Raw genomic sequence first — 55,209 nt, forward strand, 5'->3', positions numbered from 1 at the left:
ATGCCGCACACCCCTGGTCAGCAGGTGCCCGTGGGCAGCTTGCACACCGCGACGCCCCGCTCCCACAGACTCCCCAGGATCAGCCGGCCGTCGGCGACGCACGCGCTGGTGACCATCCGGAAGTCCGAGGGGCGGCGCAGAAGGTACCGGAGGATGCGGCCCTCGTCGTCGACCGCGAGCGCTCCGGCCATACGCGCGGGGCGGTAAGGAGCGCGTATCGCGACGCGGGCGGCGGCACGGCGCACGGCCGGGGCGGCGCTGTGCAGCAGGTCCAGGACGGGCACGCGGGGGGCGGCCAGTGCCACCCAGATCGGACCGTCGTCCCCGGCGCTCCAGAGGTTGTCGGGCAGGCCGGGGAGGTCCTCGACGAAGGGCTCGCTCCGGCCCGCCCGCGGTCCGGCCAGCCAGTAACGGGTGAGGCGGCGGGCTCCGGTCTCGGCCACGACCAGGAAGGACTCGTCCTTGCCCAGGGCGAGGCCGTTGGCGAACTGCAGCCCCTCCAGGAGCACATCGGGGCTGTCGGCGCCGGGGGCGAGCCGCAGCAGCCGCCCCGTTCCGGTGTGCTCGACCAGGTCGCCGATCCACTGTTCCAGGGGGTGGCGCCTGCTGGACACGGTGAAGTAGACCGTGCCATCGGACAGGGCGACGACGTTGCTGCAGAACCGCAGGGGCTCCCCCGCCACCGAGTCGGCGAGGATCCGTACGGTGCCGTCGTCGAGCGCGATCCTCAGCAGTCCGCGGTGCGCATCGCACACCAACAGGGCGTTGTCCGCGAGGAGTTCGAGCCCGAGGGGTCGGCCGCCCGTCTCGGCGAGCACCTCGATGCGGGTACGGGCCGGGTCGGCGAGGCCGTCGAGGCGCAGGATGCGTCCGTCGGCCGTGCCGGTCAGCACCCGGCCGCGCGCGTCGGCAACAACGTCCTCCGGCCCCCGGCCGCCGATCGCGACGTAGCGGTGCGGGACGAGGGTCGTGGGACGGTCCATGTGTGCCTGCCCTTCCAGGTCGGAGGCTGCCCCTGCCCTTCCAGGTCGGAGACTGCCCACCAAGGCAGGTGCGTACCCTTGCGGCCCGGGGCCTACCAACCTTTCTCGAACAGTCGCGCAACCTCGGCGATGCGGACCTCGTCGCGGCGGTAGTGGACGCTCCGCCGGATCCGGGTGGTGCGCAGCAGGCCGATCGCGGCGAGCAGGCGCAGATCGGTGACGGCGACGGGCCGGGGCACGGCGAGTTTCTCGGCGACGGCCGCCGCCGTGACCCCGTCCTCGACGAGGTCGCCGTGCCGCTGCGGAGGGAAGTGCGCAACAGGGTCCTTCAGCCACTCGAGGATCCGCATCCGTCTGTCGCTCACCGGCATCTTCAGCATCTCGTCCCTCCGTCCCGCCCGCCGGGCCCACTGTCGCGTGTCCGATGGCGCGGGGCCGAGATCCGAACGGGCCGAAGTGCCGTGACGGGGACGCCCGTCAACGGGCGTGGTGATCCTGCCGACGTAACCGGTGAGGCCCGAGTCGGCGCAGGGGCCGGGGACCGGAACGGCAACCGGAGGAGCCTCGTGGCGCTGGTCCAGGAGGCATGGGCCGAGCGGGCCCGGCCGCAGCGGTCCCGGTATCGATGCACGCGCATTAACATGCGGTGTATGGGAGTGAACGCGGCCGGTGCCCGGCTCGAGGAACAATGGCGGGACATCCTGTCGGTGCACGCCCGCACCATGTGCGAGATCGACCGTGCACTGCATCCGTACGGTCTCGGTGCCAGTGACTTCGAAGTGCTCGACATCCTCGCCGCCGAGACGCCCGCGCACGGGGACCAGTGCCGGGTGCAGAACATCGCCGGGCGGGTCCATCTGAGCCAGAGCGCCCTGTCCCGGCTGATCGGACGGCTGGAGAAGGACGGCCTGGTGCGGCGCTCGGTGTGCGAGGAGGACCGCCGGGGGGTGTGGGTCGCCCTCACCGACGAGGGCCGCGAGCTGCACACCCGGGTGCTGCCGCTGCAACGCGACGTCCTGGCCCGGATGCTGGAGGAGCCGACATCGGCGGAGTGAGCGGTCACACGGCGAACTCCGCCCCGTCCGCGAGGACTTCGGCCCCCGCCTCCGCGATCCGTTGCCGGGCGGCCGAAGCCGGGTCGAGCAGCGGGTTGGTGTTGTTGAGATGGGTGTAGATCCGGCGCGGTCCGGGGTGGCGGGCAAGGGCCACCAGACTGCCCTGCGCGCCCGCGACGGGCAGATGCCCCATGGCTCCCTGTCCGGCCGCGCCCGGTACCACCGTGCCCATCTCGTCGGCCGCGTAGAACGTGCCGTCCAGCAGAGCGCAGTCCGCCGTCCCCAGCAGCTCGTCCAGGACCGGCGACCAGGCACCCACACAGGGCGCGTACGCGAGGACTCCGCCGGTGGCCAGATCCTCCACACGGTATGCCACCACCCACCGGTCGTCCGCGGCGGCGGCCAGGTACCTGGGGGTCTTGGCGCCCACCGGGTGCGCCGTGACCACGAGACCGCCGGCCAGGACGAATCCGCCCTCGGTCAGGGCGTCCGCCCACTGCCAGGCGGCGTAGCGGTCGAGCGCCGCGCGCAGCGGGGCCAGCGCGGCGAGGACCGGCGGAGCGGCGTACACCCTCAGGTCCGCGCCGCCGCGCAGCACCGCCAGGCCCCCGACGTGGTCGGCCTCCGCATCCGTCAGGAGAACGCCCCTGACCGGTGTGGACCGGCCCGGGCCCGGCCAGAGCGGTGCGGTGGCCGCGAGCTGTGTGCGGATGTCCGGTGAGGCGTTGAGCAGCCACCAGTCGCGGGAGTTGCCGGTGACGGCGACGCACTCCTGGGCGCGGGCGGGCAGTTTTCCGTCGCGGGCGGCGGTGCACAGCGCACAGGCGCAGTTCCACTGCGGGAAGCCGCCGCCGGCGGCCGTACCCAGCAGGACGACCCTCACGACCATCCCCCTCCGTGCCCCTACGTGACCCGTCCCGTGGGAACTTCCCTCCGGGCGCGGTAGGTCTACCCCGCGTTAGGGGGCGATTCCGGCCGATCTTCGCCCGGACGCCGGTCCGTCGGGCGCTGGGGCGGGACGGGCGCGCAGGCGAAGTCACGCGGGCCGCTCCACAGTGCGGGTACGGCGTCGGAACGGCGGCACAGCTCGTACGCGATCGCCTCGTAGTTGACCCGCCAGCCGTGGAAGTGCGGCCAGGCCTCCCGTGCCGTCCGCTCGGCCGGGAAGCCCGCCGCCTCGATCATCGCCACGGCCGCCTCGAACTCGTCGTAGGTGAGCTGGATCGGTGCCTCCGGTTCGGGGTCGACGTCGAACTTGAAGCGCACCGAGCGGGCGATGTCCCGCAGGGCGGTGAAGCCGGCCCGGATCACCAGCCGGGCCTCCGCCGGGGCGCTCGTCGGCGTCAGCGAGAGCTGCATGGCCGCCGCGTCCATCACGGCGAGCAGCCCGACCAGCCAGTGCCGGTACGGGCGCGGCGAACGGAACGCGATCAGCACGGGGTAGGTGGAGTGGCTCTCCCCGATGTCCGACGCCAGCCGCTCCCAGGCGCGGTAGAGCTCGGGCAGGGCGGTCTCCGTCTCGACGAGCCACTGGCGGGCGAGGATCTCCGGCCCCCAGGAGGGTTCACCGGCCCGGGACTGCAGCAGGGTCACCTCCACCTCACGGCGGTTGTAGGCGGCGTACAGCGTCGGCAGATAGGCGATCTGCAGCGCGATGACGACGGGCCCGGTGGTCGCGGCCAGGAAGTCGAGCGCGGACAGGTGCGGCCGCTGGCCGCTGGCGAAGCCGAGCGTGAACAGGCTGGATCCGGCCTCGCGGAACGAGCTGCCCCAGGTCAGCGTGGACAGGGCGTGCAGCAGCAGACCGTAGGCCACGAAAGCCCCGCCCAGCCAGGTCGCGAGCATGCCCATCAGGATCAGCGGGCCTAGCCAGGTCTGTGTGCGGTCGATGGCCTGGTAGTCCCCGCTGAGGGCGGCGAGCCTCAGCAGACGGCGAAGGCTCCACCACAGCCGGTACACGAGCGCCGAGTAGAGGCCACGGGGTACCACCAGGATGCGCAGGACGCTGGCGAGGACCGCCACCAGGAGCACGGCGCCGACCACACCGGAGATCCATCTCATGCGGTCATTGTGAACCGGGCAACGGGCTGCCTCAGCGCGGCGCAGCCCGTGCGGAGTGCGGGGGCGCCGCCGAGGCCGCCCCGTTCGCCTCCAAAGTCGCGTCAGCCGTGGGCGACCAATGTGCGAATGCCGTCCGAGTTCAGCGTCAGACCGTGCGGCGAAGCCGCGTCGATGGTGAGCGTGAGGTCGTCGGTGGGCCACTGCGACGCGAGCGCGCCGAGCGGTACCAGCCGGTAGCGCGAGACGAACGGCAGCAGGTCGGCCATTTCCGTCTCGGTCGTGAACACCGGCACCGTCTGCTCGCCGTCCGGCTGCTCCAGCACGGGCAGGGCCACGGCATTGGGGTTGGTGGCGTCCTCCTCCGAGGCGTCGTCCGGCACGGGGACGAGCACGTCGCATGCCGCCAGCGTGTCCAGTGCCTCCGGGTCCGCGGCGTCCACCGCGAGAGTGTCGAGTGCCGCCTGAGCTGCGGTCGGGCGGTTGGTGTTCTCGGGTGTGTCCATGGCAATCCCCAGGTAGTGACGGCACGGTCCGGAACCGTCGGCTCCGGACGGGCTCCCGACACGTACCCATCCGGAACCGAGCCATGCATGTCAGGGCGGCCGGGTTGGACAGCGGGCCACCGGATGTCGAGTCCTCGGATGCCGAGGCCAAGGCCGGATACGGGCAGGGCGAGCAGGGGCGGACCGGCGGCTGCCCCGGTGTCGGCTCCCCTGGCGTCAGGCTCCCGTGGGCCGGTTCTCGCCGAGCCGGTTCTCGCCGAGCCGGTTCTCGCCGAGCCGGTTCTCGCCGGGCAGTTCGTCGGCGGTGACCACCAGGACCTCCACCCCGGCGTCGGCGGCGGCGAGAGCCGTGGACAGCACGCAGCAGTCGGTGCTGACGCCGGCCGGCACCAGCCGTCCTACGTGTCCGACGCGCCCGTCCAGTTCGGGTGTCCACTTGCCGAAGCGCGGGGCGGCCAGGGACCGCCCGGCTCGGCGAAGACGCGTTGCATGTCGAAGACGGCGAGCAGGTCGCCGGTGGTCATGCGACCGGCGCCTGCTGATTCGCCGTGGTGCCCGGGCTCTCCCGCCTCCTGCTCCCGCACGTCCGTGCCGCAACGCCGGTGTGCCGAGATGTCCGGCGGAGGCCGAGTGGGGTGGTCGGGGACGTCAAGGGAGCGTCGCGGGCGGTGGCCCCGGCACCGCCGGAACCACCGCCCGTCAGGTCCGCGCCACGTCAGGCGCGTGCGCGGCCCTTGCGACGCAGGGTGAGGTACGTGCCCGTCGCGCCGGCTGCAACGAGTGCGCCCGTCGCGATGCCCACCGGGACGGCGGGGAACGACGAGGCGTCCGTGTCCGCGGCCGTGTTCTGCATGGCCGGGCCCGGGGTGATGCTCGTGGCGACCGCCTTCACGGGGCGGATCGGGCCGACCGACTTCACCGAGCCGTCCGAGTTCAGCAGCACCTGCCTGTTGTTGGGGTGCCGGAAGTCGAACATGCCCGCAATGGAACCGGCCTTGGAGTCGAAGGAGTGGTCGCCGATCCGGCTGGTGTGCCAGTTGTCCTCGATGAAGCGGATGATCGAGGACTGGTCGGTCTGCGTGTGGTCGACCTTGTTGACCCGGCTGTACGGGGAGACCACGAGCAGCGGCTGACGGGTGCCGGGTCCGCAGCGGTCGGCGTAACCGCCGGATGCCGCCGGGCCCGCCTGGCAGGCCGGGCTGTCGGTGGCCTTGCCGTTGGAGCCGGGCGTGGTGTCCTGGGATCCGTTGCGCGGCTTGGCGTAGGCGTGGTCGTACCAGCCGTCGGAGTCGTCGTACGCGATCACGACCGCCGTGGACTTCCACTGCGGCGAATTCTGGACGGCGTTGATCTGCTGGACGAGGAAGTGCTGCTCGTCGATGGGGTCGGAGTAGGCGGCGTGGCCGTCCTGGTACTCGGCCGCCTTGACGAAGCTGACGGCCGGCAGCTTGCCCGCCTTGAGGGCCGCGTCGAAGTCGGTCAGGTCGTAGTTGTGGTTCGCCTGGCCGTTGTGGCCGACCTCGTCGACGCTCTTGGGCGGGAGGTGGTGCGGGTTGGACGTCGACTTGTAGTACTCGAACGGCGAGTGGTGCGGGCTGTAGTCGATGACGGAGGCACCGCCGACATTGGTGTGCGCGGTGTCGCACTTGGCGTAGTGGCCCTGCTGGCCGTCCCACGCGGTGGACGGCCGGAAGCCGCCCTGGAACCAACCCCAGCTGACCTTACGGGAGTTGAGCACGTCACCGATGTTGCGGCCCTGCATTGAGGCGAGAGCGTTCTTGCTGGTGTGGTCCTTGCCGGAGCAGTCGTCGTAAGCCGGGTCGGGGTCGTTGATGACCGTGCCGACACCCTTCGCGTCGGGCGACTGGACGGTGTACGAGTCCGGCGTCGACGTCTGCTTGGGGTTCTCGGTGCCGGAGGCGGGGTCCATGGAGACGACGCCATGCGTCTGACCGGAGACCAGGTTGAGCGCGCCCGGGGTGGACGGCCCGTAGGCCGAGCTGAACGAGCGGTCGCCGAGGGAGTAGTGCTGCGCATAGTTCCACAGCGCCGTAACGGTGTTGCCGTCGTAGTAGTCCATCACCAGACCCGGCTCGCCGAACAGTGTGCCCGAGCACTTGCCCGAGTCCGTGTTCTGGACGAACTGGTCGTTCTTCCCGCCGTTGTACGCGTACTGCTCGGGCCCGTAGGCGTGGTTCTGGTCGCAGGTCATGGCCTGGGACGGGGAGAGCCGCTTGGGCGCGTACTGGTTGGGGTTCTTCGTCAACAGCCCGGCGGTGCGCAGGTTGTCGATGTCCTTCGGGGTCTTCCTGGACGCCGTGAACTTCGTACCGTCGGTGTTGGCGGCCTTCGGGTAGGTCGCGAAGTAGTGGTCGAAGGAGACGTTCTCGTCGAAGAGGACCACCACGTGCTGGATGGGCGTGGCCGTCGAGGAGTTGGCCCCCCTTCCGTCCGGTGTGGCGGCCCAGGCAGGCCCGTTGGCGCCGATGAGTGTGAGGGCCGCGGCGCCCGCGAGCGCGCCGAAGCTCCGTAGCGTTGCTCTTCTACCCCTGCTGGGCATGGTGGTTCACCTTCCGGACACGAACGTCAGTGCGCCATACGGTCAGGGATGCTCCGGGGAGCGGACGGCACCGCGTCGGCCTCCCGATGGCGCGCGGGTGAACACCGGGTCAGGGAAGCCAGATCAAATCTTGACCTTGCCTTGACCCGGTGGGTCCGCATGCCCTCGGGTCACGCGAACTGGCCGAGCAGTGCCCGACCGTACCAGTCCGTCCGGTCCCGTACGCCCGGCAGCGCGAAGAAGTAGCCGCCGCCGAAAGGCTTGATGTAGTCGGTCAGGGGCTCGCCCGCGAGGCGACGCTGAACGGCCTCGAACTGGCGGGCGGGGTCCTGCTGGTAGCAGCAGAACAGCAGACCCATGTCGAGGTTGCCGTTGCGGTCCATGCCTGCGTCGTAGTTGTAGGCACGGCGCAGGATGCGCTGACCGGCCGTGCCCGCCGTCCGCGGGTTGGCGAGCCGTATGTGGGCATCCAGGGGGATGACGTCGCCCTTGGGATCGTTGGGATAGTCGGGGACGTCGTGCTCGGCATTGCCGTCCAGGGGCGCGCCGGACTCCCGGGCACGGCCGAACATCCGCTCCTGCTCGGTGAGGGAGACCCGGTCCCAGAACTCCACCAGCATGCGGATCAGCCGTACGACCTGATAGCTGCCGCCGACCGTCCAGTCCGGCTCTCCCCCACCCCGTCCCACCCACACCAGGCGGTTCATCTCCCGCGCATCCGCCGCGTCGGGGTTGGCCGTTCCGTCCTTGAAGCCCATCAGATTGCGCGGTGTGCCCGAGGGCCGGGGCGGGCTGCTGAAGCCGTCGAGGCGCCAGCGGACCTGCATGGCCCCGCGGGTGTGCCGGGCGATGTCGCGCAGGGCGTGCAGCACGGTGTCCGGATCGTCGGCGTGCAACTGGAGGCTGAGGTCCCCGTGGCACCACTCCGGCCGGAGGTCGTCGTCGGGGAAGGCCGGCATGGTGGCGAGCCTCCGCGGGCGGTGGGCGGCCAGGCCGAAGCGGTCGTCGAAGAGCCCGGCGCCGACCCCGACGGTCACCGCCAGGGCTCCGGCGGGCAGCCGTTCGCCGAGGACGCCGGAGTCGGCGGGCGGGCCGGTGATGCCGACCGGCGGGGGCGTTCCCCCCGAGGTCAGGGAGCGGGCCCGGCCGGTGAGGGTGCGCAGCAGATCGGTGAGCTCCTTGCGGCCGACGGCTGTCACGTCGAAGGCGATGAAGGCGCTGACCCGGCGCGGAGCGGCGAGGACCGACTGCTGGTGTGCGCCGTGGAACGGCACGATCGGGGGCGTATCCGCACCCGGGCCGTCGCCGGCGGCCGGGGCAGACGCGCCGCCCGTCGTGAGCCCTGCGCCCGCGAGGGCCGCCCCGCGCAGGAAGCCGCGCCGGCCGACCCCGCTCGTACGGGGGGATGTGGTCATACCGTTCTCCGTGGGTCGCAGAGCGTCGCCACCTGGGCCAGCCGCTCGACCAGGTCGCCGAGGACCGCGTCGACCTGTTCGCGCTGCGCGCGCTCCAGACCGTCCAGAGAGGTCCAGCGGTCGCCGTGGCGGAAGCCGTCCAGGGAGCGCCGGGCGCGGTCCATCTGCCGGTCCAGGCCGGGCAGGTCCGGGTACCGGGTACGGAGCAGGGGGCGCAGCCGGGACAGAACGGCGCGGGTGCCGTCGAGGTTGGCGCGGGCGGTGGCGAGGGTGCTGCCGCTGCCGTAGTCGGTGCGCCCGGTGAGCTCGGACTGCACGGTGTTCTCCAGGATCTCGTGGGCCCGCAGGCCCAGCTGGGCCGGGTCCATGCGGGCCTGCGCCCAGTCGGCGCGCAGCCCGGTGACGGCCTTGACGAGGTCGTCCGCCGGGGCGCGCAGGGTGGCGGCGGACTGCCCGTGCCACAGCCCGTACTCGATCCGGTGGAAGCCGGTGAAGGACGGGTCCTTGACGCCGCCGGGCAGCCCGGCGTCCGTTCCGTTGATGCTTCGGTCCGCGTCACCGAAGGCGTTGTACGCGGCGCCGAGGCGCTCGTACGCCAGGTGCGCCGGGAGCCAGGTGGTACGGGCCGCTTCGAGGTCCCCGCGGTCGACCGCGTCCCTCAGCAGGCCGGTCAGGCGCCCGACCTCGTCCAGGCCGCCGCCCACCCACTTCTGGTAGTCGATCGCGAGCGGGACCAGATCGTGCTGCGTGACAGGGGCGGCGGCGGGCCCGGCCCGGCCCGTTGCGATGCGGACCGTGGGGCCCCTGACGGCGTCGGCGTCGTCGGGCAGACAGGTGAACGCGTACGAACCTTTGCCGAGGCGGACGGTCAACTGCCGTGTCGTACCGGGGCCGATGCCCTCCACCTCGCCGTACACCGCGCGGCTGCGGGCGTCCTCGAGGTACACCTCGGCGGCGGCGCTGGAGGTGTTGTGCAGGTCGAAGACCTGAAGACCGGAAACCGGCGAGGTCCAGCCACGCCCACAGCCGCTGGGCGACACCTCCACGGTGGTGTGCACAAGCCCGTCGGCGGCGGCCCGCGCCCGGCGGGCCCCGCCGACAGCGGTGACCAGCAGCGCCGCCACGAGGGCGAGGGTGAGAAGGAGTCCTCCCGCGGCCCACAGTCGGGCCGGCCGTGACATGAGGCCGGGCACCGGCATCCCTGCGCGCCTCCCCGGACGACGTACGAACGAACCGACGCGCCCGTTTGCGGGGCGCGAGCACCCCCATGCTAGGCAGTACCCTGCCCCCAACAGCCACACGGGGGGCATGGAAACCAAGAGTTCGTCCGTGGTTCACCGAGCGCTCGCCGTTGGAGCGAGGCGCGCCCACGGACCCGTACGGCGACGACCACGCACGGGTCCGCGCGCGGCGCCGCCCTCCACGCGGACCGCTCCGCCGTGCCGCCGGGCGGGGCCCTTCGTAGGCTGGTGCCCTCGGGGCACGTCACGGAGGTCTGCGATGCCCCGGAGCATCTGGTCGGGAGCGATCAGCTTCGGCCTGGTCACGATCCCGGTCAACGTGGTCCCGGCGACCGAGGACCACAGCATCCGCTTTCACCAGTACCACGTGGAGGACATGGGCCGGGTCCGCGTCCGGAAGTTCTGCGAGGCCGAGGACCGGGAGGTGCAGCCCGAGGAGATCGGCAAGGGCTACGAGATCTCCAAGGACCAGGTCGTTCCCGTCCTGGACGAGGAGTTGCGGCAGCTGCCCCTGCCGACGGCGCGGGCCATCGAGATCGCCGCGTTCGTACCGGCCGAGTCGATCGACCCCATCCGCATCGGCGAGGGCTACTACCTCCAGGCCTCCGGAACGGTGGCCGCGAAGCCGTATGCGCTGCTGCGCAAGGCGCTGGAGAGGACGTCGAAGGTCGCGGTGGCGAAGTTCGCCTGGCACGGCCGGGAGAGGCTCGGCCTGCTGCGGGTGCGGGACGAGGCGATCGTGCTGCACGCGATGCGCTGGCCGGACGAGATCCGGGACCCGGGCGAGCTGGCTCCACCGCAGGTCAGGCTCACCGAGGACGAGATCGCCGAGGCCGAGCACCTCATCGACCGCATGACCCGCGACGACCTCGAGGGCCCCGACTTCGTCGATCACTACACGGAGGCGCTCCAGCAGGTGATCGAGGCCAAGCGGGAGGGGCACGCGCCGCCCGAGGTGCCGGAGCCGGAGGCAGCGCCCGGCAAGGTGCTGGATCTGATGACCGCGCTCCAGGCGTCCGTGGCCCAGGCGAGGGCCTCGCGCGGTGAGGGGGCGGAGGCCGAGGTCCACGAGCTGCCCGAGAAGAAGGCCGCCGCCAGGAAGGCGGCGAAGAAGGCACCCGCGAAGGAGACCGCGGCGAAGAAGACCACCAAGAAGACCACAGCGAAGAAGACGGCCCGCAGGCCGCGCACCGCGTAGCCGTGAGCGGGGCCCGGACCGGGAGACGCATCCCACATGGTCCGGGTCGTCCACGGCGCCGACCTGGGGGAAGCTGTAACTGCGAACCGCTCGCTATCCCCCAGGGGCACCATCATGGCGTTCTTTGAGATATCGAAGCAGCAGCCTCTGCACCTGCTCTCCACCGCCGATCTGGCGACCGAACTCGACCAGCTCTACGAGGAGAACGCGCAACTCCGGCGCGCCGTGACGTCCCACGCCACCATCGACCAGGCCATGGGCGCGGTGGTCGTCCTCGGACAGGTCGCGCCGGAGGAGGCCTGGCAGGTCCTGCGCGACGTCTCGCAGCGCACGAACACCAAGCTGCGCGTCGTCGCCGAGCACATACTGAAGTTCGCGCAGGGCGGTGCCCTGCCGGATCCCGAGCTGGACGAACTGAAGAAGGCGCTGAACCGGTACTGGACCTGCTCGAAGGTCGGTCTCTCCCCTCCCGGCGCCTGACGCGTCACCGATCCGGACGAACGGCCGGGCCCCGGGTTCGAGCAGTTCGTCGTCCGGTCCCGACAGGAGGCATGTGCCGCGGGCCGGACCGGGAGTCCGCAGGGGACCGGCCCGGCACCACACCCGGAGCAGCACGGTCAGCCCGAGCGCCCCGGTGGCGCGCGGGCGGACGGACGCGGTCGGCGAGATGATCCGGGACGGGTTCCGGCGCGTGCCTTCTCGCTCGAGCGCGGGTACCCGCAGTGCATCGGACATCGGACGGCCGCGGAGAGGTGGACGAGATGATCTCCGAGTTGGTGGTGATTCCCGCAGAGGGAGCCGTGCTCGAGGGCGACCTCGTGGTTCCGGGCCCGGCACCGGCGGTGGTGCTGTTCGCGCACGGCAGTGGCAGCTCCCGCTTCAGTCCGCGCAACCGCGCGGTCGCGGCCGCACTGCACAAGGCCGGACTGGGCACCTTGCTCCTCGACCTGCTGACCGAGCGTGAGGAGCGCGAGGACGCGGCAGCGGGTCAGTACCGCTTCGACATCGGGCTGCTGAGCCGGCGCCTTGTCGCGGCCATGGGCTGGCTGGCGCAGGAGCCGAACACCAGAGGGCTCCCGGTAGGCCTGTTCGGGGCCAGTACCGGGGCGGCCGCGGCGCTGGTCGCGGCGGCCGAGGAGCCCGAGCGGGTGTATGCGGTGGTCTCCCGGGGCGGACGGCCGGATCTGGCGGGCGACGCCCTCGAGCGGGTCTCGGCACCGGTCCTCCTCATCGTCGGAGGCAACGACGAAATGGTCCTCGATCTCAACCGGAAGGCCGCCGAGAAGCTGTCGGGTCCGAATGAGATCGTCGTCGTGCCGGGTGCCACGCACCTGTTCGCGGAACCCGGCGCCCTGGAGCAGGTGGCCCAGGCCGCCGACCAGTGGTTCCTGGCACATCTGAAGGACGCCGGGGCCCGCACCGGGCACCCGGGGTGAAGCAGCCCGGCCACCGTGTGACACCGTCAGATCGGCTGTGGAGGACTTGCGGTTCCACCGGTTCCACCGGTTCCGCACCGTGAGCACGCCGTCCTCGAGGCGGATACCCGCATTGGCCCAGCACAGGGCGCCCAGCGCGCCCGCCCACAGCAACGGGAACGCGACGGCCAGGTTCCCGATCACCAGACCCGCCTTCCCGGACCCCGCCGACGTGCCCCGTCCCCTGGCCATCATGAGGCCCATGCGCAGCGCCCCGATGACGATGAGGGGTGCGCCCTTGACCAGCGGAGCCCAGACGGTCCTGCTGTCGGGCCCGACCGAGACCCACGGCGCGTCCACGCCAGTTCGGCCGGTGTCCTGACCTGTGCGAGGTGGTCGGCGGCAACCGCGGCGGGCCAGGACGGTTCGGTCACGGGCAACTCCGGGGCCGGGAGGGCGATCGACCGGGGGGACGGGGCGGCGTCTCACGGCCGGACGGTGACCCGGCGTCAGGGCGGACGGCACGACGGCCGGTCATCCGCGCGACGGGCGCAGATCCGGGTATCCGCGGCACCCACGGTCCGGAGGCCGGGCGCGGCGTGCCATGCTGGGACTGGATCATGACGGACGCGGCAGAGGGCAGCGGAGTGAGGGCGACGAGTCGGTCGGTTCGGGTCAAATTGGGGGATCGCGTCGCGGCATCCGACCCCGGACTTCTGCGACTCACGGCCGGTCTCCGAACCGTGGCCGCCATCACGCTCACCCTGGCCGCTCTGGCCCTCCTTCGGGTCGGCGTAATGCTTCTGGTGGCGGGCGCCTTGTCGGCCATGGCCGCGACCTTCGCCATCCGCGAGAAGGAACGGGCCCGGCAGGCCGTCACGCTCGCTCTGGGCCTCCTCGTGGCGCTCGTGTCGGTGTCGCTCGGCGCTCTGCTGAACTCCCGCCTCGTGGCCGGGGACGTCTTCTTCGTCGTTCTCATCTTCTGCGCCGTCTACGGCCGCCGGTTCGGCGACCGCGGTACGGCCCTGGGACTGATCGGATTCCAGGTCTACTTCCTCTCCCTGTTCGTCGGCGCGACCGCCCGGACGCTGCCGGGGCTCTACGGGGCGATCACCATCGCCTTCGTGTGCAGCGCCGCGGTGCGCTTCGCCCTGGTGCCCGAGACGCCCTCGGGCACCCTGGACCGGTTGCGCCGGGCCTTCAGGACCCGACTCGCCCAACTGATCCAGGCGCAGATCGCGTTGTTCGACGCGGGTCCGCAGGACATGGAGAAGGCCCTCGAGGAGACGCGCCGCAGGACCGCGGCTCTGCACGAGACCGCCGTGATGATCCAAGGGCGCCTCGAGCAGGGAACGCCCGACGAGACGGTGGCCCGGCTCGTGCAACGCCGTATCGCCGATGCCGAGATCGCCGCTGAACGACTGGGGCTGCTGCTGCTCACCGCGCGCGGCGCCGGGCGGGCAGACACGCTCACCCTGCACCTGCCCGGAGCCCCTGTCCCCGCAGGCCGCCCGCTGCCCGAGCGGGACGAGACGACCGACACGCTGCGCCGCGACCTCGAGGCGCTGCGTCTCCTCGTGCTGCGGCCCGTCGCGCAGGAGACGGGCACCGCGCTGTCCCACGTACGCAACCGTCTCCTCGGCTACCGGGAGGAGGACAACCTGCCGCCCGCGCCGCCCGCCGTCCAGGACGCCTTCCGGGGCATCGGAGAGGCGGCGCGCGCGGTACTGGGGCTGCGGATCGCCCTCGACGGGCCGCAGGACGAGTCCGACGACACGCCCGCGACGACCCGCTCACGCGAGGAACTGGACGCGGAGGACGCCGCCATCAGCGGCAGTGAGAAGGCGGAGCGGGAGGACGGGGAACCCGGCGGGCTGAAACGCCCCACCACGCGTGCGGCGGTGCAGGTGGCCGTGGGATCGGCGCTCGCCATCGTCGGCGGAGAGTTCCTCTCCAGTCAGCGGTGGTACTGGGCGGTGCTGACCTGCTGGATCGTGTTCATCAACACCGCGTCCACCGGAGAGATCCTGGTCAAGGGGTACCGCCGGGTGCTGGGAACCGTCCTCGGCGTGGTGGCGGGCATCGGGCTGGCGGCGCTGGTGGGGCATCACACCTGGACCGCGTTCGCCCTGGTGCTGGTGTGCATCTTCGCGATGTTCTACACGGCGCCCCTGTCCTACACGCTGATGTCCTTCTTCGTCACCGCGATGCTGGGACTTCTCTACACCCTGCTCAACAACTACAGCCCCTCGGTGCTGCTCCTTCGCATCGAGGAGACCGTGCTGGGCGCGGTCTGCGGAGTCGTCGCGGCGGCGGTGGTACTGCCGATCCACACCGATCGTCGTACGAACGAACTGCTCGTCACCGTGCTGACCCGGCTCGGCGACGTCACCGAAGCGGCGGTCGACCAGCTCAGCGGCGGGCCCGCGGCCGACCTCCTCGACAAGGCCCGCGACCTGGACCAGGCGCTGGCCGACCTGCGCGCCTCGACTCAGCCGCTCACCCATCCGATCACGCCCCTGCGGGCGCGCCGGGACACCGCCCGCCACGTCGTGGCGATGCTGGAGACCTGCGCCTACCACGCGCGCTCACTGGCCGCGACCGCGGAACTGCTGCCCGCGCACCCTTCCATCGCGGCGGATCCCCGCCTGCGCCGCGCGGGACGGCGCATCGTGCACAACATCGAGGCGATCTCCGCGCGCCTCACGGACGAGCGCAGCAGCCCCGTGCTGGAGACGGGCCCCAGCATCGCGTCCATGCTCAAGCCGGGCACCCTCGGCACACCCAGGTACGACCGGGTCACCGACCGCGTGCTGCGCCATCTGCAGCGCCTGGACGAGGCGGTGTCCGGCCTGGCCCGCCCGCTCAAGGTCCCCGTCGGCCCGTCGGAGAAGTGACGGGGGCCTTCTCCGTCTCCGGGTGGTCGCCGGGGGCCTGCGGCCAAGGCCGCCGAAGCCTGGGCAGCGCCGCGGCCACCGTCTTGCGCCAGGGGCGGTGCTCCTGCCCTGCTACAGGGCGCGGCGGCGGCGATGCCGCCGAACGGCGCGGACCAGCAGCCAGACCAGCAGGACCACGATGAGGATCACGACGACCACGACGACCAGCAGGAAGATGCCGAGCTTCTTGAGGAACCCGCCCTTCTTCCCGGCCTTCCCCTTGCGTGACCGAACCACCGCGACTCGATGCGCCGACGAGGTCTGCCGGAGACGGGCGGCGTCGGCCGAGGTACCGGAGAGTGCAGAAACGGCGCGCGCGGGGCTGCCCGTCACCGCCGACTGACTGTTGCCGAATCCTGCTCGTTCGCCGCTCTGCGCGGACGCCGCAGGCACCGCGAGCACCAAGCCGAGCAGCACCCCCAGGAGCACAGCCGTGGTACGGCTCCTCCGCCGACGTGTGATGTTCACTCATGCCTCCCCGGTTCACGTGCAGATGCGCTTGCCGCCTTGCGCAAGGGTGCAACTATTATCCCTGCAGAGCTTCTTGGCATCTTCCTGCCTGGCGTCTGTCCTGACGAGACCGCGCCACCCGGCAACTGAACGATCTGGACGGGGTTTTCCATGCGCTATCTGGTACGCGATCGCATGCTTGCGTTCCACGAGGAAGCCTGGGTCGAGACCGAGCACCGGGAGAAGCTGTTCAGGGTCGACCGCAAACTGCTCCGGCTGCGGACCACGTTCCACTTCGTGGACGTCGAGGGCAATCAGGTGGCCGGCATCGTCAGGAAGGCCCTCACGCTTCACCACACGATCCTGATCAAGCAGAACGGCGCGGTGGTGGGCCGGATCAGTAAGCGCATGTTCCGGATCTTCGGGGACCACTTCAGCGCCACCCTCAGGGACGGGCGGCGGCTGCGCATAGCCGGAAACGTCTGGGACCGCGAATTCGACGTCCGGTACGACGGCAGCACGCTGGCCCGCATCTCGCGTCGTTGGTTCAGCATCCGCGACGCGTATGCGGTCGACGTGATGAGTGAGCCGGACGCGCTGCTCATGATCGTCCTCGCCGTGTGTGTGGACCACATACTCGAGGACCGCAAGGGCGAGCGCCTCACCAATCTCTGACGCACCGGTATACCGCCCGCGCCACACCGGTGGCGCCGAATCGGGGGAGAGAAACGCACCATGATGGGTCATTCGCATGCCGTGAGCGGCGCGCTGATCTTCGCGGGCACCGCGCCCTACGTCCCGCCGCTGGTTCTGCACACGCATCTTGCGCCGCAGGAAATCCTCATGGGCACCGTGTTGTGCGCGGGCGCCGCGCTGCTGCCCGACCTGGATCACCACGACGGGACGATCGCCAACTTCCTCGGCCCGGTCTCCAAGTTGCTCTGCAGGTTCGTGGCCTGGATCTCCGGCGGTCACCGCCATGCGACGCACTCCCTGTTCTTCGTCGCCCTCATGTCCTTCGGCAGCTGGGCCGGAATCACCTACCTGGGCAGGCCCTTCACTCTCGGCACCACCTTCTTCCTGCTGGCGCTGGCCGTGCGGGCGCTGAATCTCTGTCCTCCTGGCCACGGCTTCCACGCCTGGGGCACCATCGTGGCCCTGGCCGGACTGGGCACCGCGGCCATCGACAAGTTCATCCCCTCCACGCCCGGCTGGCTCCCCTATGCCATCGGGCTCGGCTGTCTGGCACACCTGCTCGGCGACTCCCTCACCAAGCACGGTGCCCCCTGGCTGTGGCCGCTCAAGACCCCGTACGAAATCGTGTTGATCAAGAGCAGCGGCAACAAGCTGGAGACCGAGATACTCACCCCGCTGATGGGAGCCGGCACCATCGCCCTCCTCTGGCTCACCGTCCTGTCGCCGCATCCCCTCACCTGACGGATCACCACGGTCCCGGGGTCGGTCCTCCGTCGGCTGACTCGTCCCCCTGTCCGCCCTCGCCGTCGGGGTGCGTCGGGTGATGGTCGCCGCCCGATGTGATCCTCGCGACCATCTCGGCGAGTTGACCGCAGGCCCGCTCGATCTCCTTCTGGGTCTGGTTGCGCTCGGTGACGGCTGCCGCGAGAAGCAGCGCCGTCAGGGCCACGGAGCCGTTGAACGCCTGCAGACTGATCATGCTGGTGAGCAGGTCGTGACCGGCGAACGGGCCCGACTTCCGGGCAGCCGCGGCAATGGCGAAAATTGACACGGCCAGTGCGCAGGGTGCGGCCCCGGCCCGCTGGAAGCGGAAGGCCGCCCAGATGAGCAGCGGGAAGCCGAGGAACAGGAGCGGCGTCTGTGCGGTTTCGAGGAAGCCGACACAGACGGTGGCCGCCAGGAGGAGCAATCCCTCCGCCCATCGCGCCGGCGGAACCCCCTTCGGCGGACGGGCCGAGTACAGGACGAGCAGGACCGGCGCGACCAGCAGGACCCCCATCGCGTCGCCGGTCCACCACACCGACCACGTCGGCCAGAACCCGGCAGCGGGCAATGCGTGGGCGAGGAAGAGGGTGCCGCTCCCCACCGTCGCGCTGACGAGCGTTCCGGTGAACGCGCCGAGGAAGACCAGCACGAGCGCGTCCCGCAATCGGTCCATTTCGGTGCGGAAGCCGGCACGGCGGAGGAGCAGATACGAGCAGAGGGGTGCGAGCGTGTTTCCCACCATGATCGCCAGTACGGCGGGGACCGACGGCCCGAGCGAGATGTTGACCAGAAGCGCGCCGAGTGCGATCCCCGGCCAGATGCGCGGGCCCAGGAGGAGCAGGCCGGCCAGGGCAATCCCGGTCGGCGGCCACAGCGGGGAGACCTGGCCACGCACCAACTGCTGGATCAGCCCCAATTTGCCCGAGGCGTAGTACAGCGCGGTGACGGCACAGATCTCCAGGGCAACGACCCCTCCGCGTCGGAGGGTCTCATGCCGCGCGACTGACATCGGGAGCTCTCCCCATCGGCTTTCGCCCCCGTAGTCCATCGTCCGTCGGTCGCCCCGAATCCACCACGTCACCGCCGGTCCGGAGCGGCGACCCGCTCCCGGAGGGGGCTGCTGGGGTACCGCCCGGTGACCCGTCCTGTCGCCGCGGCGCGGGTTCAGGCAAGGCGCGGGTTCAGGCAAGGCGCGGGTTCAGGCAAGAGGGGTGCGCAGGGCGAGGATGGCCATGTCGTCGTGGCCGTCGCTGGGGTGGCGGTCGGCCAGTACCTGGACGAAGTCTTCCAGCGACAGCGCGGCATGGGCGGTGGCGAGCTCGGCGAGCTGGTTCAGGCTCTCGTCGATGGGGTGGTCGGGGTGCTCGACGAGCCCGTCGGTGAAGAAAACCAGGGTGGTGCCCGGGGCCAGCAGGCGGGTGTGCTCCGGGCGGGGGTACTCGGTGTCGACCCCGAGCGGCAGCCCGGGGTCGGCGAAGAGGAATTCCGCCGGCCGCCCCGAGGCGATCAAAAGCGGTGGAACGTGGCCCGCGCTGCTCCAGCGGAGCCTCCAGGCCGGTCCGGCGGGTTCGATGCGAGCCAGGCTGGTGGTGACGACGGGGTTGTCGGTGAGGGCCTGGAGGGTGCGGTCGAGCTGGGCGAGGACCGCGCCGGGCGGATTGCGCTGGTCGAACAGCAGAGCGCGCAGCATATTGCGCGTGGAGGCCATGGCGGCCGCGGCATGCAGATCGTGGCCGACCACGTCACCGATGACGACAGCCACCACATTGTCGGGCAGCAGAACGGCGTCGTACCAGTCTCCGCCGAGTCGACTGGGCTGGGCAGCGGGCCGGTAGATGGCGGAGGCCGCGAAAGGCCGCAGGTCGGGCAGGGTCGGCAGGAGGAGCCGCTGGAACTGCTCGGAACTGGCACGAACTCGTTCGAACAAACGCACGTTTTCGATCGCGATGCCTGCGGCGCTGGCCAGGGCGACGACGATGTTCTCGTCGTGGACATCGAAGGGCTGTCCGTCGTGCCGCTCGGAGAGGTAGAGGTCACCGTAGATCTCGCCACGCACACTGATGGCGACGCCGAGCAGGGTACGCAAGTGCGGGTGGCCTGCCGGGAAGCCGACGGAGGACGGGTGGGCGGAGATGTCGTCGACCCGCAGTGGCTCGGGGTGGCGGATGAGATGCCCGAGGACGCCTCGGCCGCGCGGAAGGCCGGTCTCGGCCAGGTCGGCGCGCTCCTGGTCGGACAGACCGGCAGCGATGAACTGCTCCAGGTACTCCCCGGACTCGTTGAGCACTCCGAGCGCCCCGTAGCGGGCGCCGACGAGTTCCATGGCAGTGGTCACGATCCGGTCCAGCACCGCGGGCAGCTCCATCTCGCGACTGATGGCCACCACCGCATCCAGCAAACCCTGCAGCCGGTCCATGGCGGCGAGCAGGGCGCGCAGCTGCTCGTCGATCCGGCCCAGCTCGGCGCGCAGCCGCATACGCAGATCGGAAAGGCGCAGCGGCTTGGTTTCCCTCCCCTCCTCCTCTCCCGCCATCACGACCGCCCGAGGGCCCGATGGCCGGTCTCGGCAGCCCTCCCGGTGACGGTCCGGCCGAGGGGGCCCGTGCCGACGAGGGGGCCGGGCAGCGGGGCACGGGGCTCGCGGCGCGCAAGGTCGCGACGGATCCACTCATGCAGTCCCACAAGCGAGCGGTACACCCCGGCCTCCTGGTACGACCATGATCAAACAAGACCACAGCGTGACACGGGAAAAAGATCCAGGCGCCCATTACTCCAATGGCGGCACGCCCCACACCGCTGGTGCCGCCGGCCCTTTCGGTCGAGGGCGCCACGGCGCGTGCCGTCAGTGACCTTGCCCGAGCCCGCGGTCCCGGGCCTGGGTGGCGATGACGGCGGCCTGGATGCGCCGCTCCACGCCGAGCTTGGCCAGCAGGCGGGAAATGTGGTTCTTCACCGTCTTCTCGGCGAGGTACAGCCGCTCGCCGATCTGCCGGTTGGTCAGGCCCTCCCCGATCAGGGCCAGGATCTCCCGCTCCCGCTGGGTCAGGCCGGGCAGGGAGTCCGGCTCGGGCTCCTCCTGCTGCCCTCCGCGCAGCCGGGCCATGAGCTTGGTGGTGGCGGTCGGGTCGAGCAGCGACTGGCCGCGGGCCACGGTCCGCACGGCGGAGACCAGGTCCGAGCCCTGGATCTGCTTCAGGACGTAGCCGGACGCGCCCGCCATGATCGAGTCCAGGAGCGCCTCTTCATCGTCGAACGAGGTCAGCATGAGGCAGGCCAGTTCCGGCAGGCGCGAGCGCAGCTCCCGACACACGGTCACACCGTCGCCGTCCGGCAGGCGGACGTCGAGGACGGCCACGTCCGGGCGCAGGGCGGGAACGCGGACCAGGGCCTGCTCGACGGTGGCGGCCTCGCCGACCACCGTGATGTCCGGTTCGTCGTCCAGCAGGTCGTGCACCCCGCGCCGCACCACCTCGTGGTCGTCCAGGAGGAAGACCCGGATCGGGGTACCGGGGCCCGCCTGCTCACTGTCCGCCATCGGGGACTCCTTGACTCCTTGTGATGTCTTCGGATTCCCCAGGATCCTTCCCGAATCCGGGACGAAGGGAGAGGGCCGATCGGCCCTGTTTCGTGGCGTCATCCGGTGACCGACTCTCGCAGTACTGCACGCGGTCGCCGACACGCCGTCCCCAGCCGGACATCGTGGAAGTCATGGTGGCGGGCGGCCGACACGGGCCCAGGACGTTGCCGCCTCCAGCCGGTAGCCGGTGACGAGCTCCGGCACGATGCGCACCATGTGGGCCATCTCTGCGTCGATCCAGGGGACCAGCAGGCTCTGACAGCGGGCCAGATCGTCCGGGTCCGTGATCCGGGTCGCGACACCGGTCAGCACCACGCTCCAACCGGTGTGCGTGTCCGGGTCGATCTCGTCGGCCTCGTACGCCACCACCTCCGGACCCAGGGATCGGTTCAGCAGACCGGAGCCCGAGTGCGTGCGGATCACCACGTTGCCCCCGTGGACCAGGTGGTTGACGGGCCGAATGACGGGCAAGGCCTGCCGAGTGAAGCCGACACGTCCGAGGGGCACGTTCGCCAGCAGCTCGAGCGCCTCCTCCCGGCCCAGCTCGACCATGCGCGCGCCCGCCCTGGTGGCAGGCACCTTCCCGGCCTTCATGGCGCCCCCTCGCAGGGCGCCGCATGCCCGGGCCCCGCGAGGACGGAACGCCCCACGACAGCGATCACGTCCAGTCCTCCTCTCTCCCTGACACACTCGTCTCTCCCTCACACACTCGGATCTCCCCCCTCACACACCCGGACCGTCCTCCGGGGGTGCTGCGGAGGCGCCGTGCCCTTCGTTGGCAGGTGCGTTCAGCCGGTCCAGGCCCAGTCGGCCACCTCCGGCAGGTCGGTGCCGTGCTCGCGGATCCACGTGTGGTGGCGCTGCCGGGCGTCCACCATGCGCTGGCGCACGGCAGCGGCCCGCACGGCCAGGCCCGGGACGCGGTCGATGACGTCCATGACCAGGCGGTAGCGGTCGAGGTCGTTGCGGACCACCATGTCGAACGGCGTGGTGGTGGTGCCGATCTCCTTGTAGCCGCGCACGTGCAGGTTGCGGTGGCCGGTGCGCCGGTAGGCCAGACGGTGGATCAGCCAGGGATAGCCGTGGTAGGCGAAGATCACTTGCTTGTCCGTGGTGAACAGCCCGTCGTACTCGAAGTCGCTCATGCCGTGGGGGTGTTCCTCGCTCGGCAGCAGCCGGGCGATGTCGACGACGTTCACCACGCGCACGGCGAGCTCGGGCAGGTGCCGCCGCAGCAACTGGGCGGCCGCCAGCACCTCCTGGGTGGGTACGTCGCCCGCGCAGGCCAGTACGACATCGGGTTCGCGGGAGCCGTCCTCGGTGCCGGCCCAGTCCCAGATGCCGGCGCCTCGGGCGCAGTGGACCTTGGCCTGCTCCATGGAGAGCCAGTCGAAGCAGGGCTGCTTGCCGGCGACGACCACATTGACGTAGTCGCGGCTGCGGAGCACGTGGTCGGCCACCGACAGCAGGGTGTTGGCGTCCGGCGGGAGGTAGACCCGTACCGCCTCCGGGCTCTTGTTGAGAATGTGGTCGACGAAGCCGGGGTCCTGATGGGAGAAGCCGTTGTGGTCCTGGCGCCACACATGCGACGTCAACAGGTAGTTGAGCGAGGCGATGGGCGCGCGCCAGGGCAGGCGGCGGGTGCTTCGCAGCCACTTGATGTGCTGGTTGACCATGGAGTCGACGATGTGGACGAAGGCCTCGTAGCAGGAGAACATTCCGTGGCGCCCGGTGAGGAGGTAGCCCTCCAGCCAGCCCTGGCAGGTGTGTTCGGACAGGATCTCCATCACACGGCCGTGCGGGTCGAGGTGTTCGTCCACGTCGAGGGTGCCGCCCTGCCAAGCCTTGCCGCTGGCGGCGTAGACGGCCTGGAGACGGTTGGATGCGGTCTCGTCGGGGCCCACGAGGCGGAAGTCGCGCCGGTCGGCGGTGGCCCGCATGACGTCCTGGAGCATGTCGCCGAGGAGGCGGGTGGGTTCGTGCAGGGTCGCGCCGGGCTTGTCGACGGCGACGGCGTACCGCTCCAGCGGCGGCAGGGGCAGTTCGCGCACCAGGAGTCCGCCGTTGGCGTGCGGCGTGGCGCCGAGTCGGCGGGTGCCCTGCGGGACACACGCCAGCACGTCGGCGCAGGGCACGCCGTGCTCGTCGAACAGTTCCTCGGGCCGGTAGGAGCGCATCCACCGCTCCAGCTGCAGCAGGTGCTCCGGGTTGTCCCGTACGGCAGCCAGCGGCACCTGGTGGGAGCGCCAGGTGCCCTCCACGGGCAGGCCGTCGACCTCGGCGGGGCCGGTCCAGCCCTTGGGGGTGCGCAGTACGATCACCGGCCAGCGTGGCCGGTCGGAGGCGCCCTCCTCACGGGCGGCGCGTTGGAGGACCGCGATGCGGTCCAGGGCGGTGTCCATGGCGCGCGCCATCGCGCGGTGCACGGCGGCCGGTTCGTCGCCGGTGACGTGGATGGGGTCGTGCCCGTAGCCGCGCAGGAGGTCGTCGAGCTCGTGCTCGGGGATCCTGGACAGCACGGTCGGGTTCGCGATCTTGTAACCGTTGAGGTGCAGGATCGGCAGGACGGCTCCGTCATGGACCGGGTCGAGGAACTTGTTGGAGTGCCAGGAGGCGGCAAGGGGACCCGTCTCCGCCTCACCGTCACCGATCACACAGGCGACCAGCAGGTCAGGGTTGTCGAGCGCGGCACCGTAGGCGTGGGAGAGCGAGTAGCCGAGCTCACCGCCCTCGTGGATCGAGCCCGGCGTCTCGGGGGCGACATGACTCGGCACCCCGCCCGGGAAGGAGAACTGCCTGAACAGCCGGGCCATGCCGGCCGCGTCCCGCGTGACGTCCGGGTACGTCTGCGTGTACGAGCCCTCCAGCCAGGAGTTGGCCAGCACGGCGGGTCCGCCGTGTCCGGGGCCCCAGATGCACAGGGCGTTCAGGCCCCGGGCCTTGACGACACGGTTGAGGTGGGTGTGGACGAGGTTGAGGCCGGGTGAGGTGCCCCAGTGGCCGAGCAGGCGCGGCTTGACGTGCTCGGGGCGCAGCCGTTCGGTCAGCAGGGGGTTGTCCATGAGGTAGATCTGGCCGACGGAGAGGTAGTTCGCGGCGCGCCAGTGGGCGTCCAGGGTGGCGAGCTCCTCGTCCGTGAGGGCGGCTACGCGTGCCTGCTGTGTGTCGGCGGGCATGGGGGTCCTTCCGGGGCGGGGCGGCTGTCGGGGGCGTGCTGCGTGCCGGTGGGCATGCCACCCCACCTTCGGACGATCCGCCGGGTGCCCGACAGGGCCGTTCGGGCCACCTCCTTGGGCCATCCCGTCCGCGCGCGTGCCCGGCTCACCTTGTGCGGCCCGGGACCGTCCGCCCCTCCGACGAACCCGTGCTCAGTCCGGCCGCGGTGTGCGTCCGGTCGGCCGCGCGGGCCGGCTCGGATGCGGTCGGCGGTCCCGCTCCAGGCGCCGCCGCCTTCGTGGGGACCGGGCACTGGTCCCGATGGGTCCGAACGGCCCTGCCAAGGTGGGCGGCGCGGCGGCGGGCCTGGTGACCGCGCGGGCCGCCGGCATCCCGTTCGCACGCCGGCGCGCGGAGCGGCAGCCGGTGGGCGCCGTGCTGCTCGAGGACCTGCCGCGGACCGCCGTGGAACTCGTGGGCACCGGCAGCGACCAGAGCAGCGCGGAGGTCCGCTGGACGGCACCCGACGGTTCCCGGCGCGCGGGGCGGACCATGGTGGGGACCGGTCAGTCGGGGTTGTCGACCGCTCAGTGACGCGGGCGCCCCTTGCCCGGGAGCCCCAGTACGGCACCGGCCATGGCTTCCTCACCTTTGGCGTTGGGGTGTGCGGGGGCTGCCGGTGACGTCGGCTGCAACGGTTCGATCCAGCGGTCCGCAGGGGCCTTGCACATGTCGTGGTCGCGTGTGGGCCCGTAGGTGTCGACGTACTCCGCGCGATTCCACTCGGCCACCAGGCGGAGCATCAGGTTCAGTCGCTTTTCGGTGTCCCGCAGATAGGGGAAGTCCTGGGCCGCGAACGGCACCGAGGGGTAGCAGCCGCTGCCGTCGTCGGGCAGGAGGTCGGGGTAGCCGACGACGAGCACCCGGGCGTGCGGTGCCCTGGTGTGCACGGCCCGCAGCACACGGTCGATCTTCGGTGCCGTCTGTGCGGTGCGCACCGCCAACTGGTCGACCCCGGACGAGTCGTAGTAGCGCCGGCACGGGCTTCCCGTCAGATCCTTTGAGCTGAGGCGGGCGCAGGTGGCAATGATGGAGCCGAATCCGATGTCGTTGCCGCCGATCTGGATCGTCACCAGGTCGGTGTCCCTTTGCAGCGCGTTGAGTTGGGGGGCGTTGGTGCCCTGCGGCTTCCACATGTTCTCGGTCGTCGCTCCGGCGCAGCTGACGTCCCTGAACGTGGTCGCCTTTCGCTGCGCGGCCACGAGCGACGGGTAATTGTGGTCGGAGCGGGCGCAGTTCGCATCCACCTGGTGCGGGATACCGGGGCCCGAGGTGTAGGAGTCTCCGAGCGACACGTAGTGTGCGGCGCGGCCGAGTCCCGTGCCGTGCGCTGCCGCGGGTACTGCGGAAGCGACGAGGAGGGCGCAGCCACCGAGAGCCGCTCCTAAGGCGGCCGGCCGTCGGCGACGTACCGTCGCTCTGCCGGGATGCGTGTCGTTCGCCATGGAATTCCTCCCCCTGGGGTCGGGGCCTCGCACGGAGCCGACACCGAGGGGCGGCCGCCGCACGTTCGACGGAGCTTGTATACCGTCCGGTATGTCTCCGGGGCCAGAGGCGGGCACCAAACAGCTGGGCGGGAGCGCAACAGGCGCGGAGTTGTCGAAGTCCGGCTCCGGCGGGGCGCACTGCCTTCGCGCGGAGGCCGACCGATGCGCGCGGCCGGAGCGGGTCCCTCACGTCCGCCTCACGGAGAGCGCGGGACTGCCCCGCTGCCACGGTCGGTCGGCCTGTCCGCGCGCCGGCGCACCGGACTGAGGCCGTCGGTCAGGACGACGCCTGCCCCGGCGCGTCGCAGGCGCCCGCCGCGCACGCGGTGAGCCAGGTGTCGAAGTCGGCGTCGTAGCGGGTTCCGATGTCGGAGGCGTAGACGGCGTAGCCGCCCGTGTAGTCGCCGACCCGGAAGTAGGCGAGCATGCGCTGGATGTCCTCAGGGTGATTCTCGAACATGTAGCGGACCGCGAGATAGCCCCAGGGGTAGGTGCGCGTCACATCGCTGTTGGCATAGGTGTTCTGGAAGAGCGTGCTCAGGGTGTAGGTGTGCTTGCCCGCCTCGGAGACCGCCTGGTCGTCGGTGATGTTCCGGTAGCCGTAGGAGACGTATTCGGCCAGCCCCTCGATCCACCAGACGTCCGGGACCGTCGTCTGCTGGGTGAAATCGCCCTTCATGTCGTAGCGGGCGTCCAGGTAGTGGGTGTACTCGTGGTTGAGGTTCCAGATCCGGGCCACGAAGCCGTCGTCGCTGTCCTTCTGGTACATGATCGAAGTCGGCTGGTTGTGGGGGTCGGACGGATCCCCGTCCAGGGTTATGCCGCCGTTGTCCGTGCTGACGCCGAAGATCGCACCGGCATAGGTCTGGTAGTCGGTCCGGCTCGCGAACACCACGAGCTGGATCGTCGACACGTACTGGCCGGGTATCGGGCCCTGGTCCTTGACGAGGTCGTGGACGTAAGGATCCTGGCTCAGCACGCTGGTACAGGCGGCGTCGAGGTCGGCGGGAGTCAGTGACTGCGCCAGGATGGTGTGCGTCTCGTCGCAGGCATGGGTGAGGGGCAGTGCCGCGTTCGTCAGTCGGCCGGTCAGGTCACAGACGTCGTAGTACGAGCAATCGGCCCTGTCGTAGGAGTCCAGCTGGGTCGCCACCGCCACCCACAACCGTGCCGTGGGTCCGGTGATGCCGGAGGCGTCCAGCAGACCCTTGGCCAGCGGCCTGATGCGGGCCTGGAGCGCGGGGTGCTCCACATAGCGTGCGAGGTTCATCCCGGCGTTGGAGTCGAGGTAGGAAAGGTTCGTCCGCAGCAGGTCCATGTGCTGGAGCGCGAACGCCCTGAGGGTGCCGATGATGCGCGGGTCCGCCGTGACCGCCTTGACGTAGGCGGTGTTCCAGTTTCCGCGCCACAGGGGGGTGTAGACGTCGTTCACCGCCGCCACCATGCTGTCGACGGCGTCGTAGGAGCTGTTGTAGCCGTTGAGGAGGCGCCGGTAGACGCTGAGGTAACGGCCCTGCAGGTCGGCGCTGTCGGTGAGGATGACGACGTCGCCCAGGACGTCGCCGTTCCCGGCGGTGACGTCCGTCGCGTGCCGACTGGCGAAGAAGGCGTCCAGGCCGCGCGCCGTGGCCGTGTTCAGGGCCGCGCCGTAGGAACCGGTGTCGGACGGGTGGTTGAACTGTACGTAGTAGCCGGCCCGCAGGAACAGGACGAGCTGCCACGCGTGCGCCGAGTTGTCACCGCCGTACCTCCGCGCCTCGTTCGTGAAGGCATTCGCGACGGTGACCATCTGGGACTCGCGGAAGACCGCGTACGCGTCGCTGCCGGAGACGGCGAACAGAGTGTTGATGCAGTCGATCGCCGACGCTTTGACGAAACCGACGAGTGCGGAGCCGGTTCTGCGGCCGAAGTCGGCCGGGGAACAGGCGGCCTTCGACGCGCCCTTCGGCTCGCTCGCGGCAGCCTGTTCGTGCGGGGGCGTGGCCGCCCGCAGGGGAGGGAGCTCGGCGGGAGCCGACCGCCGGCCCTGTACGGGCCGGTCCACGGCGCCGAAGGTCGACCCGGTCGGGGGAACGGCCGGTGCGGTGTCGCGGGCGACCGTCGAGGCGCTGTCGCCGTCCTTCGACGGGGGCACGGCAAGTGCGGGCGTCGCCAGCAGGCCGGCGAGGGTGACGGCGGCGGCGAGAGCGCCGGCCACACGTCTGGGCAGGGCGAAGCGGTAGCGCATCTGGACTCCCTCTCGGATGGATGCGCCTCGTAAGCAGCGATGAGGCGTGAGAGGACCTTCTCAATCTGTCACGTCGTCAACAATGGCGTGTGACATAGCACATTGCACAGTTGGCCCATAACATGCGGCTCGGCCTTCTACCGGGCTGTCCGACAAGGCCGGAGGCAGCACCCGGCCGGGCGGGCCCGGCCCGCAGCCGCACTATCGCTCGGCCACGCTCCACGTCCGCGAGGCCCACGCCCTCAAGTGCGGTGACTTGGCGACGAGATCGCGATACGCGGCTGCGGCGGACGTGAACAGCATCTCCACCACGTCGTCGGCAACCCTGTCGCGGCGCCAGGCCAGTACGTAGCGGCACCACAGTGGTGTGCCGACCAGCGGTTTGATCATCACGTCCGGGATCGGCCGCAGGGTCGCCTGCACCAACGAAACGCCGAGTCCGTCGGCGATCATGTTCTGCAACTGCAGCTGGTCGCCCAGGAATTCGTGGACCGCCAGCGGCGAGAAGCCTGCCGCCTCACAGGCCCCGTAGAAGACTCCCGGCCAGCCGGCCCCGTCGTCAGGCGTCACGAACCACGCCTCCTCGGCCAGATCGTCGAGGGCGATCTGAGGGCGATACCTCAGCCGGTGGCGGGCCGAGATGGCCACGAACGTCGGCTCGGTGACGATCCCGCGATGAGCCACCGTGGAGGAGTGCCGCAACTCCATTCCGGGGTAGTCCGCGGCGATCGCCGCGTCCACCTCGCCGTTCTCCAGTAGTTCGACGATCTGCGAGGACGCGTACACACTGCTCACGGCGAGCGACACGTCCGGCAGCCGGCCGCGGACCCGGACCACCATGCCCGACAGTACGGGCGAGTTGGTCGCGGCGACACGCAGAGTCCGGCACGTTCCCGCAGCACCTCCGGCCGGCCGGTGCCCTATGGCCGCGGCGCGCGCCAGGACGTCCTGCGCCTGGGCCACGACCTGTAAGCCGTACGGCGTGAGATGCACGCCCGACACACCGCGCTCGAACAGCGACTCACCGAAGAAGCGTTCGATACGACGGAGCTGGGTGCTCAAGGCCGGTTGCGAGTACCCCAGGTCCGACGCGGCCCGACCCACGCTCCCCGCGTCGGCGATCGCGCACAGCACGCGCAGATGCCGAAGCTCCAACTCCATCCGCCCGCTCCCCATCCCAGCCGACCGGGCACCCGGCCGCACGAACCGGCGCAAGGGCGCCGCCCACCGGTTTCACCAGCGGAGGGGAAGCGTTCCACCGCGTGGTTCCGCTCACAAGACGGGGTTCCGCCGACGTACCGTGAGTTGGTCCTGCGGGGCGACGAGCCCGTCCTGGACGCCACGCCGTCGGTCAGCGAGTGGAAGCGGGTGGTTCCGTCATCCAGACCGGGCAGTCCTGGCCGGTGACCGACCGGAACTGCTCGACGACCCCGGCGGTGTCGCCGACATACGCGCGACGCAGATGGCCCGCGATCACAGGAGTGATTCCGCGGCCGTGCTCGGGTAGCCCTTGCGCCTGGAGAAGGGCATGGGCCAGGGGTGCGATGGCCTCCCGGAACAGGCGTCCCTCGACCATCACGCACCCATAGGTGGCCACACTCTGGACGTAGTGCGCAAGGTAGGCGTCGCGGTCGGCTTCGACCAGCCGCTGATAGAGACCGGCCGACTGCCCGGCGACCGGCACCGCGTCGTCCCATCGCCGAAGCTCGACCAAGAGGTTCACGTGGTTGCTCAACGACATGGCCAGGATCGGCAGATATTGCTCCGGTTCGGCGCCGGCCAGCTCTCCGTACAGGGCGACGGCCTCCTGCGAGAACGGCACGGCCTCCTCCGGCCGCCCCACTTCCCTCAGCCACACGGCGTGGTTGTTGGACGATGCGGCCAGGTTCGCCAGGTAGACGTCCCGGTTGACCGCGACCAGCCGGCGCCACCGGTCGATCGCCTGTTGTGAGACAGGTACCGCATCGTGCAACCGCCCAAGCTGTGCCAGCAGTACAGCATGGTTGCGGGACACTGTGGCCAGCTGCGGCATGAACGCGTCCCTGTTGACCTCGGCCAGCTCCGTGTACAGGGCAACCGCCTTGCGCGAGAACGGCACCGCTGCTTCCCTCCGGCCCAGCTCGGCCAACAACAGTGCGTGGTTGTTGACCGAGCCGGCCAGGCCCGGCAGATGGGCATCTCGATTGGCCGCAACCAGCTCCGCATGCAGATCGATCGTCTCCTGCGAGATGGGAACGGCCTCACCCCGCCCCCTGAGCTCGGCCACGACGTTGGCGTGGTTGGTCAACGACACCGCCAGACCCGGCAGATGGCCGGGTCGGTTGACCGCGACCAACTGGCGTCTCAGGTCGAGGGTCTCTTGGGAGATCGCCATTGCTTCGTCCCATCGACCGAGCTGCCCCAGCAACGCGGCGTGGTTGTGCAACGATGCGGCCAGGTCCGGTAGATGGGCGTCCCGGTTGACCACGACCAGTCGGCGCCGGAGGTCGACCGCCTGTTCGGAGATGGGTACCGCCTCGTTCCGCCGCCCCAGCTCCGACAGCCACAGAGCGTGATTGTTCAAGGTGTGGCCCAGGCTCTCCGCGTGGGCATCCGGATCACCCGCGGCCAGTTCCTCGTACAGGGCGAGTACCTGCTCGGACAGTTCCGCTGCCTCCCTCCGCCGGCCCACCTCGGCCAGCCGGTTCGCATGGTTGCCCAACGTCCTGGCCAGGTCGGGCAGGTACGCCTCCGGGTCGGTCCCGGCCAGCTCCAGCCACAGGTCCACGGCTTCCTGCGACACCGCTGCCGCCTCGCTCCGCCGGCCCACCTCGGCCAAGAGGTTTGCCTGGTTGCCCAACGAGGTCGCCTGCTCCGGGCGATAGGCCCCCGGCTCGGTGCCGGCAAGCTCTCGCCATGCCTCCAGGGCCCGGTGGTTGGCCTTCATGGCCTCGATGAGCAGGCCGGCGTTGCGTAAACGGGCCGACAGCGCACCGTGGATGCGGGCCCGTTGTACGGAGGAGGTGGCAGCTGCAAGTCTGCGTTCGGCGAGCCGAGACGCCAGGGCGGCGATTCCCAGGTCCAGATCGACATGCCGGTGCCCAGGCAACAGAGCCTCGATGCTTTCCAGCAGCTCCACATCGAGGTCGTCGAGGCCGGCCAGTGCGGCCAGCGTGGCGCCTCCTGCGTGCAACGCCAGCCGAGGGTGGGCCGCGAGCAGCGGGTACAGCTGGCCTTGGGCGAGGTGCGGCCACCGGCGGGCCGCTTCCACCAACGTGGTCAGAGCGTGCCCGGCCCACACCGGCACCCCCGGCGCCCCGGAATCACCGGGGTGTTCGGATGCGAGCAGACGGGCGGGCGCGCCATCCGCCCAGGGGTCGGCCGGAAAGCCGTGGCCGTGGCCGGGGGTGGACAGCGCGAGGAAGTCCTCGCCCAGCCGGTCCGGGTACAACGGCTCCAGCAGCGTCGTCGTCTGCCGTCCCTGTCCGCCGGTACCCACGGCGGATGGGTAGCACACCGCATGATCCTTGAGGAGTTGCCCGGGGGCTTCCCGGGAATCGACGTCTGCCCGGGTCAGAGCGGCCTTGGCGTCGGGATAGCCGAGCGGACCGGTGATCGTGGCGGTGTACACCACCTGCCCCATCGCGTCCGGGGCCGTCACCAGAGGCTTCTCCCGGACGGGGGCGTGCATCGCCTCCCAGTGGTCGCGCTCCCGGGCCAGCAGGAACGAAGACACCTCCACGGGATCGACGGGCGGGACGTCGTCGCAGGCGTGAGCCAGCACGGCGGCCAGCGCGGCCATGTGCACCGTCAGCACCAGCCGGTAGGCCTCGTGGCCGACCAGCGCGCCCGGCGGATCGACGCACTTGGCACCCGGCACTCCCAGCAGATCCGCGAACCGGTCGCGTGCCGAGGTGAACAGGCTCAGACGGGTGGAGGCCGGGTCGTCCTCCAAGGGCCCGAGGGCCCGGTGGCTGGGCACCAGGCCCACGTCCCGTTGGATTCGGCCTTCCAGGCTCTGCCACCACGTGCCCGCCGGACGGGCCAGCAAGAGCACCCGCACCGGCAGCCCGTGGACTCCGTCCCCGGTCCGGATGTCCGTCAACAGGGTCAGCAGATCGGTCGTGTCCCAGCGTTCGGCGTAGTCCACCACCACAAGGAGCCCGGCCGCACTGTGCAGATCGGGGCCGGTGAACGTGTCGGCAGCGGATCGGTCACGCCGGTGGTGGGCGGCGAGCACCGCCCAGCCTTCCCGCCGCCACAAGTCCGCGACATGTCCGGCCAGCCGGGTCTTGCCCTGCCCACCCGGCCCATGGATCAGATGGACCTTGAGCACGCCTGACGCGGTCGCCTCACGCCACGCCCGCAGTTCTCGCAGCTCCGTCTCGCGACCGGTGAACTCGATCAGGCCGTTGACCGCACGCAGCAGCACACTCGGCCATTCCCTGGCCTTCTCCACGGGAGGTACGGAAGCCTGTGCGGGCCAGTCGGCCAGCCGGTACGGCTCCTCACCCTCGTACACCACCATGTCCCCGGCAGCCTGGTGGATCCGTGCGAACCCCGAGGCAACCGCGTGCGGTGTAGCCGCCATGATCGTCCCCCTTCGCCCTGCACCGGCACGCGTCACCGAAAATACACACATTCAAGCGGCGAAAGCGGTGATTCGACGCGACTGCCCGGCCTCCGACCCTGACTTGCTTTCAATCTCCCGTGGACCACTGCCACTTGGCGATACGCTGACGGTCGCAGGCGCCGTGTGGGCAGGTCACCAGGAGGGGTGGAGAGGCTCAGTGTCGGAGATCATCGAACTTGCCCGTACGGCTGGGACGACGCTCGTCACGCTGATGACCAGCGAAGCATGGACCCGTATGCGCAACGGATTGGTCTCTCTGTGGCATACGGTGCATCCCGAGAGTGCCGGAACGGTCGAGGAGGACCTTGAAGCCAGCCGGTCCGACGTGCTCGCCGCGCAAAGCAACAACGACGAAGCGCTCGCGCAGGAAATTCGCATGGAATGGCAGAGCCGCGTGCGCCGACTGCTGACCGAGCATCCCGAAGCGGCGACCTCACTGCGGCAGCTTCTCGACGAAGTCGCCCCGGCGGAATCGGCGCATGCCGCAGGCGGGATCCATCTGCAGGCAAAGGCTTCGGGCAAGGGCCGCGTGTATCAGGCAGGTCGTGACCAGCACATCACCGAACGATGACCGATCGGCCTGACACCGAAACCAGGGGGATCGCCAGGGTCAGCGCACCCTTCCCCGGGGCTTCAACGGCACCGACGGCAGTTCCGGGGCCCGCAGCGGTGCGCCGTCGTACCCCTTCACCTCACCGAAACGCGTGCCCGTCGCCCAGTCCGCACGGGCCCGCTCGATGTCCTCCTGGGACCGGCCGATGAAGTTCCACCACATGATCAGCTCCTCCTCGAACGGCTCACCGCCCAGGAGCATCAGGCCCGCGTCCGATTCGGCGCGCAGCGGGAGTTCGGTGCGGCCGCAGCCGAGGTAGAGCATCGAGCCCGGCAGCACCGGTACGCCGTCGACATGGGCCTCGCCGGACATCGACAGCACCGCGTACTCGAAGTCCGCCTCCAGGGGAAGGCGTACATCCGCCCCGCGTGCCAGGGTCAGGTCGGCGCCCACGATCGGGGTGTACGTCGAGCCAGGGGACGTCGCGCCGTCGACCTCGCCCAGGATCAGGGTGGCCTCGAGGCCCGGCGCCGTGACCACGGGCAGTTCGGCGTGGTACTCGAAGTGCGGTTCGGTGCTCCGGTGGCTGTCCGGCAGGGCCACCCACAGCTGAGCGCCGTGCAGGAAGCGCGCGTGCGGCTTCGGGCTCTCCTCGGAGTGGCTGATCGCCCGGCCCGACGTCATCAGACCCAGCTGGCGCGGGTGGATGGTCTGGAGGCTGCCGGTCGAGTCGCGGTGCAGCACCTCGCCCCGGTGCAGCCAGCTCACCGTCTGCAGCCCCATGTGCGGGTGCGGCGGGACCTGCATGCCCGGTTCGTCGGCGATGTCGTCCGGGCCGTAGTGATCGACGAAACACCAGGCGCCCACCATGCGTCGGCCCAGGTTGGGCAGCAGCCGGCGGACTTCTGTCGACTCGCCGAGCTGGACCCGGCGCGGACTGAGGAGCTCACGCACCGGCTCCGCCACCACGAACCCACGGCCACCGCACACGGCGGGCACCGCCTCGCGATCAAGATTGCTCATGCCCCACAACCTAGCCCCGGCGGGGTGCCCGCGTCAGGCCATCCACTCCCCCATCGAGGCGCTCTTGGACCGGCCGCGACATCGGGCCGCCTCGGGCCTCAGCCGGGAGACATCCGACCTTGTGGAATATTCAACCAAACCTTGCGGTTGGGCCCGCCATGAGGAGGTCTCGAGTGGAGACGACGTACTACGGCCACGGGACGCCCGCCGAGCGCTGGGAGCGGGCGCGGATGTTCTTCGACGCCAAGGACTACTACGCCGCGGCACGGGTCCTCAAGGGGCTGGTCGATGAGGCGCCGGAGCAGACCGGACCGCGGCTGCTGCTGGCGCGCGCGTACTACCACTCCGCCCAACTGCACCGCGCCGAAGCCGAGTTGGCCACCATCGTGGAACGCGACCCGGTGGAGCACTACGCCCGGCTGCTGCTGGGACGCACACTCCAGCGTCAGGGGCGCGCCGCCGAGGCGGAGCCGCACCTGCGGATCGCCTCGGCGCTCGCGGGTGACTTCGCGGAGCTCTGATCCCCCGGAGAGCGGGATCCGGAGGGAGCACCCCCGGCTGACGTCAGGCCTGGATGTGCGAGTGAGTTCCCGGCGGTGTTCGTCACACGCGCCACAGACTCCGCCCTCGTGGGGGCGGTGACGTGTGCCACAGGGACGCCCTGCCGTCCCGTCCGCCGCGCGATCCGCCTGTCATGCTGGCGCGATGGCATCCGAAGTCGACCGCACGCACCCGAAGGACCGCCCGATCGCCGAGCGGGTAGAGGAACTCCTCGCCGCCGGCGGCCCGTTGCCGATCGTCACCGCGGGCCATCCGGTGCTGCGCCGAGGCGCCGAGCCCTTCGAGGACCAGCTGGAGCCTGCGCTCCTGACCCGTTTCGCCGAGGCGCTGCGCGAGACGATGCACGCGGCGCCGGGGGTGGGACTCGCGGCGCCGCAGGTCGGGGTGCCGTTGCGGATCGCGGTCATCGAGGACCCGGCCCCCGTGCCCGAGGACGTCCGCCAGGCGCGAGGACGGGTGCCGCAGCCCTTCCGAGTGCTGGTCAACCCGTCGTACGAGGCCGTCGGCAGCGAACGGGCCGCGTTCTTCGAGGGCTGTCTGAGCGTTCCGGGCTGGCAGGCCGTGGTGGCCCGGCACGCCCGGGTGCGGCTGCGGGCGCTGGACGAGCACGGGGCCACGGTGGACGAGGAGTTCACGGGCTGGCCCGCGCGTATCGTGCAGCACGAGACGGACCATCTGGACGGCATGCTCTACCTGGACCGGGCGGAGCTGCGCTCGCTGTCCTCGAACGAGTCCGTGGTCGCGCGGTGGGCGCAGCCGACGCCCGAACGGGCGGCGGCCGACCTGGGCTTCACGCTGCCCGGCTGAGGAGGCCGACGGCGGCGAAGGCGCCCGCGGCCCACGCCGCGGGCGCGCTCCTCGTCAGGGCGTCGGGATGGTGCACTCGGATGAGACCTGCCGGCCTCACCCCCGGTACGCCTCCAGCAGCCGCAGCCACACCTCGCTGATGGTGGGGTACGAGGGCACCGCGTGCCACAGGCGGTCGATCGGGACCTCACCGGCGACCGCGATGGTCGCGGAGTGGAGCAGCTCCCCCACGCCGGGGCCCACGAACGTGACGCCCAGCAGGGTCTCGCTGTCCAGGTCGACGATCATGCGTGCGTGGCCTCGGTAGCCGTCGGCGTACAGGCCCGCCCCCGCGACCGACGACAGGTCGATGTCCACGGCGCGCACCTGGCGGCCCGCCTGCTCCGCCTCCGCGAGGGAGAGGCCCACGGCCGCCGCCTCCGGGTCGGTGAAGACCACCTGCGGCACCGCCGCGTGGTCGGCGGTCGCGGAGTGGGCGCCCCAGGGGTCCGTCTCCAGCAGCGGGACGCCCGCCGCGCGGGCCGCGATGGCCGCGCCCGCGATGCGGGCCTGGTATTTGCCCTGGTGGGTGAGGAGGGCGCGGTGGTTGACGTCGCCGACCGCATACAGCCACTCGCTGCCCTTCACCCGCAGGGTGTCGTCCACCGGCAGCCAGGAGCCGGGCTCCAGGCCGACGGTGTCCAGGCCGATGTCGTCCGTGCGGGGTGCCCGGCCGATGGCGAAGAGGATCTCGTCCGCCTCGAGGCGGTCACCGGAGTCGGTGACGACCACGACCGTGCCGCCCTCGCGCCGTACCGACTCGACCGAGGTGCCGGTGCGGACGTCCGCGCCCGCCTCGGTGAGCGCCTCGGCCACCAGTTCACCGGCGAAGGGCTCCATGCGGGGCAGCAGGCCCTTGCCGCGGACGAGCAGGGCGACCTGGGAGCCGAGGCCCTGCCACGCCGTGGCCATCTCGGTCGCCACCACGCCCCCACCCACGACGATCAGGCGGCCGGGGACGGACTTCGAGCTCGTCGCCTCCCGGCTGGTCCACGGGTTCACCTCGGCGAGCCCTGGCAGGTCGGGCAGCAGGGCACTGCTTCCGGTGCACACCGCCACCGCGTGCCGGGCGGTGAGGACGTGGTGCTCGCCGTCGGGACCGCTCACCGTGACCGTGCGCGGCCCGGCCAGCCGTCCCTGCCCCCGGTACAGGGCGGCGCCGGTGCCGTCCAGCCAGGCGACCTGCCCGTCGTCCCTCCAGTTCGAGACCTCGTAGTCCCGGTGGGCCAGGACCGCGGGCGCGTCGAGGGGGCTCTGCACCAGATGGCCGAGGCCCGGGACGCGGCGGGCGTCCGCCCGGGCGATCACCGGGCGCAGCAGCGCCTTGCTGGGCATGCATGCCCAGTACGAGCATTCGCCGCCGACCAGCTCGCTCTCCACGACCGCGGTGGAGAGTCCGGCCGCACGGGTGCGGCCGGCGACGTTCTCCCCCACGGGCCCGGCACCGAGCACCACGACGTCGTACGCGATGGATTCCGTATCCGTCATGGGGCCAGTCTGGTTGTTGGTGTGCGCGGTGGCCACACGGGTAAGCACGCGGAATACCTGACCATGAGTCGCCGTTGTCGACATCGGCTCAGACCCCGACACCAGGAAGAGGGAAACACGCCATGAGCAGCACCGTGGAGCTCACCAAGGAGAACTTCGACCAGATGGTCACGGACAACGAGTTCGTCCTGATCGACTTCTGGGCATCCTGGTGCGGGCCGTGCCGTCAGTTCGCCCCGGTCTACGAGAAGGCCGCCGAGGAGAACCCGGACCTGGTGTTCGGCAAGGTGGACACCGAGGCGCAGCCCGAGCTGGCCGCGGCCTTCGGCATCCAGTCGATCCCGACGCTGATGGTCGTCCGGGACCAGGTCGCCGTGTTCGCCCAGCCGGGCGCGCTGCCGCAGTCCGCCCTCGACGACGTCATCGGGCAGGCGCGCAAGCTGGACATGGACGAGGTCCGCAAGGCGGTCGCCGAGCAGCAGTCGAAGGCCGAGCAGAACGGCGAGTGACCGTCGGCGACCGTCCTGGAGCCAGTGACGCGCAACACGGGGCGCCAGGTCGTCGGGGCGGCCGGCACACCGGCTCGGCCCTCTCCCCCCTCGGTCGCCGGGCGGGGCGCGGCGGTTCGGCTGCCGCGAATACCGGTCGTGGTGCGCGTGCCGCGTGGGGTGCTCAGCTCGATTCGCGGTGCACTATCCGTGCCCCGAGCACCTCGTGCATCTCGGGCACACCTCCGGGATCGCGCACCACCCGGTCGACCAGTTCGGCGAGATCGCGTCCGGACGGCAGTTCGATGTGAACCGTGCTGAGCCGCGGCCGCAGCAGTCGGCCGAGCATCAGGTCGTCGGCGCCGACGACGGCCGTCTCCTCCGGTACGCCCACACCCTCGTCCTGCAGGGCGCGCATCAGCAGCATCGCGTACTCGTCGTTGTAGGCGAAGACCGCGTCGAGGGCCAGGGAACGCCAGCGTGCCGCGAGCCGGGCGGCGGCTTCCTCCTCGTAGGCGAGCGGCAACTCGGTGACGGTCGCGTCGGTGCCCTCCAGTGCGCGCCGTGCGCCCTGGAGCCGGGGCCCGGAGAACAACTCGAGGCCGGGCTCCTGCGGGACGACGACACCGATCCGGCGACGGCCCCGGGCCAGCAGGTGCACCCCGGCACTGTGCCCGACCCCGTGGTGGTCCAGGACCAGCGTGTGCGCCCCCTCGATGCGCTCGGGGCCGAGGGTGACGACGGCGCGGGCGCCGGAGCGTTTGAGGACGCGTACGCCCCCGGGGCCTAGACCGCCGCCGGGCACGAGGACCGCGACCGGCCTCAGTTCGGCCCAGGCGCGGGCGGCCTCGTCACCGTGCAGACCAATGCTGCCGTACTGGACCACGGTGTAGTCGAGTCCACCGAGGGCCCCCTGCAGTTCGTTGAAGAACTGGCTGTACAGCGGCCCCGCGGGCACGTTCGGGGCAGGCATCAGCACCATGCGGCTGTGTCCGGCGCGCAGGCTGCGGGCGGCGGCGTGCGGGACGTATCCCAGTTCCTCTGCGGCCTCGCGGACACGGCGGCGCGTGGGTTCGCTGATGCGTACGGCACTGGTGTTGTTGAGGACGTACGAGACGGTCGCGCGCGAGACACCGGCCAGGCGTGCCACATCTGCGCTGGTCGGCACGGCGGGTGGTGCGGGCGACGAAGGGACGGGCTGTTTCGGTAACTGCACCATGACGTACCGCATCTTCGCAGAATGGCCGCACGGGTCGCCTCCGGGGTGCCGTCCACGCTGGAACGACCGCCTCCGGAAGGGAAGTTGCGCATACCCTCCCGGTCAGCGCAGCCACAGGTTACCTTTCGGTAGACCAAAGGAGTTGCGGAGGTGTCCCCCATGGCTGCCGACCCAGGTGCGGGGCTGGTCGAGTGCGCCCGCGCGCTCGCTGCCGGCGAGCGGACCTCCCGCGAGGCGGTGGAGCGTGCGCTCGCCCGGATCGAGGCGGCCCAGCCCTCGGTGAACGCGTTCCGCCTGGTGCGCGCCGAGGCCGCGCTCGCCGAGGCGGAGGCAGCGGACAGGGAGCTGGCGGCCGGGGTGCGTCGGCCCCTGCTCGGGGTGCCGGTGGCCGTCAAGGACGACATGGACGTGGCGGGCGAGCCGACCGCGTTCGGCTGCCCGGGCGCCTTCCCGCCGGTGGCCGAGGACGGCGAGGCGGTACGGCGGCTGCGGGCGGCCGGAGCCGTGATCGTGGGCAAGACCAACACCTGCGAGCTGGGACAGTGGCCGTTCACCGAGGGGCCCGCCTTCGGCGCCACCCGCAACCCCTGGCACCTCGGCCACACCCCGGGCGGCTCGTCCGGCGGGTCCGCGGCGGCGGTCGCCGCCGGGCTGGTACCCGCCGCGCTGGGCTCGGACGGTGCCGGTTCGGTACGGATCCCGGCCGCCTGGACCCATCTGGTGGGCATCAAGCCGCAGCGGGGCCGTATCTCGACCTGGCCGCGCCCCGAGTCCTTCCACGGCATCACGGTCAACGGCACGCTCGCCCGCACGGTCGCGGACGCGGCGTTACTCCTGGACGCGGCGAGCGGCAACCACGTCGGCGACCTGCACCGCCCGCCCGCCCGCGACGTCTCGGCCGCGGTGGGACGCGACCCCGGTCGGCTGCGGATCGCACTCTCGCTGAAGCCGCCCTTCACGGCCGTGCCCGCCCGGCTCGACCCCCGGATCCGGGACCGGGTCCGCGCGCTCGCCGAGCGACTTGCCGCGCTCGGGCACGTGGTCGAGGAGGCGGAGCCGCGCTACGGGCAGATCGGGCTCGCCTTCCTGCCGCGCGCGATCGCGGGAGTCGCGGAGCGGGTGCGCGACGTGCCGGAGCCGGACCTGCTCGACCCGCGCACCCGCGACGCCGCACGCCTGGGCCGGCTGCTCGGCGGGGCGCCGCTGCGGGCGGCACGGCGGGCGGAGGCGCTGCTCCACCGGCGGGTGGGGGCGCTCTTCGCCTCCTGCGACGTCATTCTCGCGCCGACGACGGCCGCTCCGGCGCCGCGCATCGGGACGCTGCTGAACATGAGCGGCTGGAACACCGACCGCGCGATGATCGCCGCCTGTCCGTACGCCTGGCCGTGGAACGTACTGGGCTGGCCCGGCGTCAACGTCCCGGCGGGCTTCGTGGATGAGGGCTCCTTCCGGCTGCCGGTGGGCGCGCAGTTGCTCGGCCCGGCGAACAGCGAGCCTCTTCTGGTGTCGCTGGCAGCCCAGTTGGAGTCCGAGCTGAGGTGGCACGAGCTGTGGCCGCCGGACCACACCACTGCGGACGCACGGGCGGCGTAAGAGCGTTCGGCCGTACGCTGTGACCATGGACGATGCGTCGATGGTGGGCTTGATGGGGCGTGTCACCGGTGCCGTCGGGCCCGGGCTGGTCGGCGAGGTGATCGTCCGTGTGCGCGGCGGCGCCGAGCACTTCCTCGCGTATCCCGCGGACGGGAAGACGTCTATGGAGCGCGGCACGGTGGTGATGGTGGTGGAACACCTGCCGCCGCGGACCGTGTACGTCGAGGCGGCGTACGGCAGTTGAGACCGACTCGTCGCAGGTGAGAGCTGCACACGTCAAGATTGCAACAAGGATCCGTCAGCGTCTTCACCCCGGGCTTGCGCAGGCGCAGACTCGCCTTCGTTCGGTGCCGAAACCCGGCACCAGGCAAAGGGGGCGTTTGCCGATGGTCATCGGCGTCGTCGCGGGGGCCGTGGTCCTCGCGCTGGTCTTCGTCGTTGTGGTCTTCAAGCTCATGTGGCGGGTCGCGGAGCCCAACGAAGCACTGATCATCTCCGGTTCGAAGCATCGGACCGAAGGTCTCGAAGAAGGCATGGGATTCCGCATCGTCACGGGGCGCGGCACACTGGTGCTGCCGGGCGTGCAGGCGGTGCGCAAGCTCTCCCTCGACCTGAACGAGACGGAACTGCACGTGGACTGCGTGACCCACCAGGGCATTCCGCTGAAGGTGCGCGGCGTGGTCATCTTCAAGGTGGGCGACGACTTCGTGTCGATCGCCAACGCGGCCCGCCGCTTCCTCGACCAGCAGAAACTGATGTCGGAACGCGTGCACAACGTGTTCGCGGGTCATCTCCGTTCGATCGTGGGCGGGTTGACCGTCGAGGACATGATCCGTGACCGGGAGAAGCTCACCGGGCAGACAAGGGCAGCCTGTGGCACGGAGATGGAGAAGCTCGGCCTGATCGTCGACTCGCTGCAGATCCACGAGATCGAGGATCCGACGGGATACATCCAGAACCTGGCCTCGCCGCACGCTGCGGCCGTGCAGCGGGACGCACGCATCGCGCAGGCGGAGGCGAATCGTCTCGCCACCGAGGCGGAGCAGCAGTCGTTCGCACGGATGGCGGAGGCGACGCGGGACAGCGAGATCCTTCAGGCCGGCTATCAGGCCGAGCGCGACAAGGCGGCCGCCAAGGCGCGCCAGGCCGGTCCGCTCGCCGACGCCGCGGCCCGTCAGGAGGTCGTGGTGCAGGAGACCCGGGTCGCGGAGCTGGAGGCGCACCGCCGTGAGCAGCAGCTCCAGGCGGACGTCCGCAAGCCCGCGGACGCGAAGGCCTACGAGAAGCGCACGCTGGCCGAGGCCGAGCGTGACGCGCGGATCTCGGCGGCGCAGGCCAAGGCGAAGGAGACCGAACTGGCGGCCGCGGCCGAGGCGACGCGCGTCAAGACGGCCGCGGGCGCCGAGGCGGAGGCGACCAAGACGCGCGGTGCGGCCGCGGCACAGGCGACGCGCGCCACCGGTGAGGCCGAGGCCGCCGCCGCCCAGGCGAAGGGTCTGGCCGAGGCCGAGGCGGCCCGCGCCCGGGGCCTGGCGGAGGCGGAGTCCATCAAGGCACGTGCCGCGGCCCTCGCCGAGAACCAGGAGGCGGTCGTCGCCCAGCAACTCGCCGAGAAGTGGCCGGAGATCGTCCAGGCGGGCGCGTCGGCCTTCGGCAACGTCGACAACATGGTGCTGCTCAACGGCGCGGACGGTATGGGCGAGATGTTCGCCAAGGCCCTGACGATGGGCGGCACCGGCCTGGGGCTCGCACGTCAACTGCTGTCCTCGATGAACCAGAACGGGACGCCGGCCGGGACGCCCGCCGGACTCAACGGGCACATGCCGCCGCGCCCGGAGAAGGTGGCCGTGGAGAAGGACGAGGGGTGATCCCCCGCGCGGTGAACCGCTGATGCGTCACGGCTTCGGGCGTACGGGCGTCGGTTCCCGTACGCCCGAAGCGTGCCGTTCTCCTGAGCGGAGGTCAGACGGCGCTGTAGGAGCGCAGGCCGGTGACCGAGCGGTGCACGGCCTCCATGTGCCCGAACAGGCCCGGGAGGCCGCCGGTGTGGAGGAAGACCGTGCGCCGGCCCGGTCGGATGTCGCCGTCCTCGACGGCGGCGATCAGTCCCGCCATGGCGCGTCCGCTGTAGACCGGGTCCAGGACGATGCCCTCGGTGGTCGCGGCGATCCGCATCGCCTCGAAGGCGGGTTCGTGGAGGAAGCCGTATCCGGCGCCCACCTGGTCGGTGCGGATCCGCAGCGAGTCCGGGGTGACGGAGCGGCGGGTGAGGGCGCCCGTGAGGTCGGCCACGACACGGGCCGGGTCCGCCACGGCCCCGCAGTGGACACCGAGGACGCGTTCCTCCCCCAGGGCGGCGATCAGCCCGGCCATGGTGCCGCCGGAGCCGAGTGCCACCACCACGTGGTCCACATCGTGCAGTTGATCGAGCAATTCCTCGCCGCATTCCACATACCCCCGTGCGCCGAGGGGGCTTGAGCCTCCGAAGGGGATGAGACAGGGGCGCGCGCCCTCGCGGCGCAACTGTCGGCAGACATCGTCGGCGGCCCCGGCCAGGACGCCGCGATCGCCGTCCCCGGCCCAGTGGATCCGGGCGCCGAGGAGCCCGTCGAGCACGAGGTTGCCGGAGTTGCTGGTGACGCTGCCGGGTGTGCCGGGAAGGACGAGCACGGCGTCGAGTCCCAGACGGGCGGCGGCGGCCGCGGTGAGACGCGCGTGATTGCTCTGCGCGGCACCGGTGGTGACCAGCGTGTCGGCGCCCTCCGCAAGGGCTGCCCCGGCGGTCCATTCCAGTTTGCGGACCTTGTTGCCGCCGCCTCCCAGGCCGGTGAGGTCGTCCCGCTTGATCCAGAGGTCGTTCTCACCCAGCCCCAGTGCCGCCGCAAGGCGGGGTGCGGGTTCCACCGGTGTGGGCCAGGCGGACAGGGCGATTTTGTCACTCATGAAACTCTCCGAGGGCGCTTCGGTGACGCCGTAGCGCGTCAGAAGACCTGCGTGAAACAGCCGAAGGCGAGCACGACCACCGCGGCGAGCGCCGAGAGGATCTTCAGGGTCCTGGGCACCTTCACTCCCGGGTCATGGGGCTCGGACGAGGCCGAGCGCCCCTCGGTGTCGGCCGTGCGGCTCACAGGCACGTGCGCACGAGCCAGTCATGGGAGTCGTATGCGTCCCTCGCCGGATCCGGAACCGTGGCCGGCTTCACCTGCACGGTGTCCTCCAGCCGGACACGCTCCGGCAACCGTCCGAACCGCGCGCGCCGCCCGGCTTCCGCGGCGTCCGAAGGCCGCTTCTCATCCTGCGCCATGTCGCTCTCCCGAGTCTTCAGCATTCACGGAGGACCTGCCCGATTCACGGAGGACCTGCCCGCGGGGCGGGGTCACGATACTCGCAGCGCGCCTCGTCACCCGTCAAGGGGGTGACACATGATTCGACCTCCTCGCTCACCGTAATCGATACTCCGCGATGAGGCGGCTGAATCACCGGTTTGACAGGTGACGAACACTATGGGAGCGTCACGTAAGAGCTTATGGAGCACCCCAGAGCCCCGCCACCGGGCGTGAACCGGCGTGCGTGCACCGCGGTCACGGCCCGACGACTGAGGAGAGAAGGTCTCGGATGTTCAGCAGGCGGAGCTTCGGGAAGATCGCGGGAGCCGGTGCGGCCGGGACGTCGTTGTCGGGTTGGGGCACGTCGGCGGCGGCCGAGCCGGGCGGGCCGCAGTCGCCGACACCCTTGCGGCCGACCGAGCAAGGGCACACCTCCTTCGCCTCGCTGCGGCAGATCAAGGCCGGCGTGCTCGACGTCGGTTACGCCGAGGCGGGACCCGCCCACGGGCCGGCGGTCGTCCTGCTGCACGGCTGGCCCTACGACATTCACAGCTACGTCGACGTCGCGCCGCTGCTGGCCGCGAAGGGCTATCGCGTGATCGTCCCGTATCTGCGCGGCCACGGGAGCACGCGCTTCCTGTCCGGCACCACCTTCCGCAACGCCCAGCAGTCGGTGATCGCCCTCGACGTCGTCACCCTGATGGACGCGCTCGGGATCGAGAAGGCCGTCCTCGCGGGCTACGACTGGGGATCACGGACGGCCGACATCATCGCGGCGCTCTGGCCCGGGCGGTGCAGGGCACTGGTCTCCGTGACGGGATATCTGATCACCAACCGGGAGGCGAACAAGAAGCCGTCGCCCCCCAAGGCCGAGTGGGCCTGGTGGTACCAGTACTACTTCTCCACGGAACGGGGTCGGCTAGGGCTGGAGAACCCGCAGTACCGTCATGATCTGGCCAAGCTCGTATGGAAGTTCAACTCACCGACGTGGAACTTCGACGACGCCACGTTCGATCGCACCGCCGGCGCCTTCGGCAATCCGGACTATGTCGATATCGTCATCCACAACTACCGCTGGCGGCTGGGTCTCGCTGCAGGTGATCCGCGGTACGACGCCCTCGAGCAGCGGCTGGCCCAAGGTCCCGCCATCGGGGTGCCGACCGTCACGCTCGACGGCGAACTCGACCCGTTCACCCCCGTCGGCAACGGCGCGACGTACCGGGACAAGTTCTCGGGCCCCTATGCGCACCGGACCCTGAAGGGCATCGGCCACAACGTGCCCCAGGAGGCTCCGGAAGCCTTCGCCGACGCGGTCGTCGAAGCCGACGCCCTGCGGCACCACTGACCACGGGAACCGCACCGGCCCGGGCTCCGTCAGGGGGCGGCAGGCGCCTGGGCCTGCTTCTTGCGCGCTCGATAGGCCTGCGCCTTGAGCTTGTTCCCGCAGGACTCCATGCCGCACCACTGGCGGCGCATGCCACGCGAACGGTCGATGTAGACGCGTGTGCATTCGGGGTTGCCGCACTCCTTCATCAGCGGCACGTCCGGTCCGCTCAGGAGTTCGACGGCGTGTCGCGCCACGGTGGAGAGCGCCTCCTGCTGCGTCGCGTCCGTCCACCGCCCCGACGGGGTGAGCTGAGGCGTCGCGGCCGGCTTGCGCGCCGCGCCGTTCACGACCGCGAGTGCCCCCCTGTCGTACTCCTCCCCGGCCACCCGGGCGGAGACCAGCCCGTAGATCGCCTCCCTGACTTCGATCGCCCGTTCGACGTCGAACTCACGGCTCGGTGCTACGGCGTCCACGATTCCGGACTCGACGTACCAGGCGTCCAGTCGATCCGGCGACGCGAACATCTCGAACCGCACCGAGCGGCGAGCACGCAGCGTCGCCGCGAAGTCGAGAGCGGGGTTGCCGCAGGGAAAGACATGATCCAGGTTCACGTCACCATCTTGACAGGTGACGTTGATCAGGACAAGCGTCGTCACCGGTCAGACAAGTGACGAACGGGGGTGGACCCCGCAAGACACGGTTCCCGCCTCCGCATCGAACCGGTCCCGTGATCGTCGATCGCGGCCGGGACGAGTTCTTCCTCCGGGTCGAATGTCGAATTCCGGGTCGGGCAAGGGGCGATCACCCGTCCGAAGCGCGAGGGTGGACACAGACAGACGGGTGAACCCCTCACGTCCACGGCGGAGGATGAGCGATGGACATCGAAGGATCGGTGGCAATGGTGACGGGCGCGAACCGAGGGATCGGCCGGGCGTTCTCCCGGGCGTTGCTCGACCACGGCGCCGCCAAGGTCTACGCCGCAGTGCGCGAACCGGACAGCGTGACCGACGAGGACCTGACGCCGCTGCGGCTGGACGTGACCCGTCCCGAGGAGGTCGGCGCGGCTGCCGCCGAGGCGGGCGACGTCTCCATCGTGATCAACAATGCCGGCGTCGGCGGCTGGGGCACCAAGCTCCTGGAAGGCCCCTTCGACGGCGCGCGTCAGGCGATGGAGGTCAACTACTTCGGCACCTGGTCCGTGGCCCGCGCCTTCGCCCCCGTCCTGGCCCGCAACGGAGGGGGCGCCCTGGTGAACATGCTGTCCGTGGCCTCCTGGCTCGGGCGGCCCGGCTGGCCGGGCTACGCGGCCTCCAAGGCTGCCCAGTGGTCCTTGACCGGTGCGCTGCGCGAGGGCCTGCGTGATCAGGGCACCCTCGTGGTCGCCGTCCACGCCGGCTTCGTGGACACGGATCTGAGCGCCTGGACGGACGCGCCGAAGATCAGCGCCCGGGAGGTCGCCGAGCAGACCATGCAGGCTCTGGCCGACGACCGCGTCGAGGTCCTCGCGGACGAGAACACCAGACAGGTCAAGGCCGGCCTGTGTCTCCCCCTCGACGCCGAAGCCCGCTGAGGCGTCAGCGGGCTGCTCTCGACGCCGTCCTCACCCTGTGCGCTCGGTACCGGGAGCGGGCGGCGACCAAGGCTGCGTACACCGCCCGCGTCACTGCCCTCTCCAGATGTTGTCGAAAGCCGCCTTCTCGACGGCTCGTCGCTGCCGTACCGCAGTCAGTTCGGTCACCGCGTCGTCGACGGCGCCCAGCACCGTCGCCGCCGCCTCGCCGGTCTCCTCGGGAAGACCTGTCGTCGGCGCGTCGCGGATCCCGATGGTCGCCGCGAGAGTGACGAGCACGGGCTCCTCCGCGTTCCATCGCTCCATCGCCTGCCGACGAGCGGGAGAGTCGACCAGAGCCGCTTCACCGGTCCAGGAAGGCAGCCAACGCCGGCGTTGCCGGGCGAGCAGCCCTTCGTCCTCGAAGGCGGCCAGATACGCCGAGGACAGCCCGCGTCCTCTGCGCCACAGCCAGTCCTCGACCGATTCGTACGGCATCTGCCGGACGAGTGACGACGCGGCCTCGGACAACACGCGGTCATCCGTCACCGGCGGGTCGCTCGGCACGATCGCCTCCGCGTCCAACGTGAGGGCCCGGAGATCCATGAGGTCGAGCAGTTCGGCCCCCGCGAGCGCGAGCGAGAGGTCGCCCTGTTCGGCGGGGCGGCGGGCAGCGCCCAGGGCGACGATCAACAGGTCCCGTGCGGTGGTCATGCGTGCTCCACATGGAAGGCATCGGTGGCAGTACGTCGCTGAGCGGACGCCCCAACAGCCCGACAGTAGCGCGGGTCGGTCAGGGTCGGCCGGTCGAAGCCGGAGCGGCGCCGGCCGGCGCGGACCGTTGTTCGGGGACGCCCTGCCGAGCGAGCGCCGTGTGGTGCGGGAAGCCGATGCGCAGGACACCGGCGGGAACGCTGCCGCCGGGACCACGACGGCAGCCAGAAGCAGCGCCTGTACGCCCGGCTGCCCGACAACGACCGGTACAGGCGGTGGACGGCATCTACGAGCGGTGGACGTCCCGTACGAGCGGCCCCCGGGAACAGGTGGCGCTCGATCTGTCAGCATCTGAGCGGCCGTCAACGCGTCGACGGCATCGGACGCGGCTCCTCAGGGAGCGAAGGCCGAGGGCCACCCGGATGCACCCACGGCGCGAGGCCCCGATCCTGGAGGGAGGGGGAAGACCGCAAGGAGGGCACCATGTCCGTGATGGACAAGCTCAAGCACATGCTGAGGGGACGCGAGCACGAGGCGAGCGAGGGCGTCGACAAGGGCCACGACACGGTCGACGACAAGACCGGGGGTCAGGGCGCCGGTCAGGTCGACAAGGGTCCGGACGCGCTCCGGGAGCAGTTCCGGTCCCAGCAGGAACGGGAGAACCCGCCCCAGCCGTAGCGACACGGCCGCCGGCTGACGCGCCTTCACGACTCCCGTACCCGCTCGGCGGCCGTCCGGGGGGACGCTCTAACGTGGCCGCGTGACTGCCTTTACCGATGAAGACGTCCCCGGCCGTTACGGCCCCACCGCGACCACCGAGGCCGACCCGCGCGAAGTGGGCCGGGTGCGGACGGAGTACTCCCCGGCGCACGACGGCGACCCCGACCCGGGGGAGATCGTGTGGACGTGGGTGCCCTTCGAGGAGAACGACGGGCGCGGCAAGGACCGCCCGGTGCTCGTGGTGGCCCGTGAGGCGGCGGGCACGCTGCTCGCCGTGCAGTTGTCCAGCAAGCGGCACGACGGAGACCGGGAGTGGGTGCCCATCGGAAGCGGGCCCTGGGACCGGTCGGGGCGCGACTCCTGGGTGGACGTGGACCGCGTGCTGCGCCTGCACGAGGACGGCATGCGGCGCGAGGCGTGCGCGCTGGACCGGATGCGCTTCAACCTCGTGGTGCACCGGCTGCGGGAGCGGTACGGCTGGAACTGAGCGCCCGGATCAGGGGGTGCCCGTCGGCGCGAAGACACGTTCGGGCCCGAGGGAGCAGGTCACGAGACGCACACCTGCGCGAATGCACGGTTGAACGCGGCCTTCGTCGTCGCACCGGACGTCCGGTCCAGCACGGCGAAGACGACTTCCTCGAAGTGCCCCCGGAACCGCCCCCCGACCAGCAGGTCGCGGAACGCCCCGGCCACCTGCGCCGGGTCGTTCCGGAAAACCCCGCAGCCCCAGGCGCCCAGCACCAGACGCCGGTAGCGGCAGGCGGCCGCCGTCTCCAGGACCCGCTCCGCGCGTCTCGCCAGAGCCTGCGGCAGCTCTCCCGCGCGCTCCGGCGCCGACTGCCGGACCACTCCGGCGTTCGGTGCCGCGGCGGTCAGGAAGCCGGCCGTGCAAGGGGCATCGAGCAGCTGCCCGCGGTCGTCGCGGAAGACGGGCACGGCGGGCGCATGGATGACGCGGTCCGTGTAGAACGGATCGCGGTGCGCCCGGTGGTGGCCGTAGAACTCCCTCACCCCGCGAAGGCACGCGTACAGCGCGGAGGCACGGCACAGGGCCTCCTCCTGGGCCTGCGCGCCGTTGAGGAAGCCGCCGCCCGGGTTGCGGGCGGAGGCGAAGTTCAGTACGGCCACCGGGTCACCCGATCGGCCGACGAGGCGCCGGGCGGCTTCCAGGCTGCTCTACCCGGTGACCTCGAACGCCGTGGTGACCGGATCGACCCGGGGTGTCGCCACCGGCTCCGGCCCGTACATCCGGGTCCCCGCGCGGGCGGCCTCGACCGCCGCGGCGATGCTCACCGTACGTCCGTCGGACGTACGGTAGGCGCCGGCCGCGACGATCTCCTCCGTCTGCTGCGCGATCCCCCGAAGACGCGCGCTCACGGCGCCACCCCCGTGGGCGCCGTGAGGGCGTTTCGCTGAACCTCCCCCGGCATGCCGCCGGTCTCCCCCGTCGTGCTCATGAACGCATGGTGAGCGATGCTGGTCCTACGCCGCAACGGAGTTTCCCGGCACCACGAACAACCGTTGGTCACCTGGACAACAGGAAACAAGGAGTCCGGGAAGCACCACAGGGCACTCTTGTGCGAATCACCGCGAGGGTCTTGGGTGGGACGAGCGATTGCCGACCCGGTTCACCGACGCCGGGTCGATGGCATGGTGGAATCTCAGGAGGATCCCGACATGTCCGATTCGGTGAGTGACTGTACGGAGCCGCGCTCCGCCGTCACCGAAGCCGAGGTGGAGGCGCTGATCCGCGGCATCTGCTTCAAGACGGGACCGCCCCGCCGGCTCGGCGTGGAAGTGGAATGGCTCGTCCACGAGCTGCACAAGCCGTGGCTTCCGGCACCACCCGAACGTCTCCGAGCGGCCTACGCCGCTCTGCGGACCCTGCCCCTGCGCTCGGCCCTGACCGTCGAACCCGGCGGCCAGCTGGAGCTCAGCTCCCTTCCGGCCGCCTCGCTGATGGAGTGCATAGGGTCCGTCTCCGCCGACCTCGATGCGGTCCGCGCCGTACTGCGCGAGGCGGAACTCGGCCTCAGCGGCTACGGCCAGGACCCCTGGAACCCTCCGCGCCGCTATCTGCGTGAACCGCGCTACGACGCCATGGAGCGCTACCTCGACCGCACCGGTCCCGAGGGACGGTTCATGATGTGCTCGTCCGCGTCCGTCCAGGTGTGCGTGGACGCCGGTCACGAGGAGCCGGGCCCCCTCGGGCACGGACGGCGCTGGCGGCTGGCGCACCAGCTGGGCGCCGTGCTGGTCGCCGCGTTCGCTCACTCGCCGCTGTCCCGGGGCCGGCCCACGGGCTGGCGCTCGACGCGGCAGTCCCTGTGGGCCGCCATGGATCCGGGGCGCTCCGGCGCTCCGCCGCTCGACGGCGACCCACGCGCCGCCTGGGCCCGGCATGTGATGGACGCGCCGGTGATGTGCCTGCGGGCCGAGTCCGGCCCCTGGCGCGTGCCCGAGGGCCTCACCTTCCGGGCCTGGACCCGGTCCTCCGACCCTCCGGGCCGCGACGACCTCGACTACCACCTGACGACCTTGTTCCCTCCGATCCGGCCCCGCGGCCATCTCGAACTCCGCATGATCGACGCCCAGCCGGGCGACGACGGATGGATCGTGCCGCTGGCCGTGACGACCGCGCTCTTCGACGACCCCGAGGCCGCCGAGACCGCCTATCGCACGGTGAAACCGCTTGCGGAGCGGACGGACGGGCGGCCTGCTCCGTGCAATCCGCTGTGGGTGGCCGCCGCCCGGGACGGTCTTTCCGATCCCGAGTTGCACGAGGCCGCCATGACCTGTTTCGCGGCCGCCTCCGAGGCGCTGCCCAGGATGGGCGCCACCGAGGACGTCCGGCACGCCGTCGCGGAGTTCATCGACCGCTATGTGGCCCGGGGCCGCTGCCCTGCCGACGATCTGCTGCTCGAGTTCCACGGGAAGGACACCCGTTCCGGCGGGGACACCCGGTTCCACGGGAAGGACATCCGCACATGACCGACGACCGGTCAACGATCGACCCCGAGACGCTCCGGGAGCGCGCGCTGGACGCGCTGACCACCGCCCGCGACCGCACCGCGCTCCTGACCACCTGCGTCGACGAACCCGACCTCGTGGCCCAGCACTCGCCGTTGATGTCCCCCCTGGTCTGGGACCTCGCCCACATAGGCAACCAGGAGGAGCTGTGGCTGCTGCGCGCGGTCGCGGGACGCGAGGCGATACGTCCCGAGATCGACGGGCTGTACGACGCCTTCGAGCATCCCCGCGCCGTACGCCCCTCACTGCCGCTGCTGCCGCCCGACGAGGCCCGGCGCTACACGGCCGAGGTACGCGGCCGGGCTCTTGACGTGCTGGAGAGCACACCGTTCGAGGGCCGGCGGCTGACGGAGGCGGGCTTCGCCTTCGGCATGATCGCCCAGCATGAACAGCAGCACGACGAGACCATGCTGATCACGCATCAGCTCCGCAAGGGGCCGCAGGCGCTCACCGCTCCGGATCCGGCGCCCGCCCCGCCGTACACCGGCCCCTCCGAAGTCTTCGTCCCCCGTGGCCCGTTCACCATGGGCACCTCCACCGAGCCCTGGGCGCTGGACAACGAACGGCCCGCGCACCAGCGCCTGGTGCCCGCCTTCCACATCGACACACTGCCGGTGACGAACGCCGCCTACCAGGCCTTCATCGAGGACGGAGGCTACGACGACGAGCGCTGGTGGACCCCGGAGGGCTGGACCCACATCCGCACGCACGCCATCGAGGCCCCGCTGTTCTGGCGCCGCGAGGGCGGGCAGTGGCTGCGGCGGCACTTCGGTGTCACCGAGGTCGTACCGCCGGACGAGCCCGTCCTGCACGTGTGCTGGTACGAGGCGGACGCGTACGCGCGCTGGGCGGGGCGTCGGCTGCCCAGCGAGGCGGAGTGGGAGAAGGCCGCCCGTCACGACCCGGCCACGGGCCGCTCGCGCCGCTATCCGTGGGGTGACGCCGAACCGGCACCCGAGCACGCCAACCTCGGGCAGCGGCATCTGCGTCCCGCGCCGGCCGGCAGCTACCCGGCGGGGGCCTCACCGCTCGGCGTACGGCAGTTGATCGGCGACGTGTGGGAGTGGACCTCGAGCGGCTTCCTGCCGTACCCGGGGTTCACGGCGTTCCCGTACAAGGAGTACTCGGAGGTGTTCTTGGGGCCCGAGTACAAGGTGCTGCGCGGCGGTTCGTTCGCGGTGGACCCGGTGGCCTGCCGGGGTACGTTCCGCAACTGGGACTATCCGATCCGGCGGCAGATCTTCTCCGGATTCCGCACCGCCCGGGACGCCTGATGTGCCGTCATCTCGCTTACCTGGGGCCCGAGGAGCCGCTCGGCCGGCTTCTCATGGAGCCTCCGCACAGCCTGTACCGGCAGTCGTGGGCACCGCGCAGACAGCGGTACGGGACCGTCAACGCCGACGGTTTCGGGGTGGGCTGGTACGCGGAGGGCGACCCGGTGCCCGCCCGGTATCGCAGGGCCGGGCCGATCTGGGGCGACCAGTCCTTCGCCGACCTCGCGCGGGTCATCCGCTCGGGCACCTTCCTCGGCGCCGTGCGGGACGCGACCGTGGGCGGTGCCGAGGGGGAGGCCGCCGCCGCGCCCTTCGCCAAGGGGACCTGGCTGTTCAGCCACAACGGGGCCGTCGCCGGATGGCCGCACTCGCTCGCCCCCCTCGTCCGCTCCCTGCCGCCGGCCGATCTGCTGTCACTGGAGGCGCGCTGCGACTCGGCGTTCCTCTGGGCGCTCGTGCTGAACCGTCTGCGCGCCGGGGACGACGAGGCGCAGGCGCTGGCGGACACCGTCCTGGAGGTCGCCGCCGCGGCCCCCGGCTCCCGGCTCAACCTGTTGCTCACCAATGGCGGCACGATCACGGCCACCGCGTGGGGCGACACCCTCTGGTACCTCACCGGGCCCGGCCACCGCACCGTCGTGGCCTCCGAACCGTACGACGACGACCCGCGCTGGCAGGAGGTGCCCGACCGCACGCTGCTCGTGGCCGGCCGCACCGACGTCCTGCTGACCCCGCTCAAGGACCCGCGCAACGACCTGGCGTCCGCACCATCCGAGGAGCCCCGCACGTGAGCCCGTTCCATCTCACCCGCACCCTTCCCGAGGACGCGACGGAGGCCGCCCTGCGCGCCGACGTGCTCCATGGCCTCACACGTTCACCCAAGACGCTGCCGCCCAAGTGGTTCTACGACGCTCACGGCAGCGACCTGTTCGAGAAGATCACCGAACTGCCGGAGTACTACCCGACACGCGCCGAGCGGGAGATCCTCATCGCCCGCTCCGGGGAGATCGCGGCCGCGACCGGCGCACGCACGCTGGTCGAACTGGGCTCCGGCTCCTCCGAGAAGACCCGTCACCTGCTGGACGCGCTGACCGGCCTGCGCACCTATGTGCCCGTCGACGTCAGCGAGAGCGCGCTGACCCAGGCGGGCCACGCCCTGGTCGCCGAGCGGCCCGGGCTGGACGTCCACGCCCTCATCGCGGACTTCACCGCCCGTCTCACCCTGCCCAACACGCCCGGGCCACGGCTGGTCGCGTTCCTCGGCGGCACGATCGGCAATCTGCTGCCCGACGAGCGGGCGGCGTTCCTGACGTCCGTGCGGTCCCTGCTGGCGCCCGGGGACGCGCTGCTGCTCGGCACCGATCTGGTGAAGGACCCGTCGGTGCTCGTGGCCGCGTACGACGACGCGGCCGGGGTCACGGCCGAGTTCAACAAGAACGTGCTGGCCGTCGTCAACCGCGAGCTGGGCGCCGACTTCGACCTCGACGCGTTCGACCACGTGGCGCTGTGGGACCCCGGGAACGAATGGATCGAGATGCGGCTTCGGGCGCGCGCGGCAGGGACCGTGAAGGTTCCCGCACTCGGCCTGGCCGTCGACTTCGCGGCCGGCGAGGAGCTGCGCACGGAGGTGTCGGCGAAGTTCCGCGAGGACGGCGTGCGCCATGAACTCGCGGACTCCGGGCTGGAGTTGACGCACTGGTGGACGGATGAGGAGGGGAGGTTCGCGCTGTCGTTGAGCGTGGCGCGCTGACGGTGGTGCGTCCTCACCCGTCGGCGAGTATCCGGGTGATGCTGCGTGAGGCCCGGGCGGCTTCGGCCGCCGGGTCCGCGCCCTGGAGCACCCTCGTCATCCAGGTCTTGATCGGATTGTCCGCCTCGACGGCCGCCCAGGCCGGTGCGGCGGGCGTCGCCCGGCCCTGTGCGGCGCCGGCCGCCATGGCGGAGACGCCCTCCTCCCCCGCGACCGCTCGGGCGAGCGTGGTCTTGTTGGGTACGTAGTTCATCGTGCGCGCCAGGTCGGTCTCCCAGGTGGTGCCGGTGAGTGCGGCGACGACGGCGGTGGCGCCCCGTCGGTCGCCGGTGTTCCTGGGGATCACGAGGTCGGAGCCGCCGGTGAAGACGGCTCCGGGCCTCGCGGCGGTCTTACCCGGTACGGGGAAGTAGCCGAGCCGGCCCCCGAGTCCGGGGTTCTTCTGGACGACGGCCTGGGCGAGACCTGGCACGGCGACGATCTGCGCGACGCGCCCCTGGGCGAACACCCCCGCCTGCGGCGGGTGTTCCTCGTCGGCGTCCACGGGTCCGGCACCCAGCGCCTGGAGCCTCTTGTAGAACTCCATGCCGCGCAGCGCGGCGGGCGTCTGCAGCGTGCCCTCCCAACCGCCGGACGGGGACTGCCTCGCCAGGTCGCCGCCCTCGTCCCAGATGAACCCGGCGAGGGTGTACCAGTCCTGTCCGGCGAGATAAATGCCCTGCGTCCCGGCGAAGTTGAGCTTCGCGGTCTCCGTGAGCCACTGGGCACGTGTCTTCGGCGGCTCGGTGACGCCTGCCCGGGCGAAGAGGTCCTTGCGGTAGATGACGACGCGATTGGCTGCGTACCAGGGGATGCCGTACTGGTGTCCGGCGAAGCTGCCCGGCTGGGCGAGGCCCGGCAGCCAGTGGTCCATGTCCGCGTCGCGCAGCGACTCCAGCGTCAGATCCATCAGGCCGCCGCCGTCGACGTACTGCGCGACCTGGGTGTTGCCGACCTCGATGACGTCCGGACCGCCGCCGTCGGTCCGCCGCAGCGCCGCCCGGACCTTCGCGCCGATCCCGGTCCATTCCTGGATGCGGATGTCGAGCCGCAGGTCGCCGTGGGTGCGCTCGAAGTCGCGAGTGAACCGGTCGAGGAACGCGGCGGACGCGCTGTCCTTCATCAGCCACACCGTCACGGTCCGGCGTTCGGTCCCGCCGGGCAGGACTCCGCACGCGGTGAGCAAGACGGCGGACGCGCATACGAGGGCGAGGAGGCGACGTCTCACGATGGGTCCTGTTCTGCCTTGCGGACAAGGGACGGGGGCCCGATGTGGGGGACGAGCGAAGCGCTCGTACGGGTGCTCCGGATT

Annotated in this window: 51 protein-coding genes and 2 pseudogenes; 23 read left to right on the forward strand and 30 right to left on the reverse strand. The window is 71.1% G+C overall.

Translation table 11 applies throughout. From position 1 onward, the window contains the following. Window positions 1-17: 17 nt before the first annotated feature. Window positions 18-983, reverse strand: a complete 966-nt coding sequence (locus AAW14_RS13080) for an SMP-30/gluconolactonase/LRE family protein (RefSeq protein WP_265563378.1) — start codon at window positions 981-983, stop codon at window positions 18-20. A gap of 92 nt (window positions 984-1,075) precedes the next feature. Then, complete coding sequence (locus AAW14_RS13085) at window positions 1,076-1,363, reverse strand: ArsR family transcriptional regulator (protein ID WP_265563380.1); 288 nt, start codon at window positions 1,361-1,363, stop codon at window positions 1,076-1,078. Between the two features lie 270 nt (window positions 1,364-1,633). Here AAW14_RS13085 and AAW14_RS13090 point away from each other — a divergent pair, with 270 nt between their 5' ends. Continuing rightward, window positions 1,634-2,038 (forward strand): MarR family winged helix-turn-helix transcriptional regulator, encoded by a 405-nt coding sequence (locus AAW14_RS13090; protein WP_265563382.1) that lies wholly within the window; start codon window positions 1,634-1,636, stop codon window positions 2,036-2,038. Window positions 2,039-2,042: 4 nt separating this feature from the next. Here AAW14_RS13090 and pqqB read toward each other — a convergent pair whose 3' ends face one another. The 8 genes and pseudogenes from pqqB to AAW14_RS13130 all read right to left on the reverse strand — a co-directional run bounded on the left by pqqB (window position 2,043) and on the right by AAW14_RS13130 (window position 9,776). Further along, window positions 2,043-2,927, reverse strand: coding sequence for a pyrroloquinoline quinone biosynthesis protein PqqB (gene pqqB / locus AAW14_RS13095; protein ID WP_265563384.1), 885 nt, complete (start codon window positions 2,925-2,927; stop codon window positions 2,043-2,045). Window positions 2,928-2,986: 59 nt separating this feature from the next. Continuing rightward, window positions 2,987-4,099, reverse strand: a complete 1,113-nt coding sequence (locus AAW14_RS13100) for a hypothetical protein (RefSeq protein ID WP_265563385.1) — start codon at window positions 4,097-4,099, stop codon at window positions 2,987-2,989. Window positions 4,100-4,200: 101 nt separating this feature from the next. Continuing rightward, window positions 4,201-4,602 (reverse strand): SseB family protein, encoded by a 402-nt coding sequence (locus AAW14_RS13105; protein WP_265563387.1) that lies wholly within the window; start codon window positions 4,600-4,602, stop codon window positions 4,201-4,203. A 285-nt stretch (window positions 4,603-4,887) separates the two neighbouring features. Next, window positions 4,888-5,055, reverse strand: a pseudogene (locus AAW14_RS13110) (isochorismatase family protein); the annotation flags it as partial. After that, window positions 5,001-5,126 (reverse strand): hypothetical protein, encoded by a 126-nt coding sequence (locus AAW14_RS13115; protein WP_265563515.1) that lies wholly within the window; start codon window positions 5,124-5,126, stop codon window positions 5,001-5,003. The pseudogene AAW14_RS13110 and the gene AAW14_RS13115, both read right to left, overlap by 55 nt. 191 nt (window positions 5,127-5,317) lie before the next feature. Beyond that, complete coding sequence (locus tag AAW14_RS13120; RefSeq protein WP_265563389.1) at window positions 5,318-7,162, reverse strand: phospholipase C; 1,845 nt, start codon at window positions 7,160-7,162, stop codon at window positions 5,318-5,320. A 170-nt stretch (window positions 7,163-7,332) separates the two neighbouring features. Further along, window positions 7,333-8,577 (reverse strand): iron uptake transporter deferrochelatase/peroxidase subunit, encoded by a 1,245-nt coding sequence (gene efeB / locus AAW14_RS13125; protein WP_265563391.1) that lies wholly within the window; start codon window positions 8,575-8,577, stop codon window positions 7,333-7,335. Next, window positions 8,574-9,776, reverse strand: coding sequence for an EfeM/EfeO family lipoprotein (locus AAW14_RS13130; protein WP_416223294.1), 1,203 nt, complete (start codon window positions 9,774-9,776; stop codon window positions 8,574-8,576). Before AAW14_RS13130 ends, efeB begins: the two co-directional genes overlap by 4 nt. Before the next feature lie 301 nt (window positions 9,777-10,077). Here AAW14_RS13130 and AAW14_RS13135 point away from each other — a divergent pair, with 301 nt between their 5' ends. The 4 genes from AAW14_RS13135 (at window position 10,078) to AAW14_RS13150 (ending at window position 15,328) form a co-directional block, all read left to right on the forward strand. Then, the gene (locus tag AAW14_RS13135; RefSeq protein ID WP_265563395.1) at window positions 10,078-11,016 is read left to right on the forward strand and encodes a Ku protein; all 939 of its coding nucleotides are present in this window, start codon (window positions 10,078-10,080) and stop codon (window positions 11,014-11,016) included. 114 nt (window positions 11,017-11,130) lie between these two features. Further along, on the forward strand, window positions 11,131-11,496 hold the full coding sequence (locus AAW14_RS13140; RefSeq protein WP_265563397.1) for an ANTAR domain-containing protein: 366 nt from the start codon (window positions 11,131-11,133) through the stop codon (window positions 11,494-11,496). Between the two features lie 281 nt (window positions 11,497-11,777). Further along, window positions 11,778-12,452: a dienelactone hydrolase family protein gene (locus AAW14_RS13145; protein WP_265563399.1), complete on the forward strand. Its 675-nt coding sequence runs from the start codon at window positions 11,778-11,780 to the stop codon at window positions 12,450-12,452. 599 nt (window positions 12,453-13,051) lie between these two features. Then, complete coding sequence (locus AAW14_RS13150) at window positions 13,052-15,328, forward strand: FUSC family protein (protein WP_265563401.1); 2,277 nt, start codon at window positions 13,052-13,054, stop codon at window positions 15,326-15,328. A 111-nt stretch (window positions 15,329-15,439) separates the two neighbouring features. Here AAW14_RS13150 and AAW14_RS13155 read toward each other — a convergent pair whose 3' ends face one another. Next, the gene (locus AAW14_RS13155; protein WP_265563403.1) at window positions 15,440-15,835 is read right to left on the reverse strand and encodes a hypothetical protein; all 396 of its coding nucleotides are present in this window, start codon (window positions 15,833-15,835) and stop codon (window positions 15,440-15,442) included. Between the two features lie 153 nt (window positions 15,836-15,988). Between AAW14_RS13155 and AAW14_RS13160 the strand changes: the two genes are divergently transcribed. After that, entirely contained in the window at window positions 15,989-16,492 is a 504-nt protein-coding gene (locus AAW14_RS13160; protein ID WP_265563405.1) for an LURP-one-related/scramblase family protein, read from the forward strand. Window positions 16,493-16,552: 60 nt separating this feature from the next. Beyond that, window positions 16,553-17,254 (forward strand): metal-dependent hydrolase, encoded by a 702-nt coding sequence (locus AAW14_RS13165; RefSeq protein ID WP_265563407.1) that lies wholly within the window; start codon window positions 16,553-16,555, stop codon window positions 17,252-17,254. A gap of 4 nt (window positions 17,255-17,258) precedes the next feature. On the opposite strand, the gene AAW14_RS13170 is transcribed toward AAW14_RS13165, so the two are convergent. The 5 genes from AAW14_RS13170 to AAW14_RS13190 all read right to left on the reverse strand — a co-directional run bounded on the left by AAW14_RS13170 (window position 17,259) and on the right by AAW14_RS13190 (window position 24,031). Further along, window positions 17,259-18,287 (reverse strand): MASE1 domain-containing protein, encoded by a 1,029-nt coding sequence (locus tag AAW14_RS13170; RefSeq protein ID WP_265563409.1) that lies wholly within the window; start codon window positions 18,285-18,287, stop codon window positions 17,259-17,261. Window positions 18,288-18,476: 189 nt separating this feature from the next. After that, window positions 18,477-19,754, reverse strand: a complete 1,278-nt coding sequence (locus AAW14_RS13175) for a PP2C family protein-serine/threonine phosphatase (protein WP_416223296.1) — start codon at window positions 19,752-19,754, stop codon at window positions 18,477-18,479. A gap of 366 nt (window positions 19,755-20,120) precedes the next feature. Continuing rightward, on the reverse strand, window positions 20,121-20,813 hold the full coding sequence (locus tag AAW14_RS13180) for a response regulator (protein WP_265563413.1): 693 nt from the start codon (window positions 20,811-20,813) through the stop codon (window positions 20,121-20,123). Between the two features lie 171 nt (window positions 20,814-20,984). Beyond that, window positions 20,985-21,449 carry a pyridoxamine 5'-phosphate oxidase family protein gene (locus tag AAW14_RS13185; RefSeq protein WP_265563415.1) on the reverse strand — a complete coding sequence of 155 codons (465 nt, stop codon included), beginning with the start codon at window positions 21,447-21,449 and terminating at the stop codon, window positions 20,985-20,987. Window positions 21,450-21,643: 194 nt separating this feature from the next. Beyond that, window positions 21,644-24,031, reverse strand: coding sequence for a phosphoketolase (locus tag AAW14_RS13190; RefSeq protein ID WP_265563417.1), 2,388 nt, complete (start codon window positions 24,029-24,031; stop codon window positions 21,644-21,646). A gap of 301 nt (window positions 24,032-24,332) precedes the next feature. Here AAW14_RS13190 and AAW14_RS13195 point away from each other — a divergent pair, with 301 nt between their 5' ends. Continuing rightward, a complete protein-coding gene (locus tag AAW14_RS13195; protein WP_265563419.1) occupies window positions 24,333-24,605 on the forward strand; it encodes a hypothetical protein in 273 nt (90 codons plus the stop codon). Here the strand turns inward: AAW14_RS13195 and AAW14_RS13200 are convergent. The 4 genes from AAW14_RS13200 to AAW14_RS13215 form a co-directional block, all read right to left on the reverse strand. Further along, window positions 24,599-25,516: an SGNH/GDSL hydrolase family protein gene (locus AAW14_RS13200; RefSeq protein WP_265563421.1), complete on the reverse strand. Its 918-nt coding sequence runs from the start codon at window positions 25,514-25,516 to the stop codon at window positions 24,599-24,601. The two genes, AAW14_RS13195 and AAW14_RS13200, sit on opposite strands and share 7 nt — an antisense overlap. 319 nt (window positions 25,517-25,835) lie before the next feature. Then, the gene (locus tag AAW14_RS13205; RefSeq protein ID WP_265563423.1) at window positions 25,836-27,785 is read right to left on the reverse strand and encodes a collagenase; all 1,950 of its coding nucleotides are present in this window, start codon (window positions 27,783-27,785) and stop codon (window positions 25,836-25,838) included. 201 nt (window positions 27,786-27,986) lie between these two features. Continuing rightward, entirely contained in the window at window positions 27,987-28,946 is a 960-nt protein-coding gene (locus AAW14_RS13210; RefSeq protein WP_265563425.1) for a LysR family transcriptional regulator, read from the reverse strand. Window positions 28,947-29,136: 190 nt separating this feature from the next. Continuing rightward, on the reverse strand, window positions 29,137-32,355 hold the full coding sequence (locus tag AAW14_RS13215; RefSeq protein ID WP_265563427.1) for a tetratricopeptide repeat protein: 3,219 nt from the start codon (window positions 32,353-32,355) through the stop codon (window positions 29,137-29,139). A 199-nt stretch (window positions 32,356-32,554) separates the two neighbouring features. Between AAW14_RS13215 and AAW14_RS13220 the strand changes: the two genes are divergently transcribed. Then, the gene (locus AAW14_RS13220) at window positions 32,555-32,968 is read left to right on the forward strand and encodes a hypothetical protein (protein WP_322741071.1); all 414 of its coding nucleotides are present in this window, start codon (window positions 32,555-32,557) and stop codon (window positions 32,966-32,968) included. A 39-nt stretch (window positions 32,969-33,007) separates the two neighbouring features. Here AAW14_RS13220 and AAW14_RS13225 read toward each other — a convergent pair whose 3' ends face one another. Next, the gene (locus AAW14_RS13225) at window positions 33,008-33,973 is read right to left on the reverse strand and encodes a pirin family protein (protein WP_265563428.1); all 966 of its coding nucleotides are present in this window, start codon (window positions 33,971-33,973) and stop codon (window positions 33,008-33,010) included. Window positions 33,974-34,146: 173 nt separating this feature from the next. Between AAW14_RS13225 and AAW14_RS13230 the strand changes: the two genes are divergently transcribed. Both AAW14_RS13230 and def read left to right on the forward strand, forming a co-directional pair. Continuing rightward, complete coding sequence (locus AAW14_RS13230) at window positions 34,147-34,494, forward strand: tetratricopeptide repeat protein (protein ID WP_265563431.1); 348 nt, start codon at window positions 34,147-34,149, stop codon at window positions 34,492-34,494. A 184-nt stretch (window positions 34,495-34,678) separates the two neighbouring features. Then, on the forward strand, window positions 34,679-35,341 hold the full coding sequence (def, locus tag AAW14_RS13235) for a peptide deformylase (RefSeq protein ID WP_265563433.1): 663 nt from the start codon (window positions 34,679-34,681) through the stop codon (window positions 35,339-35,341). A gap of 96 nt (window positions 35,342-35,437) precedes the next feature. On the opposite strand, the gene AAW14_RS13240 is transcribed toward def, so the two are convergent. Further along, window positions 35,438-36,868 carry a dihydrolipoyl dehydrogenase family protein gene (locus AAW14_RS13240; RefSeq protein WP_265563435.1) on the reverse strand — a complete coding sequence of 477 codons (1,431 nt, stop codon included), beginning with the start codon at window positions 36,866-36,868 and terminating at the stop codon, window positions 35,438-35,440. A 122-nt stretch (window positions 36,869-36,990) separates the two neighbouring features. On the opposite strand from AAW14_RS13240, the gene trxA reads away from it, so the two are divergent. Continuing rightward, window positions 36,991-37,377 carry a thioredoxin gene (gene trxA / locus AAW14_RS13245; protein ID WP_265563437.1) on the forward strand — a complete coding sequence of 129 codons (387 nt, stop codon included), beginning with the start codon at window positions 36,991-36,993 and terminating at the stop codon, window positions 37,375-37,377. 163 nt (window positions 37,378-37,540) lie between these two features. Here the strand turns inward: trxA and AAW14_RS13250 are convergent, their stop codons facing one another. Further along, a complete protein-coding gene (locus AAW14_RS13250; protein WP_265563438.1) occupies window positions 37,541-38,575 on the reverse strand; it encodes a LacI family DNA-binding transcriptional regulator in 1,035 nt (344 codons plus the stop codon). A 159-nt stretch (window positions 38,576-38,734) separates the two neighbouring features. Between AAW14_RS13250 and AAW14_RS13255 the strand changes: the two genes are divergently transcribed. From AAW14_RS13255 to AAW14_RS13265, 3 genes are all read left to right on the forward strand, one after another. Beyond that, on the forward strand, window positions 38,735-40,168 hold the full coding sequence (locus AAW14_RS13255; protein ID WP_265563440.1) for an amidase: 1,434 nt from the start codon (window positions 38,735-38,737) through the stop codon (window positions 40,166-40,168). 25 nt (window positions 40,169-40,193) lie between these two features. Then, window positions 40,194-40,412 (forward strand): hypothetical protein, encoded by a 219-nt coding sequence (locus tag AAW14_RS13260; RefSeq protein ID WP_265563443.1) that lies wholly within the window; start codon window positions 40,194-40,196, stop codon window positions 40,410-40,412. A 142-nt stretch (window positions 40,413-40,554) separates the two neighbouring features. Further along, window positions 40,555-42,036, forward strand: coding sequence for a flotillin family protein (locus tag AAW14_RS13265; RefSeq protein WP_265563445.1), 1,482 nt, complete (start codon window positions 40,555-40,557; stop codon window positions 42,034-42,036). A gap of 94 nt (window positions 42,037-42,130) precedes the next feature. On the opposite strand, the gene AAW14_RS13270 is transcribed toward AAW14_RS13265, so the two are convergent. From AAW14_RS13270 to AAW14_RS13280, 3 genes are read right to left on the reverse strand one after another with little or no spacing between them, the layout of a single operon-like run. Beyond that, window positions 42,131-43,111, reverse strand: a complete 981-nt coding sequence (locus tag AAW14_RS13270) for a D-cysteine desulfhydrase family protein (RefSeq protein ID WP_265563446.1) — start codon at window positions 43,109-43,111, stop codon at window positions 42,131-42,133. Between the two features lie 38 nt (window positions 43,112-43,149). Further along, window positions 43,150-43,296 (reverse strand): hypothetical protein, encoded by a 147-nt coding sequence (locus tag AAW14_RS13275; RefSeq protein WP_265563448.1) that lies wholly within the window; start codon window positions 43,294-43,296, stop codon window positions 43,150-43,152. Further along, on the reverse strand, window positions 43,293-43,472 hold the full coding sequence (locus tag AAW14_RS13280; protein WP_265563450.1) for a hypothetical protein: 180 nt from the start codon (window positions 43,470-43,472) through the stop codon (window positions 43,293-43,295). Before AAW14_RS13280 ends, AAW14_RS13275 begins: the two co-directional genes overlap by 4 nt. Window positions 43,473-43,783: 311 nt before the next feature. On the opposite strand from AAW14_RS13280, the gene AAW14_RS13285 reads away from it, so the two are divergent. Further along, window positions 43,784-44,839 (forward strand): alpha/beta fold hydrolase, encoded by a 1,056-nt coding sequence (locus tag AAW14_RS13285; RefSeq protein ID WP_265563451.1) that lies wholly within the window; start codon window positions 43,784-43,786, stop codon window positions 44,837-44,839. A 29-nt stretch (window positions 44,840-44,868) separates the two neighbouring features. On the opposite strand, the gene AAW14_RS13290 is transcribed toward AAW14_RS13285, so the two are convergent. Beyond that, entirely contained in the window at window positions 44,869-45,432 is a 564-nt protein-coding gene (locus AAW14_RS13290; protein ID WP_265563453.1) for a CGNR zinc finger domain-containing protein, read from the reverse strand. A gap of 263 nt (window positions 45,433-45,695) precedes the next feature. On the opposite strand from AAW14_RS13290, the gene AAW14_RS13295 reads away from it, so the two are divergent. Continuing rightward, window positions 45,696-46,391 carry an SDR family oxidoreductase gene (locus tag AAW14_RS13295; protein ID WP_265563455.1) on the forward strand — a complete coding sequence of 232 codons (696 nt, stop codon included), beginning with the start codon at window positions 45,696-45,698 and terminating at the stop codon, window positions 46,389-46,391. Window positions 46,392-46,481: 90 nt separating this feature from the next. Here the strand turns inward: AAW14_RS13295 and AAW14_RS13300 are convergent, their stop codons facing one another. Further along, complete coding sequence (locus AAW14_RS13300; RefSeq protein WP_265563456.1) at window positions 46,482-47,084, reverse strand: GPP34 family phosphoprotein; 603 nt, start codon at window positions 47,082-47,084, stop codon at window positions 46,482-46,484. A gap of 483 nt (window positions 47,085-47,567) precedes the next feature. Between AAW14_RS13300 and AAW14_RS13305 the strand changes: the two genes are divergently transcribed. Next, complete coding sequence (locus tag AAW14_RS13305; protein WP_265563458.1) at window positions 47,568-47,762, forward strand: antitoxin; 195 nt, start codon at window positions 47,568-47,570, stop codon at window positions 47,760-47,762. An 82-nt stretch (window positions 47,763-47,844) separates the two neighbouring features. After that, window positions 47,845-48,291 carry a type II toxin-antitoxin system PemK/MazF family toxin gene (locus tag AAW14_RS13310; RefSeq protein WP_265563460.1) on the forward strand — a complete coding sequence of 149 codons (447 nt, stop codon included), beginning with the start codon at window positions 47,845-47,847 and terminating at the stop codon, window positions 48,289-48,291. 59 nt (window positions 48,292-48,350) lie between these two features. On the opposite strand, the pseudogene AAW14_RS13315 reads toward AAW14_RS13310, so the two are convergent. Then, window positions 48,351-49,181, reverse strand: a pseudogene (locus AAW14_RS13315) (TIGR02452 family protein). A 300-nt stretch (window positions 49,182-49,481) separates the two neighbouring features. On the opposite strand from AAW14_RS13315, the gene egtA reads away from it, so the two are divergent. The 4 genes from egtA to egtD are packed head-to-tail and all read left to right on the forward strand — an operon-like array spanning window position 49,482 to window position 53,858. Further along, the gene (gene egtA / locus AAW14_RS13320; RefSeq protein WP_265563462.1) at window positions 49,482-50,795 is read left to right on the forward strand and encodes an ergothioneine biosynthesis glutamate--cysteine ligase EgtA; all 1,314 of its coding nucleotides are present in this window, start codon (window positions 49,482-49,484) and stop codon (window positions 50,793-50,795) included. Then, a complete protein-coding gene (gene egtB, locus AAW14_RS13325) occupies window positions 50,792-52,108 on the forward strand; it encodes an ergothioneine biosynthesis protein EgtB (RefSeq protein WP_265563464.1) in 1,317 nt (438 codons plus the stop codon). Before egtA ends, egtB begins: the two co-directional genes overlap by 4 nt. Further along, window positions 52,108-52,899, forward strand: a complete 792-nt coding sequence (gene egtC / locus AAW14_RS13330; protein WP_265563466.1) for an ergothioneine biosynthesis protein EgtC — start codon at window positions 52,108-52,110, stop codon at window positions 52,897-52,899. The genes egtB and egtC overlap by 1 nt, the downstream gene beginning before the upstream one ends. Beyond that, window positions 52,896-53,858: an L-histidine N(alpha)-methyltransferase gene (egtD, locus tag AAW14_RS13335; protein WP_265563468.1), complete on the forward strand. Its 963-nt coding sequence runs from the start codon at window positions 52,896-52,898 to the stop codon at window positions 53,856-53,858. The genes egtC and egtD overlap by 4 nt, the downstream gene beginning before the upstream one ends. 13 nt (window positions 53,859-53,871) lie before the next feature. Here egtD and AAW14_RS13340 read toward each other — a convergent pair whose 3' ends face one another. Next, window positions 53,872-55,125 (reverse strand): extracellular solute-binding protein, encoded by a 1,254-nt coding sequence (locus AAW14_RS13340; RefSeq protein WP_265563470.1) that lies wholly within the window; start codon window positions 55,123-55,125, stop codon window positions 53,872-53,874. Between the last annotated feature and the right edge of the window lie 84 nt (window positions 55,126-55,209).

The sequence above is a fragment of the Streptomyces hygroscopicus genome, assembly GCF_026168105.1.
Classification (GTDB): Bacteria; Actinomycetota; Actinomycetes; order Streptomycetales; family Streptomycetaceae; genus Streptomyces; species Streptomyces hygroscopicus_D.

Bases quoted from the DNA above. Each gene is read 5' to 3' on its own strand.
- AAW14_RS13080 (WP_265563378.1), bottom strand. From the start codon at position 983: ATGGACCGTCCCACGACCCTCGTCCCGCACCGCTACGTCGCGATCGGC.
- AAW14_RS13085 (WP_265563380.1), bottom strand. From the start codon at position 1,363: ATGCTGAAGATGCCGGTGAGCGACAGACGGATGCGGATCCTCGAGTGG.
- AAW14_RS13090 (WP_265563382.1), top strand. From the start codon at position 1,634: ATGGGAGTGAACGCGGCCGGTGCCCGGCTCGAGGAACAATGGCGGGAC.
- pqqB (WP_265563384.1), bottom strand. From the start codon at position 2,927: ATGGTCGTGAGGGTCGTCCTGCTGGGTACGGCCGCCGGCGGCGGCTTC.
- AAW14_RS13100 (WP_265563385.1), bottom strand. From the start codon at position 4,099: ATGAGATGGATCTCCGGTGTGGTCGGCGCCGTGCTCCTGGTGGCGGTC.
- AAW14_RS13105 (WP_265563387.1), bottom strand. From the start codon at position 4,602: ATGGACACACCCGAGAACACCAACCGCCCGACCGCAGCTCAGGCGGCA.
- AAW14_RS13115 (WP_265563515.1), bottom strand. From the start codon at position 5,126: ATGACCACCGGCGACCTGCTCGCCGTCTTCGACATGCAACGCGTCTTC.
- AAW14_RS13120 (WP_265563389.1), bottom strand. From the start codon at position 7,162: ATGCCCAGCAGGGGTAGAAGAGCAACGCTACGGAGCTTCGGCGCGCTC.
- efeB (WP_265563391.1), bottom strand. From the start codon at position 8,577: ATGACCACATCCCCCCGTACGAGCGGGGTCGGCCGGCGCGGCTTCCTG.
- AAW14_RS13130 (WP_416223294.1), bottom strand. From the start codon at position 9,776: ATGCCGGTGCCCGGCCTCATGTCACGGCCGGCCCGACTGTGGGCCGCG.
- AAW14_RS13135 (WP_265563395.1), top strand. From the start codon at position 10,078: ATGCCCCGGAGCATCTGGTCGGGAGCGATCAGCTTCGGCCTGGTCACG.
- AAW14_RS13140 (WP_265563397.1), top strand. From the start codon at position 11,131: ATGGCGTTCTTTGAGATATCGAAGCAGCAGCCTCTGCACCTGCTCTCC.
- AAW14_RS13145 (WP_265563399.1), top strand. From the start codon at position 11,778: ATGATCTCCGAGTTGGTGGTGATTCCCGCAGAGGGAGCCGTGCTCGAG.
- AAW14_RS13150 (WP_265563401.1), top strand. From the start codon at position 13,052: ATGACGGACGCGGCAGAGGGCAGCGGAGTGAGGGCGACGAGTCGGTCG.
- AAW14_RS13160 (WP_265563405.1), top strand. From the start codon at position 15,989: ATGCGCTATCTGGTACGCGATCGCATGCTTGCGTTCCACGAGGAAGCC.
- AAW14_RS13165 (WP_265563407.1), top strand. From the start codon at position 16,553: ATGATGGGTCATTCGCATGCCGTGAGCGGCGCGCTGATCTTCGCGGGC.
- AAW14_RS13170 (WP_265563409.1), bottom strand. From the start codon at position 18,287: ATGTCAGTCGCGCGGCATGAGACCCTCCGACGCGGAGGGGTCGTTGCC.
- AAW14_RS13175 (WP_416223296.1), bottom strand. From the start codon at position 19,754: ATGCGGCTGCGCGCCGAGCTGGGCCGGATCGACGAGCAGCTGCGCGCC.
- AAW14_RS13180 (WP_265563413.1), bottom strand. From the start codon at position 20,813: ATGGCGGACAGTGAGCAGGCGGGCCCCGGTACCCCGATCCGGGTCTTC.
- AAW14_RS13185 (WP_265563415.1), bottom strand. From the start codon at position 21,449: ATGAAGGCCGGGAAGGTGCCTGCCACCAGGGCGGGCGCGCGCATGGTC.
- AAW14_RS13190 (WP_265563417.1), bottom strand. From the start codon at position 24,031: ATGCCCGCCGACACACAGCAGGCACGCGTAGCCGCCCTCACGGACGAG.
- AAW14_RS13195 (WP_265563419.1), top strand. From the start codon at position 24,333: ATGGGTCCGAACGGCCCTGCCAAGGTGGGCGGCGCGGCGGCGGGCCTG.
- AAW14_RS13200 (WP_265563421.1), bottom strand. From the start codon at position 25,516: ATGGCGAACGACACGCATCCCGGCAGAGCGACGGTACGTCGCCGACGG.
- AAW14_RS13205 (WP_265563423.1), bottom strand. From the start codon at position 27,785: ATGCGCTACCGCTTCGCCCTGCCCAGACGTGTGGCCGGCGCTCTCGCC.
- AAW14_RS13210 (WP_265563425.1), bottom strand. From the start codon at position 28,946: ATGGAGTTGGAGCTTCGGCATCTGCGCGTGCTGTGCGCGATCGCCGAC.
- AAW14_RS13215 (WP_265563427.1), bottom strand. From the start codon at position 32,355: ATGGCGGCTACACCGCACGCGGTTGCCTCGGGGTTCGCACGGATCCAC.
- AAW14_RS13225 (WP_265563428.1), bottom strand. From the start codon at position 33,973: ATGAGCAATCTTGATCGCGAGGCGGTGCCCGCCGTGTGCGGTGGCCGT.
- def (WP_265563433.1), top strand. From the start codon at position 34,679: ATGGCATCCGAAGTCGACCGCACGCACCCGAAGGACCGCCCGATCGCC.
- AAW14_RS13240 (WP_265563435.1), bottom strand. From the start codon at position 36,868: ATGACGGATACGGAATCCATCGCGTACGACGTCGTGGTGCTCGGTGCC.
- trxA (WP_265563437.1), top strand. From the start codon at position 36,991: ATGAGCAGCACCGTGGAGCTCACCAAGGAGAACTTCGACCAGATGGTC.
- AAW14_RS13250 (WP_265563438.1), bottom strand. From the start codon at position 38,575: ATGGTGCAGTTACCGAAACAGCCCGTCCCTTCGTCGCCCGCACCACCC.
- AAW14_RS13255 (WP_265563440.1), top strand. From the start codon at position 38,735: ATGGCTGCCGACCCAGGTGCGGGGCTGGTCGAGTGCGCCCGCGCGCTC.
- AAW14_RS13260 (WP_265563443.1), top strand. From the start codon at position 40,194: ATGGACGATGCGTCGATGGTGGGCTTGATGGGGCGTGTCACCGGTGCC.
- AAW14_RS13265 (WP_265563445.1), top strand. From the start codon at position 40,555: ATGGTCATCGGCGTCGTCGCGGGGGCCGTGGTCCTCGCGCTGGTCTTC.
- AAW14_RS13270 (WP_265563446.1), bottom strand. From the start codon at position 43,111: ATGAGTGACAAAATCGCCCTGTCCGCCTGGCCCACACCGGTGGAACCC.
- AAW14_RS13280 (WP_265563450.1), bottom strand. From the start codon at position 43,472: ATGGCGCAGGATGAGAAGCGGCCTTCGGACGCCGCGGAAGCCGGGCGG.
- AAW14_RS13285 (WP_265563451.1), top strand. From the start codon at position 43,784: ATGTTCAGCAGGCGGAGCTTCGGGAAGATCGCGGGAGCCGGTGCGGCC.
- AAW14_RS13295 (WP_265563455.1), top strand. From the start codon at position 45,696: ATGGACATCGAAGGATCGGTGGCAATGGTGACGGGCGCGAACCGAGGG.
- AAW14_RS13300 (WP_265563456.1), bottom strand. From the start codon at position 47,084: ATGACCACCGCACGGGACCTGTTGATCGTCGCCCTGGGCGCTGCCCGC.
- AAW14_RS13305 (WP_265563458.1), top strand. From the start codon at position 47,568: ATGTCCGTGATGGACAAGCTCAAGCACATGCTGAGGGGACGCGAGCAC.
- egtA (WP_265563462.1), top strand. From the start codon at position 49,482: ATGTCCGATTCGGTGAGTGACTGTACGGAGCCGCGCTCCGCCGTCACC.
- egtB (WP_265563464.1), top strand. From the start codon at position 50,792: ATGACCGACGACCGGTCAACGATCGACCCCGAGACGCTCCGGGAGCGC.
- egtC (WP_265563466.1), top strand. From the start codon at position 52,108: ATGTGCCGTCATCTCGCTTACCTGGGGCCCGAGGAGCCGCTCGGCCGG.